Origin of the sequence: Mycobacterium sp. E1386 (assembly GCF_001672745.1) — a bacterium.
GTDB lineage: Bacteria > Actinomycetota > Actinomycetes > Mycobacteriales > Mycobacteriaceae > Mycobacterium.
The window spans coordinates 1-57,671 of the sequence record NZ_LZKH01000056.1; the positions used below are offsets into that span (position 1 = coordinate 1).

General features: G+C 67.0%; 51 protein-coding genes, 1 tRNA gene and 1 pseudogene (1 of these 53 running past the window's edge). 31 read left to right on the forward strand and 22 right to left on the reverse strand.

The window, feature by feature from the left end:
• The 5 genes from A5709_RS05405 to A5709_RS05425 all read right to left on the reverse strand — a co-directional run.
• A partial coding sequence (locus tag A5709_RS05405) for a sigma 54-interacting transcriptional regulator (RefSeq protein WP_231971987.1) occupies window positions 1-1,201 on the reverse strand: 1,201 nt, incomplete at its 3' end.
• 41 nt (window positions 1,202-1,242) lie between these two features.
• Window positions 1,243-2,826 carry a bifunctional phosphoribosylaminoimidazolecarboxamide formyltransferase/IMP cyclohydrolase gene (gene purH, locus A5709_RS05410; RefSeq protein ID WP_068118580.1) on the reverse strand — a complete coding sequence of 528 codons (1,584 nt, stop codon included), beginning with the start codon at window positions 2,824-2,826 and terminating at the stop codon, window positions 1,243-1,245.
• Window positions 2,823-3,470 carry a phosphoribosylglycinamide formyltransferase gene (gene purN / locus A5709_RS05415; protein WP_068008923.1) on the reverse strand — a complete coding sequence of 216 codons (648 nt, stop codon included), beginning with the start codon at window positions 3,468-3,470 and terminating at the stop codon, window positions 2,823-2,825. The genes purH and purN overlap by 4 nt, the downstream gene beginning before the upstream one ends.
• A 21-nt stretch (window positions 3,471-3,491) precedes the next feature.
• A complete protein-coding gene (locus tag A5709_RS05420) occupies window positions 3,492-4,865 on the reverse strand; it encodes a DUF6350 family protein (protein WP_068118582.1) in 1,374 nt (457 codons plus the stop codon).
• A 39-nt stretch (window positions 4,866-4,904) separates the two neighbouring features.
• Window positions 4,905-5,789: a DUF5336 domain-containing protein gene (locus A5709_RS05425; RefSeq protein ID WP_068118664.1), complete on the reverse strand. Its 885-nt coding sequence runs from the start codon at window positions 5,787-5,789 to the stop codon at window positions 4,905-4,907.
• A gap of 245 nt (window positions 5,790-6,034) precedes the next feature.
• Between A5709_RS05425 and A5709_RS05430 the strand changes: the two genes are divergently transcribed.
• A complete protein-coding gene (locus tag A5709_RS05430) occupies window positions 6,035-6,883 on the forward strand; it encodes an LLM class F420-dependent oxidoreductase (protein ID WP_067945429.1) in 849 nt (282 codons plus the stop codon).
• Between the two features lie 85 nt (window positions 6,884-6,968).
• On the opposite strand, the gene A5709_RS05435 is transcribed toward A5709_RS05430, so the two are convergent.
• From A5709_RS05435 to sucC, 3 genes are all read right to left on the reverse strand, one after another.
• Window positions 6,969-8,489 (reverse strand): acetyl-CoA acetyltransferase, encoded by a 1,521-nt coding sequence (locus tag A5709_RS05435; protein WP_068118585.1) that lies wholly within the window; start codon window positions 8,487-8,489, stop codon window positions 6,969-6,971.
• A gap of 73 nt (window positions 8,490-8,562) precedes the next feature.
• Entirely contained in the window at window positions 8,563-9,465 is a 903-nt protein-coding gene (gene sucD / locus A5709_RS05440) for a succinate--CoA ligase subunit alpha (RefSeq protein ID WP_067200182.1), read from the reverse strand.
• Window positions 9,466-9,477: 12 nt separating this feature from the next.
• A complete protein-coding gene (gene sucC / locus A5709_RS05445; protein ID WP_067945433.1) occupies window positions 9,478-10,641 on the reverse strand; it encodes an ADP-forming succinate--CoA ligase subunit beta in 1,164 nt (387 codons plus the stop codon).
• Window positions 10,642-10,964: 323 nt separating this feature from the next.
• Between sucC and A5709_RS05450 the strand changes: the two genes are divergently transcribed.
• Together A5709_RS05450 and A5709_RS05455 are read left to right on the forward strand one after the other, a co-directional pair.
• The gene (locus A5709_RS05450; protein WP_068118667.1) at window positions 10,965-12,011 is read left to right on the forward strand and encodes a M23 family metallopeptidase; all 1,047 of its coding nucleotides are present in this window, start codon (window positions 10,965-10,967) and stop codon (window positions 12,009-12,011) included.
• Between the two features lies 1 nt (window position 12,012).
• Window positions 12,013-12,579: a hypothetical protein gene (locus A5709_RS05455; RefSeq protein ID WP_067945435.1), complete on the forward strand. Its 567-nt coding sequence runs from the start codon at window positions 12,013-12,015 to the stop codon at window positions 12,577-12,579.
• Window positions 12,580-12,693: 114 nt separating this feature from the next.
• Here the strand turns inward: A5709_RS05455 and pcrA are convergent, their stop codons facing one another.
• Window positions 12,694-15,027: a DNA helicase PcrA gene (pcrA, locus tag A5709_RS05460; protein WP_068118591.1), complete on the reverse strand. Its 2,334-nt coding sequence runs from the start codon at window positions 15,025-15,027 to the stop codon at window positions 12,694-12,696.
• 557 nt (window positions 15,028-15,584) lie between these two features.
• Here pcrA and A5709_RS05465 point away from each other — a divergent pair.
• Together A5709_RS05465 and pgi are read left to right on the forward strand one after the other, a co-directional pair.
• Window positions 15,585-15,917, forward strand: coding sequence for a chorismate mutase (locus A5709_RS05465; protein ID WP_082953264.1), 333 nt, complete (start codon window positions 15,585-15,587; stop codon window positions 15,915-15,917).
• 146 nt (window positions 15,918-16,063) lie between these two features.
• Complete coding sequence (gene pgi, locus A5709_RS05470) at window positions 16,064-17,728, forward strand: glucose-6-phosphate isomerase (protein WP_068118593.1); 1,665 nt, start codon at window positions 16,064-16,066, stop codon at window positions 17,726-17,728.
• On the opposite strand, the gene A5709_RS05475 is transcribed toward pgi, so the two are convergent.
• Window positions 17,729-18,304 (reverse strand): TetR/AcrR family transcriptional regulator, encoded by a 576-nt coding sequence (locus A5709_RS05475; RefSeq protein WP_068118672.1) that lies wholly within the window; start codon window positions 18,302-18,304, stop codon window positions 17,729-17,731.
• Between the two features lie 93 nt (window positions 18,305-18,397).
• On the opposite strand from A5709_RS05475, the gene A5709_RS05480 reads away from it, so the two are divergent.
• The gene (locus A5709_RS05480; protein ID WP_068118597.1) at window positions 18,398-19,717 is read left to right on the forward strand and encodes an oxygenase MpaB family protein; all 1,320 of its coding nucleotides are present in this window, start codon (window positions 18,398-18,400) and stop codon (window positions 19,715-19,717) included.
• Window position 19,718: 1 nt separating this feature from the next.
• On the opposite strand, the gene A5709_RS05485 is transcribed toward A5709_RS05480, so the two are convergent.
• The 4 genes and pseudogenes from A5709_RS05485 to cobF all read right to left on the reverse strand — a co-directional run bounded on the left by A5709_RS05485 (window position 19,719) and on the right by cobF (window position 22,122).
• Entirely contained in the window at window positions 19,719-20,468 is a 750-nt protein-coding gene (locus A5709_RS05485; RefSeq protein WP_067945445.1) for an SDR family oxidoreductase, read from the reverse strand.
• 41 nt (window positions 20,469-20,509) lie between these two features.
• Entirely contained in the window at window positions 20,510-20,977 is a 468-nt protein-coding gene (locus A5709_RS28715) for a zinc finger domain-containing protein (protein ID WP_231986929.1), read from the reverse strand.
• 153 nt (window positions 20,978-21,130) lie between these two features.
• A pseudogene (locus A5709_RS28720) lies at window positions 21,131-21,373 on the reverse strand (DNA-formamidopyrimidine glycosylase family protein); the annotation flags it as partial.
• A gap of 5 nt (window positions 21,374-21,378) precedes the next feature.
• Window positions 21,379-22,122, reverse strand: coding sequence for a precorrin-6A synthase (deacetylating) (gene cobF, locus A5709_RS05495; RefSeq protein WP_067945450.1), 744 nt, complete (start codon window positions 22,120-22,122; stop codon window positions 21,379-21,381).
• 119 nt (window positions 22,123-22,241) lie between these two features.
• Here cobF and A5709_RS05500 point away from each other — a divergent pair, with 119 nt between their 5' ends.
• From A5709_RS05500 to A5709_RS05515, 4 genes are all read left to right on the forward strand, one after another.
• On the forward strand, window positions 22,242-23,150 hold the full coding sequence (locus A5709_RS05500) for a diiron oxygenase (protein WP_067945451.1): 909 nt from the start codon (window positions 22,242-22,244) through the stop codon (window positions 23,148-23,150).
• Between the two features lie 242 nt (window positions 23,151-23,392).
• On the forward strand, window positions 23,393-24,379 hold the full coding sequence (locus A5709_RS05505) for a DUF4873 domain-containing protein (RefSeq protein ID WP_231986930.1): 987 nt from the start codon (window positions 23,393-23,395) through the stop codon (window positions 24,377-24,379).
• A gap of 444 nt (window positions 24,380-24,823) precedes the next feature.
• On the forward strand, window positions 24,824-25,588 hold the full coding sequence (locus A5709_RS05510) for an STAS domain-containing protein (protein ID WP_068008958.1): 765 nt from the start codon (window positions 24,824-24,826) through the stop codon (window positions 25,586-25,588).
• 89 nt (window positions 25,589-25,677) lie between these two features.
• Window positions 25,678-26,544, forward strand: coding sequence for an LLM class flavin-dependent oxidoreductase (locus A5709_RS05515; protein ID WP_067945455.1), 867 nt, complete (start codon window positions 25,678-25,680; stop codon window positions 26,542-26,544).
• A gap of 7 nt (window positions 26,545-26,551) precedes the next feature.
• Here the strand turns inward: A5709_RS05515 and A5709_RS05520 are convergent, their stop codons facing one another.
• Entirely contained in the window at window positions 26,552-27,358 is an 807-nt protein-coding gene (locus A5709_RS05520; RefSeq protein WP_067945457.1) for an enoyl-CoA hydratase/isomerase family protein, read from the reverse strand.
• Window positions 27,359-27,432: 74 nt separating this feature from the next.
• On the opposite strand from A5709_RS05520, the gene A5709_RS05525 reads away from it, so the two are divergent.
• A complete protein-coding gene (locus A5709_RS05525) occupies window positions 27,433-28,350 on the forward strand; it encodes an SAM-dependent methyltransferase (RefSeq protein WP_068008961.1) in 918 nt (305 codons plus the stop codon).
• Here the strand turns inward: A5709_RS05525 and A5709_RS05530 are convergent.
• Both A5709_RS05530 and A5709_RS05535 read right to left on the reverse strand, forming a co-directional pair.
• A complete protein-coding gene (locus A5709_RS05530) occupies window positions 28,347-30,284 on the reverse strand; it encodes a fumarylacetoacetate hydrolase family protein (RefSeq protein ID WP_068008964.1) in 1,938 nt (645 codons plus the stop codon). The genes A5709_RS05525 and A5709_RS05530 overlap by 4 nt on opposite strands.
• Window positions 30,281-32,539, reverse strand: a complete 2,259-nt coding sequence (locus A5709_RS05535; RefSeq protein ID WP_231971988.1) for an ATP-dependent DNA ligase — start codon at window positions 32,537-32,539, stop codon at window positions 30,281-30,283. The genes A5709_RS05530 and A5709_RS05535 overlap by 4 nt, the downstream gene beginning before the upstream one ends.
• Window positions 32,540-32,675: 136 nt before the next feature.
• Here A5709_RS05535 and A5709_RS05540 point away from each other — a divergent pair, with 136 nt between their 5' ends.
• The 5 genes from A5709_RS05540 (at window position 32,676) to A5709_RS05560 (ending at window position 38,428) form a co-directional block, all read left to right on the forward strand.
• Window positions 32,676-34,184, forward strand: coding sequence for a mannitol dehydrogenase family protein (locus A5709_RS05540; protein ID WP_197520083.1), 1,509 nt, complete (start codon window positions 32,676-32,678; stop codon window positions 34,182-34,184).
• Window positions 34,181-35,038, forward strand: coding sequence for an HAD family phosphatase (locus A5709_RS05545; RefSeq protein ID WP_068118613.1), 858 nt, complete (start codon window positions 34,181-34,183; stop codon window positions 35,036-35,038). The genes A5709_RS05540 and A5709_RS05545 overlap by 4 nt, the downstream gene beginning before the upstream one ends.
• A 70-nt stretch (window positions 35,039-35,108) precedes the next feature.
• The gene (locus tag A5709_RS05550) at window positions 35,109-36,521 is read left to right on the forward strand and encodes a mannitol dehydrogenase family protein (protein WP_067945469.1); all 1,413 of its coding nucleotides are present in this window, start codon (window positions 35,109-35,111) and stop codon (window positions 36,519-36,521) included.
• On the forward strand, window positions 36,518-37,429 hold the full coding sequence (locus A5709_RS05555; protein WP_067945470.1) for a carbohydrate kinase: 912 nt from the start codon (window positions 36,518-36,520) through the stop codon (window positions 37,427-37,429). The genes A5709_RS05550 and A5709_RS05555 overlap by 4 nt, the downstream gene beginning before the upstream one ends.
• Before the next feature lie 90 nt (window positions 37,430-37,519).
• Window positions 37,520-38,428 carry a Ku protein gene (locus tag A5709_RS05560; protein WP_067945473.1) on the forward strand — a complete coding sequence of 303 codons (909 nt, stop codon included), beginning with the start codon at window positions 37,520-37,522 and terminating at the stop codon, window positions 38,426-38,428.
• A gap of 18 nt (window positions 38,429-38,446) precedes the next feature.
• On the opposite strand, the gene pstA is transcribed toward A5709_RS05560, so the two are convergent.
• The 4 genes from pstA to pstS (A5709_RS05580) all read right to left on the reverse strand — a co-directional run bounded on the left by pstA (window position 38,447) and on the right by pstS (A5709_RS05580) (window position 42,747).
• Window positions 38,447-39,349 (reverse strand): phosphate ABC transporter permease PstA, encoded by a 903-nt coding sequence (gene pstA, locus A5709_RS05565; protein WP_067945475.1) that lies wholly within the window; start codon window positions 39,347-39,349, stop codon window positions 38,447-38,449.
• Window positions 39,346-40,344: a phosphate ABC transporter permease subunit PstC gene (pstC, locus tag A5709_RS05570; protein WP_067945477.1), complete on the reverse strand. Its 999-nt coding sequence runs from the start codon at window positions 40,342-40,344 to the stop codon at window positions 39,346-39,348. The genes pstA and pstC overlap by 4 nt, the downstream gene beginning before the upstream one ends.
• A gap of 6 nt (window positions 40,345-40,350) precedes the next feature.
• Complete coding sequence (gene pstS, locus A5709_RS05575; RefSeq protein WP_067945479.1) at window positions 40,351-41,463, reverse strand: phosphate ABC transporter substrate-binding protein PstS; 1,113 nt, start codon at window positions 41,461-41,463, stop codon at window positions 40,351-40,353.
• Window positions 41,464-41,646: 183 nt separating this feature from the next.
• Window positions 41,647-42,747 carry a phosphate ABC transporter substrate-binding protein PstS gene (pstS, locus tag A5709_RS05580; protein WP_067945481.1) on the reverse strand — a complete coding sequence of 367 codons (1,101 nt, stop codon included), beginning with the start codon at window positions 42,745-42,747 and terminating at the stop codon, window positions 41,647-41,649.
• Between the two features lie 273 nt (window positions 42,748-43,020).
• Between pstS (A5709_RS05580) and A5709_RS05585 the strand changes: the two genes are divergently transcribed.
• The 6 genes from A5709_RS05585 (at window position 43,021) to A5709_RS05610 (ending at window position 49,685) form a co-directional block, all read left to right on the forward strand.
• A complete protein-coding gene (locus A5709_RS05585) occupies window positions 43,021-43,812 on the forward strand; it encodes an SDR family oxidoreductase (protein WP_067945483.1) in 792 nt (263 codons plus the stop codon).
• A 24-nt stretch (window positions 43,813-43,836) separates the two neighbouring features.
• Window positions 43,837-44,913, forward strand: a complete 1,077-nt coding sequence (locus A5709_RS05590) for a diacylglycerol kinase (RefSeq protein ID WP_067945485.1) — start codon at window positions 43,837-43,839, stop codon at window positions 44,911-44,913.
• 99 nt (window positions 44,914-45,012) lie between these two features.
• Window positions 45,013-46,269, forward strand: a complete 1,257-nt coding sequence (locus A5709_RS05595; RefSeq protein WP_369806088.1) for an Nramp family divalent metal transporter — start codon at window positions 45,013-45,015, stop codon at window positions 46,267-46,269.
• Window positions 46,270-47,325, forward strand: coding sequence for a poly-gamma-glutamate hydrolase family protein (locus tag A5709_RS05600; protein ID WP_068118615.1), 1,056 nt, complete (start codon window positions 46,270-46,272; stop codon window positions 47,323-47,325).
• 23 nt (window positions 47,326-47,348) lie between these two features.
• On the forward strand, window positions 47,349-48,173 hold the full coding sequence (locus A5709_RS05605; RefSeq protein WP_082973790.1) for an LLM class F420-dependent oxidoreductase: 825 nt from the start codon (window positions 47,349-47,351) through the stop codon (window positions 48,171-48,173).
• 114 nt (window positions 48,174-48,287) lie between these two features.
• The gene (locus A5709_RS05610) at window positions 48,288-49,685 is read left to right on the forward strand and encodes a phosphoribosyltransferase family protein (protein ID WP_082973791.1); all 1,398 of its coding nucleotides are present in this window, start codon (window positions 48,288-48,290) and stop codon (window positions 49,683-49,685) included.
• A 15-nt stretch (window positions 49,686-49,700) separates the two neighbouring features.
• On the opposite strand, the gene A5709_RS27900 is transcribed toward A5709_RS05610, so the two are convergent.
• Window positions 49,701-49,868 carry a hypothetical protein gene (locus A5709_RS27900; protein WP_156767974.1) on the reverse strand — a complete coding sequence of 56 codons (168 nt, stop codon included), beginning with the start codon at window positions 49,866-49,868 and terminating at the stop codon, window positions 49,701-49,703.
• Window positions 49,869-50,145: 277 nt separating this feature from the next.
• Between A5709_RS27900 and A5709_RS05615 the strand changes: the two genes are divergently transcribed.
• The 9 genes from A5709_RS05615 to A5709_RS05660 all read left to right on the forward strand — a co-directional run.
• A complete protein-coding gene (locus A5709_RS05615) occupies window positions 50,146-50,571 on the forward strand; it encodes a hypothetical protein (protein WP_156673178.1) in 426 nt (141 codons plus the stop codon).
• Window positions 50,572-50,645: 74 nt separating this feature from the next.
• The gene (locus tag A5709_RS05620; protein WP_156767975.1) at window positions 50,646-51,098 is read left to right on the forward strand and encodes a DUF5709 domain-containing protein; all 453 of its coding nucleotides are present in this window, start codon (window positions 50,646-50,648) and stop codon (window positions 51,096-51,098) included.
• A gap of 198 nt (window positions 51,099-51,296) precedes the next feature.
• Window positions 51,297-51,369: transfer RNA gene (locus tag A5709_RS05625), tRNA-Arg, on the forward strand.
• Window positions 51,370-51,862: 493 nt separating this feature from the next.
• Window positions 51,863-52,735: a hypothetical protein gene (locus tag A5709_RS05630; RefSeq protein WP_068118620.1), complete on the forward strand. Its 873-nt coding sequence runs from the start codon at window positions 51,863-51,865 to the stop codon at window positions 52,733-52,735.
• Window positions 52,736-52,986: 251 nt separating this feature from the next.
• Entirely contained in the window at window positions 52,987-55,032 is a 2,046-nt protein-coding gene (locus A5709_RS29150) for a serine/threonine-protein kinase (protein WP_082973794.1), read from the forward strand.
• 157 nt (window positions 55,033-55,189) lie between these two features.
• Window positions 55,190-55,483: a hypothetical protein gene (locus A5709_RS05645; RefSeq protein WP_068118627.1), complete on the forward strand. Its 294-nt coding sequence runs from the start codon at window positions 55,190-55,192 to the stop codon at window positions 55,481-55,483.
• The gene (locus A5709_RS05650; RefSeq protein WP_068118629.1) at window positions 55,484-56,545 is read left to right on the forward strand and encodes a hypothetical protein; all 1,062 of its coding nucleotides are present in this window, start codon (window positions 55,484-55,486) and stop codon (window positions 56,543-56,545) included.
• Between the two features lie 78 nt (window positions 56,546-56,623).
• On the forward strand, window positions 56,624-56,815 hold the full coding sequence (locus A5709_RS05655) for a hypothetical protein (protein WP_068118632.1): 192 nt from the start codon (window positions 56,624-56,626) through the stop codon (window positions 56,813-56,815).
• Between the two features lie 456 nt (window positions 56,816-57,271).
• Window positions 57,272-57,671 carry the 5' portion of a DUF2510 domain-containing protein gene (locus A5709_RS05660; protein WP_082973795.1) on the forward strand. The gene runs 122 nt beyond the window's last position, so 400 of the gene's 522 nt are visible here — the first part of the coding sequence; it begins with the start codon at window positions 57,272-57,274; the stop codon falls past the right edge of the window.

Below are 57,671 nucleotides of genomic sequence, written 5' to 3' on the forward strand. Positions count from 1 at the left end.
GCTCCGGGGTGTCGGCGCGGTTCGCGATCGCCGCGGCCGAAACCGTGGCGGCGGCCGCCCGGCACCGCGGCGCGGTGCTTGGCGAGACCGATCCGGTGGCCCGCGTGGTCGACCTCGGCACCGTGATCGACGTCCTGCGCGGCAAGCTGGAATTCGAGTCCGGTGAGGAAGGCCGCGAACAGGCCGTGCTCGAACACCTGCTGCGCCGCGCGACGGCCGACACCGCGCCGCGGTGCCGGGCGGCCGCCGCCACGGTTTCGGCCGCGGCGATCGCGAACCGCGCCGACACCCCGGAGCGTTGGTCGACGGAGTTGGACTCCCGCAGGTACCGGGCGAACCGGGCGATCACCTGCATCAGGTAGTCGGGCACCTGCGCGGACAGGTGCGCCTCCTGCACGATGACGCCAACCTCCGCCTCGAGCTCCAGCGGGTAGTGGGTGCGGATCTCCGCACCGAACCGGTCTTTGAGCGGGGTGATGATGCGGCCGCGGTTGGTGTAGTCCTCGGGGTTGGCGCTGGCGACCACCAACACGTCCAGCGGCAGGCGCAGCGTGTAGCCGCGGACCTGAATGTCGCGCTCCTCCATCACGTTGAGCATCGACACCTGGATGCGCTCGGCGAGGTCGGGAAGCTCGTTGACCGCGACGATCCCGCGGTGTGCGCGGGGGATCAGGCCGTAGGCAATGGTTTCCGGGTCCCCGAGGCTGCGACCCTCGGCAACCTTGATCGGGTCGATGTCGCCGACCAGGTCCGCGACGCTGGTGTCGGGCGTCGCCAGCTTCTCGGTGTAGCGCTCGCTGCGGTGCTTCCATTCGATCGGCAGGTCGTCGCCCAGAGTGGCGGCCTTGCGGATCGACTCCGGCGTGATCGGCGAGTAGGGATGCTCGCCCAGTTCCGCGCCGGCGATCACCGGCGTCCACTCGTCGAGCAGCCCGGTCAGCGCGCGCAGCAGCCGGGTCTTGCCCTGGCCACGTTCGCCGAGGAGCACGAAGTCATGCCCGGCGATGAGCGCCCGCTCCAGTTGGGGCAGGACGGTGTCCTCGAAACCCAGGATCCCCGGCCAGACAGCTTCACCTTCCGCGCCGTCGGCGAGCCGCGTCAGCAGGTTTTCCCGAATTTCCTGTTTGACTCCCCGTTCACGATGGCCGGCGGCACGCAGCTCGCCGACGGTGCGGGGCAGATTGCTGGGTGATGGCACCACTCCACGCTACGCGTTGCCCACCGGCCCCACGCGCTGAGCGTTCAGTGAGCGAAGTGGCGGGCCCCGGTGAGGTACAAGGTGACGCCGGCGCTGGCCGCCGCCGCGGTCACCTCGTCGTCACGCACCGACCCGCCCGGGTGCACGATCGCTTTCACCCCGGCGGCGGTCAGCGTCTCGAGTCCGTCGGGGAACGGAAAGAACGCGTCCGAGGCCGCGACCGCGCCGCGAACTCGATCGCCGCCTCGTTCGACGGCCAGCCGGGCGGCGTCCACCCGGTTCACCTGTCCCATCCCGACGCCGATGGTCGCGCCGCCGCCGGCGATCACGATGGCGTTCGACTTGACCGCCCGGCACGCCCGCCACGCGAAGACCAGATCGGTCAGCGTGGCGGGATCGGCCGGTGATCCCGTCGCCAGAGTCCAGTTCGCCGGGTTGTCACCGTGCGCGTCGAGCTCGTCACGTTGCTGCACCAGCAGCCCACCGCTGATCGGCCGCAGCTCGGTGCCGCCGGTCAGCGGCTCGGAGGCCACCAGCACCCGGATGTTCTTCTTGCGCGTCAAGGCTTCCAAAGCCTCCGGCGCGTAGGCCGGCGCGATGATGACCTCGGTGAAGATGGTGCTCACATACTCGGCCATCTCGACGCTGACTTCGGTGTTGGCCGCGATGACGCCGCCGAAGGCGCTCAGCGGATCGCATTCGTGGGCCTTGCGGTGCGCGTCGGCCACCGATTCCGACGAGATGGCGATCCCACAGGGGTTGGCGTGCTTGATGATTGCGACGCAGGTCTGTTCGTGGTCGAAGGCGGCCCGCCAGGCCGCGTCCGCGTCGGTGAAGTTGTTGTACGACATCTCTTTTCCGTGCAGCTGCTCGGCTTGCGCCAACCCCGGCCAGGCGGCGGGGTCGCTGTAGAGCGCCGCCTGCTGGTGCGGGTTCTCGCCATAACGCAGCATCGTCGAGCGGCTCCAGCTGCGCCCCAGCCACTTGGGGAACGCCGTCGGCGGGTGCTCGGGCGCCAACGTCGACTCCATCCAGCCCGCGACGGCGATGTCGTATTCGGCGGTGTGCTGAAACGCCAGCGCCGCCAGCTTTTTGCGCTCGGCGAGGGTAAAGCCGCCGTGCCGCACCGCGGCGAGTACGCCGTCATAGCCGCGCGGGTCGGTGATCACCGCCACGCTGGGATGGTTTTTCGCTGCCGCGCGGACCATCGACGGCCCGCCGATGTCGATCTGCTCGACGCATTCGTCGATGCTGGCGCCGGAGTCGACGGTCTCGCTGAACGGGTAGAGGTTGACGACGACGAGTTCGAAGGCGGCGACGCCGAGTTCCTCGAGCGCGGCGGCGTGCTCGGGTTTGCGGAGATCGGCCAGCAGGCCGGCATGCACCCGCGGATGCAACGTCTTGACCCGCCCGTCGAGCACCTCGGGAAAGCCGGTCAGCTCCTCCACCCGCGTGACCGGGATCCCTTTTTCGGCAATGGTCTTCGCCGTCGACCCGGTCGAGACGATCTCGACGCCCGCGTCGGCCAGCCCGCGGGCGAGTTCGACGAGCCCGGTCTTGTCGTAGACGCTGATCAACGCGCGCCGGATCGGCCTTTTCGCCGTCTCCGGCCATTCGTCGGTGGTCATCGCTTGGTCGCCTTTCGTCCGATCGTCGCTGTTCTTCCGACCAGGGTCAGGCCACCGGTCGCGATCTCGGCCACCACGTCCACCAGGAGCTTCCGTTCGGTGACCTTGATGCGTTCATGCAGGGACTCTTCGCTGTCGCCGTCGAGCACCGGCACGGATTGCTGCGCCAGGATCGGCCCGGTGTCCGTTCCGGCATCCACCAGGTGCACCGTACAACCTGTGACCTTGACGCCGTAGGCCAACGCGTCGGCCACGCCGTGCGCGCCCGGAAACGCCGGCAACAAAGCGGGGTGGGTATTGATGATCCGGCCGTAGAAGCGCGAGAGGAACTGGGGGCCAAGTATTTTCATGAAGCCCGCCGACACCACCAGATCGGGCGAGTGGGCGGCGGTGGCTTCGGTGACGGCCGCATCCCAGGCGGCGCGGTCGGGGTGATCGCCCAGCCGGGCGGTGAACGTCGGCAGCGATGCCCTCGCGGCGATCTCGGTGGCTAGACACTCGCGATCGGCACCGACCGCGACCACGCGGGCGGGGTAGTCGCCGACGGCGGCGTCGAGCAGCGAACTCAGCAGCGACCCGGTGCCCGATGCCAGTACCACCACTCGCGCCGGCGCACTTGGGGGCACATGGAGCGGTTCGGCCACAAGCAGAGAGCCTAGTGGGAGCTACTCGCCGGGCTCGCGGTCGGTCGCGGTCGGGTGCGCGTCGTCGGGGGGCGGGGTGGGGTCGTCGCCCACCGCCTCGGCGTCGTCGCCGACCAGCGCGTCGGGCGCGGCGAACTCGTCGGGATCGGCGGAATCCGGCGGCGGTTCGTCGTCCGCCTCGTCGAAGGCCCCGGCAAAGTCCGCCGGTTCTTCGGCCGCGGCGGGCGCGGGCTTGGGTCGCCGGGGCCGGGCCCGGACGCCGCCGCTCATCACCAGGGTGATTCCGCCGACGACCGAGAACCAGAAGAACACCCCGATGAGCAAGGCGCCCTGGTCGACGCCCACATCACCGAAGTTTCCCAGCCGGCCGCTGCCGCCGTATGCGAGCAGGGACATCGCCAACGCCCCCGCGACGGAGGCGACCAGAAGCTTGGCCGTCGCGGGAATCAGCGGGAGCGCACGGCGAGCGCACTGCTGCCCGACCGCCACCCCGGAGGACGCGCCGATGATGAGCAGGGCAACCCACACCGGGCCGAGCGGCGGGTGGGGGGCCGCGGCCAGGATCGGCAGGGCCGGAATGTCGCCGCCGAAGACGGTGAACGAACTGAACGTCGCGAAGCCGAGGTGGGCGCTGGACCCGACCGCCATCGCCGAGGTGCCGACGATGACGTTGGGCGCGTACAACATCGACAGCACCGTGAGGCTGAACTGCCCGAATATCGAATCGGTGATCCCGTAGAGGTCTTGCATCGTCGCCCAATGCACCACCAGCGACGCCGCCGTGACCAAGCCCGAAAGCCCGAGCAACGCCAGCACACCGGCCGACGCGGCGCGCAGGGCATCGGCCAGCCAAAACGGCAGCGACGACGCCGCCAACGCCCTTCGCCCCACCCGGGACCCCACACCGATCGCGGCGCCGACGGTGTGCACGACGAGGACGCTGGTGAACGCGCGCAGGGCGCTGGGCGTCTGCAGCTCCGTGATCACCGACGAGGCGTCGTGGATGACGGCCAGGGCGATCGCCGCGATCAGCAAGGGACCGCCCAGCGCCGACGCGACCACCCAGCGGACGACCAACCAGGAGGAATACGGAGAGGTCGCCCGCGCCGTGCTGCGCGCGGTCGCCCAGATCATGAGCAGCACCGGCAGCAGCGGCATCACGCCCAGTTCGCGGCCGCCGATCGAGATCGGCACCTGGTGCACGCCCAGCCACATGCTGGCGATCGCGCCCAGCGCGCCGGTCATGTCGCTGTTGGCGATCAACAACTGCAGCAGCGTGACCGCGGCGATGATGACCAAGGCCACCACCGCCGGGCCGAACGCGACGCGGACGAGGTCGCGCGCCTGGCGAGCGCCCGCTGGCCGGTTGCCCGCGCCTTCCGACACCCTTTTCACTCTTCGGCGTACGTCCCGACTAGGCGCGAGGGCGCACGGTTAGGAGGGTGCTGGACCAGACGGCGACGAGGGCGGCTGCTGCTCCTGGCCGTAGGGCGGCTGGCCCCCGCCCTGGTTGGAGTAGTTGGGCGCCGAGCCCTCGGAGCCCGAGCCGGCCGCGGGCGGCGGGCTGAAGCTGGGGAAACCGGTGGGCGGCGTGGACGGTCCTTGCTGCGCGGCCGCCTGGGGCCCGGATTGCGGCTGGGCACCGAAACCGCCGGTGGGAACCGCGCTTTGGGTCGGGGCCTGGCTGGCGGGGTAGCCGCCGTACTGCGACCCGTATCCGGGGTGCTGCGGCTGCTGCTGGCCGGGCTGGCCGTAGTAGGGCTGCTGGCCGTACTGCCCGTACTGGCCGTATTGGCCGTACTGGGCGTAGGGGTCGTACTTGGGCCGCGGCGCCGGCGCCTTGATGACGCCCGCCTCCAGCAGGACGACCACGACGGCGGCGATCGCCTGGAGCACGCTGCACGCGACCAGGGGCCACATCGCCCAGCCGATCGCGACGCCGGCCGGGAGGTTGATCGTCTCGGTGATGGCCAGCAGCGCACCGAGGACCGCGATGACCGCGACGACTCCGGTGTAGCTCTTGCCCTTGGGCAGCAGGCTCAGCCCCGCGAGCAGCGCGGCCAGCACCGCGACGATCACCGCCGTACCCGCGTCGCCGGCGCGTCCGCCGACGCCCGGGCCGAGGTCGGAGCCGATGGTGAACGTCGGCCCGAAGTTCAGCAGATACACCGCCAGGCCGAGCACGACCACCGCGATGTTCAGGTAGAGCGGGAGCTTGGTCGCGCCGTCGTCGTCCTTGGTGAACGACGGCGTGCCACCTGAGTAGGAGCCCCCGGGTGATGCGGGCTGATATCCGGGGCTACCGGGCGAGTAGGTCATGGCTCCTCCTGTTGCTTCCAGTGCCTTGAAGTGCCTCTGCGGGCGCCACAGTTGCGTCGCGACGCTGTGCTTGCGGGCGCGCCGTTCCATAAACGCCGTGCCCGGCGGTTGCGTTGCGACGCGATCGATCAACCACGCTAGCGCACTTCGGAACGCCGGTGCCGTGGCCACCGGCTTGGACGCCGATCCGTGCCGCCACGGCGGCGGCTTGCTCAGCGCAGGTAGAACACGTTCTAATTCTCTCCATGGATTACGGGCTTGTGCTTTTTACCAGCGACCGTGGCATCTCTCCGGCGTCGGCCGCGAAGCTTGCCGACGAACACGGCTTCACGACCTTCTACGTGCCAGAACACACTCACATCCCGATCAAGCGCGAGGCGGCGCACCCGACGACGGGCGACGCGTCGCTGCCCGACGACCGCTACATGCGGACGCTAGACCCATGGGTAAGCCTGGGCGCGGCGTGCGCCGTCACGTCACGGGTGCGGCTGTCCACCGCGGTGGCGCTGCCCGTCGAACACGACCCGATCACGCTGGCGAAAAGCATTGCCACCCTCGACCATTTGTCTGCCGGACGCGTCAGCCTCGGCGTCGGGTTCGGGTGGAACACCGACGAGCTCGCCGATCACGGCGTGCCGCCCGGGCGGCGCCGCACCATGCTGCGCGAATACATCGAAGCCATGCGGGAGCTGTGGACCAAGGAGGAAGCGGCCTACGACGGCGAGTTCGTCAAGTTCGGGCCCAGCTGGGCGTGGCCCAAGCCCGTGCAGCCGCACATTCCCGTGCTGGTCGGGGCGGCCGGTAACGAGAAGAACTTCAAGTGGATCGCCCGCAGCGCCGACGGCTGGATCACCACCCCGCGCGACTTCGACATCGACGAGCCGGTGAAGTTGCTGCAGGACACCTGGGCGGCTGCCGGCCGCGACGGCGCCCCGCAGATCGTCGCGCTGGACTTCAAGCCGATTCCCGAGAAGCTCGCCAAGTGGGCCGAACTCGGGGTGACCGAGGTGCTGTTCGGCCTCCCGGATCGATCCGAGGACGAGATCGCCGCCTACGTCGAGCGGCTGGCCGGCAAGCTGGCCGCCCTCGTCTAGCTTCTCGATCCGCGAGACATAAACCACGGCGGCCACCTGCGGCGTGTCGCGTGCGTGGTTTATGTGTCGCGGAAGAACCGGGCCGTCACGCCGGCGTGCAGCGGTTGCCGTAGTCGAAGGAGCCCACCCGCACCGAGTGCCCGAGCGGGTCGCCGTCGATGAGCAGCGCGACCAAGTCGTCGTCCTCGGTGGTGGACAGGAACCGGCTGCCGTCGTCGAGCCGGCCGACGATGATCCCGGTCGGGCGGCCGTCGTCGCGCCGCACCGTGTAGGTCTCGACGGTGCCGACGCCGTCGGCATGCTCGGTCACCGGCACGGTCGGCCAGCCGGCGACCTGCGCCTGCGCCTGGGCGCTGCGATCGGGCTTCCACTCCGCCGGAGCGGTGGAGTACACGCCGACCGAGTACTTGCTCAGGATGCCGCCGTTGGCGCCCACGAGACCGAATTCACCTGGTGTGCTTCGCATTTGCGCGACGGTCTCGGCGACGGCATGCATCGAGTAATTGTTGCCGGCGCCGCCGAAGAACGGCAGCCCGCCGGTTAGGGTCAGGCCGCGCGGATCGTCGGGCGCGACGCCCATGCCGTCGCAGATGTTGAACACCGGCACCGGAAAGCAGCTGTACAGATCGAAGGTGGCCACATCGTCGATGCCGATGCCGGCCATGGCCAGCGCCTCGCGCACGGCCAACACGTGCGACGGCGCATGCCCGAGATCGGGGCGCTCGAGCAGCGCCTGTTCCTCGAGATCGGCGTGGCCGTGCAGATAGACCCAGTTCTCCTCGGGCACTCCGAGGCGGCGCGCCGCCTCGACCGACATCAGTAGCGCGGCAGCGCCCTGGTTCACCTGGTCGCGGGCGACCATCAGCCGTGGGTAGGGCTCCGCGATCATCCGGTTGCGCTCGGTCACGGTGATCAGCTCATCGACCGTGCGCTCCACCGGTGCGGCGGCGAACGGATTGCTGGCCGCGATCTTCGTGAACGGCGCGAACAGCTCGCCCATCCGCCGCCGGTATTCGACCGGTCCGAGCCCCGTCCCGGCGCGCCGGGCGTTCTCCAGCAACGCGTACTGGATCGGCGCGCTGGTCAGCCCGTGGCTGACGGTGTAGCGCGAGACCAGCTTCTCGATGCCCTGCCCGCGGTCCTCCAGATCACCGTCGACCGTCTCGGTGAAGTCCGGCTTGGCTTCCGCTTTCGCGAAGTAGCGCAACGTCGAGGTGGCGTCCGACCCGAACACCATCGCGACCTGCGAGCGGCCCGCCGCGATCTCCCCCGCCAGCTCGCTGATCAGGTGCTGCGGCCCCTGTCCCCCAACGATTTCGAGGATCGCGCGGGCGGGCGAGGCACCGATGCGGTTGGTCACGGACCGGGGGTAGTTGTTCGACCGCCCGAGCGGGGCGTTGATAAAGCCCGAGATCTCGAACTGCCGGACGCCGGCCACGGTGTCGATGGCCGCGGCGACATCCTCGCCACCGCAGTCGTCGACGGCGGCCCGGGCCGCCGCGGCGGCCAGCTCGACCGGCGACATCGCGCGGTAGTTCGGGTCGTCGACGCGTTCGGCGGCCTGCCCCACACCGACGACGACGGGGGTGTTCGGGTCGAGATTCATAGACCAACTATCTACCGCAGGTCCGTCTCCCGACCTAATCGGGGGGCCTCGCAGCTTGCGCCGCGCTCGCGGACTACAGGCTCTGCAGGATCTCCCTGGCCAGCGCCGCGGTCTCCGACGGCGTCTTGCCCACCTTGACGCCGGCCGCCTCCAAGGCCTCCTTCTTGGCGGCCGCGGTGCCCGACGAGCCGGACACGATGGCGCCCGCGTGGCCCATCGTCTTGCCTTCGGGCGCAGTGAACCCCGCGACGTAGCCGACGACCGGCTTCGAGACGTTGGCCTTGATGTAGTCGGCCGCGCGCTCCTCCGCGTCGCCACCGATCTCACCGATCATCACGATGACCTTGGTGTCAGGGTCCTTCTCGAAGGCCTCGATGGCGTCGATGTGGGTGGTGCCGATGACCGGGTCCCCGCCGATGCCGATCGAGGTGGAGAACCCGAAATCGCGGAGCTCGTACATCATTTGGTAGGTCAGCGTGCCGGACTTGGACACCAGCCCGACGGGCCCGGGGCCGCTGATGTTCGCGGGGGTGATGCCGGCCAGCGCCTCGCCCGGGGTGATGATCCCGGGACAGTTCGGCCCGATGATGCGCGTCTTGTGACCCTTGTCCAGGTTGTAGGCCCACGCGTATGCGGTGTCCTGCACCGGAATTCCCTCGGTGATGACGACCAGCAGCGGGATCTCGGCGTCGATGGCCTCGATGATCGCGTCCTTGGCGAATTTCGGCGGCACGAAGACGACGGACACGTTGGCGCCGGTCTCCTTGATCGCTTCCGCGACCGTGCCGAACACCGGGAGTTCGACGTCCTTGCCGACGGGGTCGACGTGCGAGACGGTGGTGCCCGCCTTGCGGGCGTTCACCCCGCCCACCACCTGGGTGCCGGCCTTGAGCATGAGTGCGGTGTGCTTGGTGCCCTCGCCGCCGGTGATGCCCTGGACGATGACTTTGGAGTCCTTATTCAGGAAGATCGACATTGCTTGGCTCCCTTACTTGTTCGCCAGCTCGGCGGCTTTGTCGGCGCCGGCGTCCATGGTCTCGGCCTGGATCACCAGCGGGTGGTTGGCTTGGGCCAAGATGCGGCGGCCCTCGTCGACGTTGTTGCCGTCGAGCCGCACGACGAGCGGCTTGTTCGCCTCGTCACCGAGCATGTTCAGGGCCGTCACGATTCCGTTGGCGACGGCGTCGCACGAGGTGATGCCCCCGAACACGTTCACGAAGACGCTCTTGACCTGCTTGTCGTTCAGGATGACGTCCAGCCCCGCGGCCATCACCTCGGCCGAAGCGCCACCGCCGATGTCCAGGAAGTTGGCCGGCTTGACGCCGTTGTGCTTCTCGCCCGCGTACGCGACGACGTCGAGCGTGGACATCACCAGCCCGGCGCCGTTACCGATGATGCCGACCTCGCCGTCCAGCTTCACGTAGTTGAGGTCGTGCTCCTTGGCCTTCAGCTCCAGCGGGTCGGTGGAGGCGCGGTCTTCGAATTCCGCGTGCTCGGGGTGGCGGAAGTCGGCATTCGCGTCGAGCGTGATCTTGCCGTCCAGCGCCAGAATTTGGTCTTTCGGGTCGCGCACCAGCGGGTTGACCTCGACCAGCGTGGCGTCCTCGGCGACGAAGAGCTCCCACAGCTTGTTGATGGTCACCGCGGCCGCGTCGAGCACCTCGGCCGGCAAGTGGCCCTGCTCGGCGATGGAACGCGCGGTCTCCAGGTCGACCCCGTCGACGGCGTCCACCGGAACCTTGGCCAGCCGCTCGGGCTTGGTGGCGGCGACCTCCTCGATTTCCATGCCGCCCTCGACCGAGCACATGGCCAGGTAGGTCCGGTTGGCCCGATCCAGCAGGAAGGAGATGTAGTACTCCTCGGCGATGTCGCTGGCCTCGGCGACCAGCAGCTTCTTGACGACGTGACCCTTGATGTCGAGGCCGAGGATGTTCTTGGCGTGCTCGTAGGCGTCCTCGGGCGTCGCCGCGTATTTGACGCCACCGGCCTTGCCGCGGCCACCGACCTTCACCTGCGCCTTGACCATCACCGGGCGGCCGATTTCGGTGGCGATCTCCCGAGCGCCCTCGGCGGTGTCGGTCACCCGCCCCGGCGTAGTCGGTACGTTGTGCTTGGCGAACAATTCTTTTGCTTGATACTCGAAAAGGTCCATGGACTCTCTGTCTTCGCTCGACTCAACTACTAGGCCTCTTGATGGGCGGTGCCGCGTTCGGCAACTCGCACGGACGAACTGTATCGACCCTCCTACCGGCCTTAACCGGCGCGTCCGGCGATGTGGCACAGCTCACGGGATCCCGGCGTACCCGGTTCGTGACCCAAATCACAATTTCACTTGGATTGCGCGACGAGGTTGCCAGCTCCGCACGTCAGCGGATACCGTCCTAGGGTCCAGATAACGGTATGGTCACGATACGAGGACATTTCAGCTTGCCCCAGCATCGTTTGGCTCCTTCTACTGCTGAAACAGCAGGTGTGGTGCGGGTTGGTCGCGCGGCCGGCGGCCGAGGGATTGAGCCCCATCGCAACGAAGTCACCGAGATCCTCCCGCTCGACGGCTTCGACTTCGACGATCTGGATTGGCGCGACGACGCCAAAGACCTCGGCGAACTTGACTACAGCAACGACTCGACATTCGACAACGAAGCCCAGGTCTTGCTGGCCCCCGAACTCGACGACCTGAACGACGCCGACGACCCGGCCCCGCTGTGGCTGGACGCCCCGGTCACCGAGGTGCTACCGCGGGTGGTCGTCAGGTCCGCGGCCGAGCTCCGCGTCGGTCGCGCGCACGACGTCGTCGGTGTCGCACGACGCGGCGGGCAGCATCGCAAGGAACCGACCAGCGCCGCCCGGGGCCGCCTGCTGATCTCGGCGATGGCAGCCGGCGCGGCCGCCGCGGCGGCCCACACCGCCACCAGCCATGCCGACACCCCCAAGACCGAGGCCGTGCTGACCGCGAACGCGTCGGCGCTCACCGGCGGATCGGGTGGCGCCAACACCGTTCGCGGCCCCCAGGTGGTCGCGCTCGAGCCGGCGGCGACCGCGGCCCTGCACAACCAGGAGTTCGCCAAGGGCGTCGCCTACGCCAACGATCGCGCCCAGCGCGAGGCGCGACTGCAGCAGCCGCTCTACGTGATGCCGACGAAGGGCATCTTCACCTCGAACTTCGGTTACCGCTGGGGGGTGCTGCATGCCGGCATCGACCTGGCCAACTCGATCGGCACACCGATCTACGCGGTGTCCGACGGTGTCGTCATCGACTCCGGGCCGGCCGCCGGCTATGGGGCGTTGGTCAAGCTCCGCCACGCCGACGGCACGGTCACGCTCTACGGCCACGTCAACACGACGCTGGTCAGCGTCGGCCAGCGCGTGATGGCCGGCGACCAGATCGCCACCATGGGCAACCGCGGTAATTCCACCGGCCCGCACCTGCATTTCGAGGTGCTCCAGGGCGGCACCGAACGGATCGACCCCGTTCCGTGGCTGGCTAAGCGGGGTCTTATGGTCGGTAACTACGCTGGTTGAGGTGACCGCGCCGAATCAACCATCTCCCGGTCCGCAGCCGCACGAGTCCACGTCGCCGTCGGACTCCAAGACGCGGATCATCCGCCGCGCACCCACTGGACCGGTCCCCATCGCACCGGAATCCCCGACCAGCCTCATCGCTCCGCAGCCACCGCCCTACCCGGGCGCCGCTCGCGCGGGACGCCCGGCCACGTTGGGTGAGTCGAGCGGCCGGACGGCCGTCGCGGCCTGCGCTGTCAGCATCATCAGTGGGTGGGCCACGTCGGTGGTGGCGACCGACCTGATCGCAGGCTGGTGGCGGACCGACCGCTTGTTTTGCATCGCCGTCGCGTTTCTGACCCTGGTGTTCGCCATAACCACCGTGTCCGGCGTGGTCATGTTGCTGCAGCGCCGGCCTTTTGGGCGCTACCTCATCGTGGTCGGGGCCGTGGTCGCGGTGCTGACCTACCTTGGTGTGTTCATCGCCGGTGCGCGCGTCGCGTGGATAGTGCACCTGCTGCCGCTGCTGCCGATCGCCAGTGTGGTGCTGGCGATGCACCCGCGGACCAAACGCTGGCTGGACGCCTGACCCGCGCCGAAGCGGGCGCCGACCCGGCGGCCAATTAGTAGGCGGCTTTCACATCCGATATCACCAGCGATATCAAAATCCCGAGTCGCCTAATGGTCCGCAGCCGCCACGCGGTCAGAGCTTGCTGATCGGGGCGTGGTTGTGCATCAGCTTCACCCGTCCGGCGCTGCCGAAGTCGATGAGAGACATGGCCGACTCGCCGACGCCGGAGACCTCTTCGACGCGGCCGAGCCCGTACTTGTCGTGAGTCACCCGGTCGCCGGGCTCGAGCACCAGCAACGGGCGCTTTCCCGCGCCCGAGCGGGTCGGGGCCGCGCGCGGCGCACCGAACCGGCCGGCGCCGCTCACCGGCGCGCTGAACGACGGGGTCGGCGCGGTGCGCCGCCACTCGATGAGTTCCTGCGGAACCTCCCGCAGGAAGCGCGATTCCGGGTTGAGCATCGGCTGCCCCCAGGAGGACCTCACGATGGCCCTGCTGAGATACAGCCGCTGCCGGGCGCGGGTGATGCCGACGTAGGCCAGGCGCCGCTCTTCGGACAGTTCCATCGGGTCGTCCAGCGCCCGCATGTGCGGGAACATGCCGTCCTCCCAACCGGTGACGAACACCACCGGGAACTCCAGCCCCTTCGCGGTGTGCAGCGTCATCAAAGTGACCATGCCGGCGTCGTTCTCGGGGATCTCGTCGCTGTCGGAAACCAGCGAGACGCGCTCCAGGAATTCCGCGAGCACGCCGGTGTCCGGCACGTCTTCGTCCTCCGGGGCCTGCAGCGACTCGCCCAGCGCGGCGGCGTTTGCCCGGTCGGTGCTGAATTCGTGTGCCACACTGACGAGTTCGTTGAGGTTGTCCAAACGGGCCAGATCCTGCGGATCGGTGGAGGATTCCAGCTCACGCCGGTATCCGGTACGTTCGAGCACCGACTCGACCAGGTCGCCGAGATCCTCGTCGAGCCGGCCCCTGAGCTCGTCGAGCAGCTCGACGAAACCGGCGATCGCCTTCTCCGCGCGCGAATTGAGCATCGGCACTTTGCCTTCGGCCGCGGCCACCAGCGCGTCGGTGAAACTCGCGCCGGTGTTCTCCGCGTACACCGCCACGCACGCCTCGGCCCGGTCCCCGATGCCCCGGCGCGGGGTGTTGAGGATGCGCCGCATGCTGACCGCGTCGCCGGGGTTGTCCAGCACCCGCAGATACGCGACGATGTCACGAATCTCTTTGCGCTCGTAAAACCGCACTCCCCCAACGACTTTGTAGGGGATGCCCGCGCGGATGAACACCTCTTCGAACGACCGAGACGAGTTGTTGGTGCGATAGAACACGGCCACGTCGTTATAGGTGATCTCACCACGGTCGGCGAGCGCATCGATCTCCTCGGCCACAAACCGGGCCTCGTCATGCTCGTTGTCGGCGACGTAGCCGACGATCAATTCGCCGGCGCCGGCGTCGGTCCACAGCCGTTTGTCCCTGCGCCCGGAGTTGCGCGCGATCACCGAGTTGGCCGCCGACAAGATGTTCTGCGTGGAGCGGTAATTCTGTTCCAGCAGAATGGTTATCGCGTCCGGGTAGTCACGCTCGAAGTCCTCGATGTTGCGGATGGTGGCGCCGCGGAACGCATAGATCGACTGATCGGCGTCACCCACCACGCACAATTCGGCCGGCGGCACATCGTCGGGCGACCCCGTGGCGTCATGACCGACCAATTCCCGCACCAGCACGTATTGCGCATGGTTGGTGTCCTGATACTCGTCGACCAGGACATGCCGGAACCGCCTCCGGTAGTGCTGGGCGATCTGCGGGAAGGCCCGCAGCACCGCGACGGTCTCGCCGATCAGGTCGTCGAAGTCCAGGGCGTTGGCCGCGCGCAGCCGCCGCTGGTATTCGCCGTACACGGACGCCACGGTGCGCGTCAGATCGTCGGAGTCGTCCGTCAGTTTCGCCACCGCCTCCGCGGGGTCGATCAGCTCGTTCTTCAGGTTGGAGATGGCGTTGGCCAGCAGCCGCGGCGAGTAGCGCTTGATGTCGAGCCCCATGTCGCGCCCGATCATCTGCAGCAGGCGGCGGGAATCGTCGGCGTCGTAGATCGAGAAGTTGGAATTGAGGCCTTCGATCAGCGACGCCTGGTTGCGCAGGATCCGCACACACGTCGAGTGGAAGGTGGACACCCACATGGCGCGGGCCCGGTTGCCGACCAGCCGCACCACCCGTTCGCGCATCTCGGCCGCGGCCTTGTTGGTGAAGGTGATCGCCAGGATCTGGCCGACGCCCACGCCGCGCGCCGCGATCAGATAGGCGATGCGGCGCGTCAACACCGCGGTCTTGCCGGAGCCGGCCCCCGCCACGATCAGCAGCGGCGAGCCCTCGTGCACCACCGCCTGGCGCTGTTGCGGGTTGAGGCCTTCGAGCAACTGATCTGCTTCGGAGGCCAGGTTGGCATCGGTTGCGTACACACTCATGTTGGTCCAAACTTACCGCCGCCCACCGACGCAACGCGCCAAGGCGTGACACCAGGCTAGTGCCCCGGCCGTCCTCCGCCGGGTAAAAACGGGGCGGCGAAACGCGTGTTTCGCAAACAAAACGCGCCCCGATTTCAAATGGGGACTAATTAGACTCGAGTATAAAAGTCACGCATAATCAGCGCCCGAGTTTCCGTCCCCGTCAATCTCGCACAATCTTCCATAACACCCAATTTCACGCCGTGTTAATGGATTCCGTACCGGTACGCAAACCCGGCCCGAACGTCGCCGCCACCGAACACCGGGCAGTCCCCCATGCGGACGTCGACTGACTAATAGCCAGCTCACGAACGCCTTTTTGCGCGAGAGCCGATTTTAGTGGCACACTCGTTTGGTGCTCAACGCGCAGTGCCGTCGGCGGCCTCGCACCCCCAACTGCCGCCGATTTTTCTACGGGTACCGGTTAGCGGTCCCCGTGGTCTAGCTGCTTTCGTCAGAGCCCCGTGGTCCGCTTCCTCAAGACCGGGGCTCGTCTCTTTTGTGAGGCCCGAAACCGGATGAGACCACAACCCCCCCATCCCGAGAATGCGGAGTCAGCAGAGATGAAGGTTGAGACGGTGGAAACCCCACAGACGGCCGCCGCCGAAGAGTTGAGTATCGACGATTTGCGCCGTGAGATCGACCGGCTGGACGCCGAGATCCTGGCCGCGGTGAAGCGGCGCACCGAGGTGTCTCAGGCGATCGGCAAGGTCCGGATGGCATCCGGCGGCACGCGCCTCGTGCACAGCCGCGAGATGAAGGTGATCGAGCGCTACAGCGAGCTCGGTCCCGACGGCAAGGACCTGGCGATCCTGTTGCTGAGGTTGGGCAGGGGCCGGCTCGGTCACTGAGGACGCCAGTAACGGCCCGCAGCGCCCGGCTGCGCCGCGCTTGCGACCGTCAGGGCCCGATGGTGACGGCCCGCAGCGCCCGGCTGCGCCGCGCTTGCGACCGTCACGCCTGGCTGGGTCGCTGCGCGTCCGATTAGGGTCGAAGTATGACCTCCGTGCAAAGCCTCCCCGACATCACCGCCACCCCAGCGTGGGACGCCCTGCGCAGGCATCACGACCAAATCGGCGCGACCCATCTGCGCCAGTTCTTCGACGAGGATCCCGACCGCGGCCGCGAGCTCACCGTCTCGGTCGGCGACCTCTACATCGACTACAGCAAACACCGCATCACCCGAGAGACGCTGCGGCTGCTGGTCGATCTGGCCCGGACGGCTAACCTCGAGGAGCGCCGCGACCAGATGTTCGCCGGCGCGCACATCAACGTCTCCGAGGACCGGGCCGTATTGCACACCGCGTTGCGACTGCCCCGGGACGCCGAACTGATCGTCGACGGCCACAACGTCGTCGAGGATGTGCACGCCGTGCTGGACCGGATGGGCGACTTCACCGACCGGTTACGCAGCGGTGAATGGACCGGGGCGACCGGGCAAAGAATCAGCACGGTGGTCAACATCGGCATCGGCGGATCGGATCTTGGCCCGGTGATGGTCTATCAGGCGCTGCGCCACTACGCCGACGCCGGGATCTCGGCCCGGTTCGTCTCCAACGTCGACCCGGCCGACCTCATCGCCACGCTGGCCGACTTGGACCCCGCCACAACGCTTTTCATCGTCGCTTCCAAAACGTTCTCCACGCTGGAAACCCTGACCAACGCGACCGCCGCCCGCCGTTGGCTGACCGACGCGCTCGGCGACGCCGCGGTGTCCAAGCATTTCGTGGCGGTCTCGACCAACAAGCGCCTGGTCGACGACTTCGGCATCAACACCGACAACATGTTCGGCTTCTGGGACTGGGTCGGGGGACGCTACTCCGTCGATTCCGCGATCGGCCTCTCGGTGATGGCCGCGATCGGCAAGGAGGCCTTCGCCGATTTCCTGTCCGGATTCCACATCGTGGACCGGCATTTCAAGACCGCCCCGCTGGAGTCCAACGCGCCGGCGCTGCTCGGGCTGATCGGGCTGTGGTACTCCAACTTCATGGGCGCCCAGTCGCGCGCGGTGCTGCCGTACTCCAACGACTTGGCGCGCTTCGCGGCCTACCTGCAGCAGCTGACGATGGAATCGAACGGCAAGTCGACGCGCGCCGACGGCACCCCGGTCACCACCGACACCGGCGAAATCTTCTGGGGCGAGCCGGGAACCAACGGCCAGCATGCCTTCTACCAATTGCTGCATCAGGGCACCCGGCTGGTACCGGCCGACTTCATCGGCTTCAGCCAGCCTCTGGACGACCTGCCCACCGTCGAGGGCACCGGCAGCATGCACGACTTGCTGATGAGCAACTTCTTCGCCCAGACCCAAGTGCTGGCGTTCGGTAAGACCGCCGAGGAGATCGCCGCCGAAGGCACGCCGGCCGACATCGTGCCGCACAAGGTGATGCCTGGCAACCGCCCGTCGACCTCGATCCTGGCCGACCGGCTCACGCCGTCGGTGCTGGGCCAGTTGATCGCGCTCTACGAGCATCAGGTCTTCACGGAGGGCGTCATCTGGGGCATCGACTCGTTCGACCAGTGGGGCGTGGAGCTGGGCAAGACGCAGGCGAAGGCGCTGCTCCCGGTGATCACGTCCGACGGCTCGCCGGCGCCGCAGTCCGACAGCTCGACCGACGCGCTGGTGCGCCGCTACCGGACAGAACGCGGGCGCACCAGCTGATCACCCCGTGCGGCTCATGACGTCCGAGCCGAGCCGGCGCACGAAGGTGCGCAAGCGTTCCACGGTCGCGGTCTGTGGCTCACTGAGGTGCAGCTGCAGCAGTTCGCGTCCGGCGGCGTGCAGGATCCGCGCGGTGTATTCGGGATCGTGCACGTCCGGGTTGATGCGCAGCAGCTCGGTGACGAAGAACTCCAGCACGACGGCCTGCGATTGAGCCAGCCGCGCATACAACTCCGGTGGCGCGCCCTGCGGCGGGAACAGGAACAGCCGCCACGTCGCCGGGTGCGCGTCGACCGCGGCCAGCACTCCGTCGAACGCAACCACCAGCGACTGGTCGTCGGCGACGGCATCCAACCCGGAGACCGCCTCGGCGAACTGGGCGCCGGCCCGGGCCGCCTCACGGTCGATCAGCGCGACGAACAGTCCCGCCGGGTCGCCGAACAGCTGATAGATCAACGACCGATTGATGCCGGCCGCATCGGCGATGCGGTTGGGTGTGGCCGCGTGGAACCCCTCGGCGTCGACGATCGAGTGCGTGACGTCGAGAATCTGCTCGCGCCGACCTTCGGCGGTCATGCGCCGCTTCGGGCTGCCCGCGCTCATGCTTGACAGCATAACTAACAACTTGTGAGTATTAACTCACGAATTGTTAGTTAATGGGAGGCAGCGATGGTCACGTACTACCCCGAACTCGCCGAGCGAGTCCGCAGCCAGCGCGAATTGCAGCCCGCCTTGTATGGAGACTTCGACTTCGACCGGCGGCCGGATCGTCTGGCCACGGAGCCCGACGTCGACTCGGCCCTGCCCGCCTGGATCGCCGATCGCGGCCCGATCCTGGAAGACGACCGCGTGGTCGAGTTGATGAGCACGGCGACCCTGCTCGGCGACGTCGTCGCCGATCCCTATGCGGCACTGATGGCTTCGCACAGCGTCGTTCAGCTGATCGACATGCTCAAGACGGCCTGCCGAGAGGGAATCGAGGCGATGCCCGACGCGCCCCCCGAGCTGGTTTCGTTCATCGCCGCCATGGAGGCCACCCCGGAGTGGATCGACTTCGATCTGGTCCGCGAGGGCGCCCGCCAAGAGCGGATCCCCGCAGCGCTGCTGGCCCCCTTCATCACCCGGGGGGCCTTCATCGCGACCTTCACCAACACCTACGCCGCGCTGCCGATGGCGCTGACCGGCGCACTCTCGGGCAAGCGGGCCGCCCGGCGGGTAAATGAGACCGCCAGTTTCTTCGCGGTCACCACTCTGCCCGGTGCGCTGGACCGTTTCGGCCCCGGTTTCGCGGCGGCCGCCATGGTCCGGCTGATGCATTCGATGGTCCGATACAACGCCCTCAAGAAATCCGACAAGTGGGACGCCGCCGTGTACGGCATGCCCGTGCCACAGGTCGACCAGATGCCGGCCGGCATGATCGGCCAGTACCTGCTGGCCCGCAAGGCGCGTCAACAGGGCCGGACGGAGTTCACCGCCGAAGAGCGCGCCGTCGTCGAATTCGCCAGGTACCGCTGCTTTTTGCTCGGGCTGCCGGAAGAACTGCTGCCTTCGAAACCGGGCGACATCATCCACGTCATGCACGCGCGCTCGGCACTGCTGCGCGATGGATTCGACAGCATCTGCCAAGACCTCGTCCGCGGCACGATGGCGGCCTACTTGCGCCCCGACACCACGCTGTTCGACCGTTGCGCCGAAGCGGTCGAAAAGAGTTTCAGCAAGCTCACTTTCGTTCGCACCTTCTGCAATGGAAACCGTGAGATCGCCGAGGCCATGGGCGTCTCAATGGGGCCGACGGACCTCGTGCGCGTCGCCCTCACCGCACCCTTCATCATCGGGCGGTTCACCGCCGTGAGCCACGCTAGCCGCATACCCGTGCTTCGGGACATCACCGACGCCTACGTGATCGGGCTCCTCAAGCTACGGCTGGCGACCTACGGCAAGCCCGAATTCACCAGCGACGCGGCGCATTACACGCCGGTGCCGCATTGAATCAGGCGAACCACTTGGTGAGCGGGGGCGGCAGCACCCGCATCACCTGCACCAGCGGCGCCCACGGCCACCAGGGCACGGCCGCCCGGCCTGGCTCACGCTCCATGGCGGCGACGAGCGCGTTGACGCCAGTCTCGTTGTCCACCATCAACATTGTGCTGTTCGACTTGGCCGTCATCTCCGACTCGATGTAGCCGGGCTCGATCACGGAAACCTTGATGGGCCCCTTGGCGTATTCGGCGCGCAGCGATTCGCCCAGCGAACTCAGCCCGGCCTTGCTCGCGGCGTACGCGGCCTTGACGCCCGGCACTCCCTTGTTGCCGAGGACGGACGAGATGAGCACGAGGTGGCCCGAACCGGCGTTGTTGAACATCTCCAGCGCGGTCTCGATCTGCACCAGCGCGGACACCAGGTTGGTCTCGAGGGTCGCCTTGTTGGCCCACAGCTTGCCCGAGCCCAGCTTCGCGCCCTTGCCGATCCCGGCGTTGACGATGACGCGGTCGATACCGCCGAGTTCGTCGCTGAGTTCGCCGAACACCTTCGGCACCTGCTCGTGGTCGTTGACATCCAGCGCCGCCACAGCGATCTTGATGTCCGGATACTGTTGCGACAGTTCGGCTTTCAGCTCGTCCAGCCGGTCGGTGCGCCGGGCGCACAACGCCAGGTCGCGGCCCTTGGCGGCGAACGCTCGCGCCATGCCCGCGCCCAAGCCGGAACTGGCACCCGTGATGAGGATCTTCTGACGAGTCATCCGGGCAGCATATCGACAGGTGTCAAGTCGCGAGCCGTCGCCTACTTGAGCAGCCGTGACATCCGCCGGTCGGCCAGCACCTTGCCGCCGGTCTGGCATGTCGGACAGTATTGAAAAGACTTGTCCGCGAAGGAAACTTCACGCACGGTGTCCCCACACACCGGGCAGGGCAGGCCGGTGCGGGCATGCACCCGCAGTCCGGAGCGCTTCTCGCCTTTGAGCGTGGCCGCCCCCTGGCCCACGGACCGGCTCACCGCATCGCGCAGGACGGACACCATCGCGTCGTGCAGCGTGGCGAGCTGCTCATCGGTCAGCTTGCCCGCGGTCGCAAACGGGGAGATCTTCGCGACGTGCAGGATTTCGTCGCTGTACGCGTTGCCGATGCCCGCGATCACCTTCTGATCGGTGATGACCGTCTTGATCCGACCCGTATTGCCGGCCAACAGGCCGGCGAGGTCGTCGACGCTGAGCTCCAGCGCGTCGGGGCCGAGCGCGGCAATGCCGGGCACCGCCTGCGGATCGTCGACGAGCCACACGGCCAGCCGCTTCTGGGTGCCGGCCTCGGTCAGGTCAAAGCCCGGCGCCTCGCCGGGCGTACCCAGGTGCACGCGCAGCGCGATCGGACCCTTGCCGGGCCGGAGCGGCGCCGCGGCCAGCTTGTCCGACCACCGCAACCACCCCGCGCGCGACAGGTGGGTGATCAAGTACAGCTCCCCCGCCTGCAACCCGAGGTACTTGCCCCACCGGTGAGCCTCCGTCACGGGTTGTCCGTGCAGCGCGCTGAGCGGCGGGTCGAAGGTCTTGAGGACGGAGAGCGCGCCGACGTCGACGCGGCCGATCGTCAAGCCGACGGCGTGGCGGCGCAGATGGTCGGCCAGGGCTTCCACCTCGGGCAGTTCGGGCACGCCCTTCAGTCTGCCGGTCTGAGTAAATAGGTGTCCATGATCCAGCCGTGCCGCGCCCGGGCCTCGGCCCGCAGTTCCGCGACGTGGCTGGCGACCTCGCCGACGGTGCCCGCCACCAACAGCTCGTCGACGGTGCCCAGGTAGGCGCCCCACCAGATGTGGGTGTCGGGCGGGCACGTCCGAAAGGAGCACTCGGCGTCGAGCATCACGACCGCCGATCCGTGCAGGCCGTGCGCGCGCAACTTCCTGCCGGTGGTGATCAGGACCGGCTCCCCGACCTCGTTGAGCGGTATGCGGTGCCGGGCGGTCAGGGCCTGGACCGCGGTGATGCCCGGGATGACGTCGAAGGTGAACTCGAGCTCGTCCTTGATGGCTTCCAGGATGCGCAGCGTGCTGTCGTACAGCGACGGGTCGCCCCAGGCCAGGAAGGCGCCGACGCCGTCGCGGCCCAACTCGGCGGCGATGGCGCCCGCCCAGACCCGCGCCCGCGCCGCGTGCCAGTCCGAGACGGCCTCGCGGTAGTCGGCGTCGGCCGACCGTTTGGGGTCGGGCAGCTCGACGAAGCGGTAGCCGGGCTCGCGGATGAACCGGGCGCAGATCTCGCGCCGCAGCGCCACCAGGTCGCTTTTCGCCTCGCCTTTGTCCATCGCGAAGAACACCTGGGTGTCGTTGAGCGCCTCGATCGCCTGAACGGTCACGTAGGCGGGGTCGCCGGCGCCGACGCCGATGACGTGGATGTGCGGGCCCAAGAAACCCTCCTCGTTGCTTGCATCAGATTGCCGAATCGAAACCTTCAGGGCCTAGTCGGGACCAAAAGTACCCAGTACCATGGGTACCGTCTGAAGCACCCAATGAAGGGACGCCAGCGATGACCACCACTGCGGTCAAGTCGAGCGGGCCGAGTCGTGAGGAGTTCTCCGACCGCCTGCTCAGGGGCTCGGTCAGGAAGTCCTACGAACCGATCGTCGACATCGACTGGGACGCCCCGCTGGATCCGGACAAGTTCTACCTGCCGCCGCGGCTGGTGTCGCTTTACGGCACCCCGATGTGGGACGAGATGACCCGCGAGCAACAGATCGAGCTGTCGCGCCAAGAGCTGGTCAACACGCTGTCGGCCGGGATCTGGTTCGAGAACATGCTCAATCAAGCGTTGCTGCGCACGATCCTGCACGAGGACCCCACGAGCCGGTCGACCCATTACAAGCTGACCGAGCTGGGCGACGAGACCCGTCACATGGTCATGTTCGGCAAGGCCATCGAGCGCATCGGCGCAAAGCCGGTGCGGCCGCGGCTGTTTCATCGGATGATCATCAACGCGCTTCCGCTGGCTTTTCAGCGCGGCTCGATGCTCTGGGTGGCCGCGCTGATCGGCGAGGAGATCTTCGACTCGTTGCAGCGCCAGATGATGGACGACCCGGAGCTGCAGCCAATCATCCAGCGCCTCATGCGGATTCACGTCACCGAGGAAGCGCGCCACATCCAGTTCGCCCGCGACGGCGCCCGCAAACGCGTGGCCGAAATGCCCCGGATGAACCGCTGGTTCATGGCCAACATCAACGGGCTGGGCGGCTACTTCTTCAACTACCTGTTCAGCAACCCGGTCCCCTATGCGCGCACGGGCCTAGACCCGAAGCGGGCGCGACGAGTCGCCCGGACCAGCCCGCATCGGCGTGAGATGCAGGTGGCCGGTTTCGCCCCGCTGGCGGCGTTCCTGTCCGAGGTGGGTCTGCTGGGTCCCATCGCCCGCCGCGGCTGGAAGCGCAGCAGGTTTCTGTGACGCGGCCGCGCGGCCCGGGTGAGCCCCGCCGTCCCGTGGCCATCTTGGGTGCGCACGCCGGCGCGAGCGCGGCATTGCCGGCGGCCGGCGTCACCGACTGCGTGGTTCTGGATGGGCCGGCGTCGGCGGTTCAGGCAAGGTTCGACGACGTCACGGATAGCTGGCTGCTGACGACGGCCGCGGGCGAGGATGTGCGGGCGCGTGCCGTCATCGCCGCCGACGGGGCACCCTTCGCTCCCTGGTTGCCGGACATCGCGGGCCGCGATCAGTTTCTGGGCGTGTCGTTTCACGCGGCCGCCTGGGACCCCGACTTCGATCCGTCCGGCAAGCGCATCGCGGTGGTCGGCACCGACACCGCCGCCGGTCACCACCTCCGCCGGCTGGTCGAGGCGGCGGCGTCGGTCACCGTCTTCGCCCACTCGCCCCGCCGCGTGGTCACCGAGCTCCCGTCGTGGCCGACGCGGGCCACACGCTGGCTGCGTCACCGCATCCGGCCAACCGACGCGCGTCTTCGGGTCACGCTGGCCGGGTCGGCGATCGAGGCGGTGACCGCTTATGGCATCCGCACCGGGGATGGCATCGAGCACCGCGTCGATGCCATCGTCTACGGCACCGGCTTCTCGGTCCGCGAGGAGCCGGCCGATCGCACGCTGATCGGTGCCGGCGGGCTGACCATCCGGCAGGCCTGGCGCGACGGCATGGAGCCCTTCTACGGCGTGGCGGTTCGCGGCTTCCCCAACTACTTCTTCATCACCGGGCCCGACGTGGAAGCGCAGGGCCGGTACGTCGCCGACTGCCTGCGGATGATGGAGCGCACGGGCAGCACCCGCATCGAGGTGCGCGCCAGCAGCCTGGGGGTGTTCAATGAGCGAGCCCAGCTCACACCCGACCAGCCTCCTCCGGTGGCGTCCGCCTTCGACCTTTCGGCCAGCGCGCCCGATCGCGGCGACACCTATGACGGCGCGGCGACGCTGGAAATCGGCGGCACCAGCCATCCGGTGCGGGTCCGGCTCACCGGCCACCTCGACCCGATCGACGGCCGCTACCACTGGCAGGGAACGCTGTTCGGTTCGCCGTCGCGGCCGCTGCCCGAGCAGGCGCTCAGGCAAGCGCGGACCGCGACGTTGACCGTGGGCGCGCGCAGCGCCGCCGCGCGGATCGTCGAACAAACGCCGTGGGGGACGCACTCGGTCGCCGGGGTGGGCGCCCCGCCGTACGTGCCAACCTGACCCGCGGCTTTCCCCTGCTCATCGCCTGATTTCGGGTCGATTTTCGCGTTTGGGCTCCGCCGGAAGGTGGTAATCCGTCGGGATGCGCGTGCTGCGCAGCGAATTCGAACATCGTGTTCGGCGCGGTAGAGACGGGGGCCTCGAGCGGGTGGGGACTAGCACGCGCCTCACCCATACCGGGCCGCCCGTGGCGTGCGCCCGGGCCGCCGACCCAGCGGACCGCGCTTTCTGGCGGCGTCCGCGCCGGTCAACCCGAATTAGACTTTTGCCGCTGAGGGCGGATACTCAAGCAGTTGGCCCGGCCGCAATTCGAGGAGCAGCGATGGAACCGGACGACAGGACCCAGCTGAACAGCCGGACTGCGACGTCGCCTGCGTTCCGGATCCCGCCGGTAGCCCGTGCGCCCCGCCACCCTCGGCCGGCGAACGCGAAGGGTTTCCGGTGGTGAGCTCGGTAGCCGAGTCCTCCAGCTCGCTGGCCGTCGCGACGCGCACGGATGAATCGGTGGCGATTTTGACCGTCGACGGTGTGCTCGACACGACCAACTCCTCGGCGTTGCGCGACCACATCCTGCAGGCCACGCTGGCCGAGCCCGCGGCCGTCATCGTCAACATCTCCGCGCTCAAGGTGCTCGCCGAATTGGCGTGGTCGACCTTCATCGGCGCGCACTGGCAGGTTCGCGGCAACCCCAACGTGCCGATCGTGCTGGTATGCGCGCACCGCGGGACACGCGAGGCGATCACCCGCAGCGGCGTCGCCTACTTCATGCCGGTCTACTCGACCGAGAAGGCGGCGATGAAGGCGCTCGGTCAGCAGAGCCGGCGTGCCGTGCGCCGCGCCGACGCCCAGCTGCCCGCCGACCTGACCAGCCTGCGCGAATCGCGTCGCCTGGTCCGCGAATGGCTCACCGCCTGGTCGCAGTCCACACTCATCCCGGTCGCGTTGGTGGTGGTCAACGTGTTCGTCGAGAACGTGCTAGAACACACCGCGAGCTTCCCCGTGATGCGCATCGAGAGCCATGGCGCGACGGCCACCATCGCGGTGTCCGACAGCAGCCACGCGCCGGCCGTGCGGCTGCCGTCGCCGGCGAACGGCATTGACGTGTCCGGCTTGGCGATCGTCGACGCGTTGTCCCGCACATGGGGCAGCACGCCCACCGCGGCCGGCAAGACGGTGTGGGCGGTCATCGGGCCAGAGAACCAGCTCTGACGCCTTATTGTGCTGGGAACCCGGGCACGGGTAGAACTAGAACACGTTCTAATCTCGTGTGACGACCCGTTTCCAGGAAGGCAGATGACGTGCGGTTCACCTACGCGGAGGCGATGACCGACTACAGGTATTACATCCCGCTGGCCCAGGCGGCCGAGGCGGCCGGGTACCACGCCATGACCATCGCCGACAGCATCGCCTATCCCTTCGAGTCGGACTCGAAGTACCCGTACACGCCCGACGGCGATCGCGAGTTCCTGGATGGCAAGGAGTTCATCGAAACCTTCGTCCTGACAGCGGCATTGGGGGCGGTGACGACGAAGCTGCACTTCAACTTCTTCGTCCTCAAGCTGCCCATCCGGCCGCCGGCGCTGGTGGCCAAGCAGATCGGTTCGCTGGCCGCACTGACCAACAACCGGGTGGGCTTCGGTGTCGGCACGAGCCCGTGGCCGGAGGACTACGAACTGCTGGGCGTCCCGTTCGCCAGGCGCGGCAAGCGCATGGACGAATGCATCGAAATCATCCAGGGGCTTACCAGCGGTGACTACTTCGAATTCCACGGCGAGTTCTACGACATCCCGAAGACCAAGATGACACCCGCCCCCACCCAGCCGATCCCGGTGCTGATCGGCGGGCATGCCGACGCCGCGCTGCGCCGCGCGGCCCGGCTGGACGGCTGGATGCACGGCGGCGGTGACCCCGAAGAACTCGACGCGCTCATCGCCAAGCTCAAGCGGTATCGCGAAGAAGCCGGCAAGACCGGGCCGTTCCAGATCCACGTCATCTCGGCCGACGCGTACACCGTCGACGGGATCAAACGGCTCGAAGACAAGGGCGTCACCGACGCCATCGTCGGGTTCCGCATCCCCTACATCAAGGGAAAGGACACCGAGCCGCTGGAGAACAAGATCCGCAACCTCGAGATGTTCGCCGAGAACGTCATCGCGAAGGTCTAGCCAGCGGTCACAGCGGATCCCACTTCGGAGCCCGCTTCTCCCGGTGCGCCTTGGCCGCCTCGGACGGGTTGTTGGTGAAACCGGTCAGGATCTGGGTGCGGTTCTCGATCTCGATGGCATGCCGCAGGCTTGGCGCGTCCAGTGCCGCGTTGAGCCCGATCTTGGTCTGCCATACGCCGTAGGCGTTGTTCTCGGCGATCGACCGGGCGACCTTCAGCGCGGCCGCCATCAGCTCGTCGGGGGCCACGACCTCGTGTACCAGCCTGATGCGGTAGGCCTCGGCCGCGTCGATGATGCGGCCGGTCAGCATGAGTTCGCGCGCCACTCCCGCGCCGACGATCTTCGGCAGCAGATAACTGGTGCCCATATCCATCGACGAGAAGCCCGCCTTGATGAACGCCGAGGAGAACCTGGCCGCATCGGAAGCAACACGGATGTCGGACACCAGCGTGAACGCCAGCCCTCCCCCGACGGCCACGCCGTTGACGGCGGCGATCACCGGGATGGGCAGCTCATAGATACGGATGAACAGCTCGGCCAAGCGGACCTGGGAGTCGTAGTTGACCTTGAACGGCGGGGTCGACGGCCTGGGCTTGGTCCACGGCTCTCCGGTGCCGCTCAGGTCGGCCCCGGCGCAGAATCCGCGTCCGGCGCCGGTCAGGATCGCGGCCCGGAAGTCGCCGCCGCCGAGGACGTCCAAGGCTCGGTCCACGCCGTCGATCAGGGATCCGTCGATGGCGTTGAGGCGCTCGGGCCGGTTCAGGGTGATGCGGGCGATGCCGCCTTCGAGGGTTTCCAATTCCACTGCGGGCATACGGGAACCGTAAGCGACGCGATATTCACCGACGGGGCATACCGTAGTTTGGCCGCCACATCGAAGGAGAAACCATGGCACGAACCGAAGGTGACAGCTGGGACCTCGCCAACAGCGTGGGAGCGACGGCCACCATGGTCGCCGCCGCCAGGGCCGCCGCGAGCAAGCGTCCGCAGCCGGTCGTCACCGATGACTTCGCCGAGCCGCTGGTGCGTGCCGTCGGATTGGATGTGTTCACCAAGCTGGCCAGCGGAGAACTGGATTCCGGGGAGCTCGAGCAGAGCGTCGGGTTTCCTCGGATGGTCGACACGTTCGCCGCCCGCGCCCGATACTTCGATGACTATTTCGCGGCGGCCGGCCAAGCAGGGCTGCTGCAGGTGGTGATCGTGGCTTCGGGACTGGATTCCCGCGCCTACCGGCTGCGCTGGCCGATCGGGACGACGGTGTACGAGATCGATCAGCCCGAGGTGATCGCGTTCAAGGCGGCGACGATGTCCGAGATCGGGGCGGCGCCCACCGTCAAGCTTCGCGAGGTGGGGATCGATCTGCGCGACGACTGGCCGGCGGCGCTACAGGAGGCGGGTTTCGATCCGGCCCATCCGACGGCCTGGCTCGCCGAGGGCGTGCTCATCGGATGGCTCCCGCCCGAGGCCGAGGTCCGGCTGCTGGACTCCATCATCCCGCTGTCCGCCGAGGGCAGCAGGTTCGCCGCCGACTACGGAACGGTGACCGGGACGTCGCCTGAGGCCCAGCAACAAGCCCGGCACATGAACGAAGGCTGGCGACGGTGGGGGCTCGACATGGACCTGGGCAAGTTGGCGTACCCGGGCGAGCACACCGACGTCGCCGCCCATCTGCATGAGAACGGTTGGGACACCACCGAATCCCGGCTCACCGACCTGTTCTCCGCTGCCGGGCTGCCGGAGTTGGGCCAGGCTGAAGAGCAGGTACCGGCCACCACGATCAAATTCGTCCGGGCCGTGCGGCTTTAGCCCCGCTTGGCCAGCCACTCGGCCTGCATCACCAGCAGGGCCATGACCTCCAGCTGCGGGGTGTCGGGGTCGAGTTCGCGGTACCGCTGGTAGACGTTGACGACCACGCGCTCCGCATCCAGCCAAGTCGCATACTCACCGAGGTCGATGGTGTCCGCCGCGTCGGACCACGACAGCCCCCGGCGGTAGGCGGCCTCAGCTTGTTCGGAAACGTGCGCGAGATACCCACGGACTGCGCGGATTCCGTCCGGGTCGCTGACGGGGCCATGGCCGGGTACCACTGTCGGCGCGTCGAGCGCGATCATCGCGTCGCACGCGGCGATCCAGTTGGCGATCGGGCCGGCCCACACGATCGGGGTGCAGCCGATGAACAGCAGGTCGCCACCGAAGAGGACCCCCGCGTCGGGCACGTGAACCACCGAATCCGCGGCGGTATGCGCGGGCCCCAGGTTCAGCAGGTCGATGCGCCGCCCGCCCACCTCGATGGTCAGCTCCCGGTCGAACGTTTGATCCGCGTTGCGCACCGTGATGCCGCTGAAGTCGAAGTGCCCGAAGCGGTCTCGCGTGTAGGGGGTGGCGACCGGGCCGAGGTTCGCGGTCTGCGCCATCGCCAGCATCTCGGGCGCCATCCCGTGCGCGATCTCGTCGGCGGTGCCCCGCGCGGCGATGATCCGCACCGAGGCGTCGAGCAGTTGATTGCCGTGGGTGTGGTCACCGTTCGAGTGGGTGATCAGCGCGTCGGTGATGGGTGCCGACGAGGTGATATCCCGCATCGCGGTGAGCATTTCGCGGGTCAGCGCCAGGTCGAACAGGGTGTCGACGAGCAGGGACGCCCCATCGCCGGCCACCAGTCCGGCGTTGCTCCACCCGTAGCCGCCGTCGGGCAGCGTCCACGCCCACACCCGGTCGGCGACCTCGTGCAGGCCACGGGTGTAGGGCACCTTCGCGGGCGCCCGGTTCACCCGCCGCGGGGCTGGCGCCGCGTCCGGATTGGGCCGGGCCGCCAGGGGATGCGGCGCGCCGCTGGCGCGCACGGTTTGCCGGGTCTCGCCGAGCCCCTGGACCTGAAGCGTGACGACGTCGCCGTCGTGCAGCCAGCCGGGGAACGACTCCAGCGCTGTCGGGTTCAGGTGCTCGACCAGCGTGCAGGTCGGCACCGTGCCGGAGCCGATGACGTCACCGGGGACGAGCGTCACGCCGCGCGAGGCGTAGGAGATGACTTCGCCGAAGGTCCAATCCATTTGGGCGGTCGACCCCGACCCGATCACGGCACCGTTGACCAGGGCGGTCGCCCTCAGGTCGAGCCTGCCGTCCCGGCGATACGGCTCGAGCTCGTCGGGCGTCACCAGGTACGGGCCCAGCGTGACGCCGCTGTCTTTGCCCTTGCCCTGCCCGATCCCGAGTTGGCTTTCCATTTGCTGCAGGTCACGCGCCGACCAGTCGTTGAAGATGGTGTAACCGATGATGGCGCGTTCGGCTTCCTCGACCGAGAGATCCCGTCCACCGGTCCCGATGACCGCGGCGATCTCCAATTCGAAGTCCTGCCAAGCACTTCCGGGCGCGGTGGGGGCGTCGTCGTAGGGTCCCAAAACCGTTGCCGGGCAGGCGAAGTAGAAAGCCGGTATGCGGTACCAGGTGTCGGCGAGCGTTCGCCCGGCGCCCAGCGCGGCCTGGCAGTTGCGCATGTGGTCCAGAAAGCACAGCGAGTCACGGATGGACGGCGGCCGTGGGATCGGGGCCAAGAGCCGCGCCGCGCCCAGGGGCACGGTGGCCGCCGGCGCGCGCAGCGCCTCCTCGCCGGCGGCGCGCAACCCTTCGGCGCCACGGCCGATCAGACCGAGCAGCGTCACGCCGGCGGGCATCGCGTGGATGGCGTCACCGGACAGCACCCCGGTGCGTTCGCCGTCGGCGTCAAGGTAGGTCACCCATTTCATTCGCGCACCACCTCACTCGGTTCCTTGTCCGGACGCAGTCCGCGCCAGCTCGATTGACGCAACCGGTCGTCGGGGGTCCACTCGCTGTAGCGCACCTCGCCCACCAGCACCGGCTCGACGTAGGTCACGCCCCTGGCCTCGCTGCGGGGAAGCGGTGGGGTGAAGGGGGATTGGTCGGTGTGCAGCGGCGCCAGGGTCTTCTTCAAGTTCGCCAGGTCACGTTCGGTGAACCCGGTGCCGACCCGCCCGGCGAAGTGCAGGCCACCGTCGGTGGGAATGCCCATCAGCAGTGAGCCGATGCCGCTGCTGCGGCCACCCTCCCCGGCCTTCCAGCCGCCGATCACGACTTCCTGAGTGTTCCAGTGCTTGTCCTTGATCCAGGATGCCGAGCGTCGGCCCGGCTGATAGGTGGAGTCGCGCTTCTTGGCGACCACACCCTCCCAGCCGTGCTTGCCCGAGTGCTCCAGCGCCTGTTTCCCATCGCCCGGCAACAACTCGGGCACGATGAGGTCACTGCCACTCGCGAGTGTTTCCAACAACTTTCGGCGGTCCTGGTAGCGAGCCCTCAGCAGCGAACGGCCATCGAGATACAGCACATCGAACGCCCAGAATTCCACTCGGCTCCCGCGGCCGCGGTTCTGCATCGCGTGAAAGCTCGGCACCCCGGCGGCGTCCAAGACGACGGCCTCGCCGTCCAGCACCACGTGATGATCGGCGAGATCTGCCGCGAGCGAACGTAATTGCGGATATTCGTTGGTGACCTCGCGACCGCGCCGGGACCGCACCCGCAGGACACCGTGGTCGATTTCGACCAGCAGCCGGTAGCCGTCCCATTTACCTTCGAACGCCCACTGACTCGCCTTGCACGAATTCACCGAGCCGTGGGTGGCGAGCATGGGTGCGATCCCGTCGAAGTCGAAGACCTTCTGGTCTTTCATCCGGTGCGCCAGCCACTGGTCGCCCCTGGTTTGGATCAGCGCGTAGCGGCCGGAAACCTTGCTACCGCGCAGATTGACGATGACCTCGTTCTCGAGGAACTTCTCCGCCTCGTAGGTCCCGGAGTCCCAGATGATCACCTTTCCCGCCCCGTATTCCCCTTTGGGGATGTTGCCCTCGAAGGTCGCGTACTCCAGCGGATGATCCTCGGTGTGCACCGCCAGGTGGTTCACCGATGTGGTTTCGGGCAGGTTCTTCGGCACCGCCCACGACACCAGCACGCCGTCGCGCTCCAGCCGGAAGTCGTAGTGCAGCCGGCGGGCATGGTGCTCCTGGATGACGAAGGAATTGCCTTGGCCCGTGGCCGGTTTCGTCCGGGGGACGGGTTCCGGCGTTTTCGACGCGTCGCGCATGCTGCGGTACTTGGTCAGCCGATCCGCGACGGCAACGTCGTTGTCCAGTGTCGCCAGCAGATCCCCGTCGCGCGCCACCCGGTCCAGCACCTCGTCGTAGCGCAATTGACGCAGCGACGCCGGGGTGGCGAGCTCTTCCCACGTGCGCGGCGCCGCGACCGTGGGATGTTCGCGCCCGCGCAACGAATACGGCGCGATGGTCGTCTTCGCCCCGTTGTTCTGGCTCCAGTCCAGGAACACCTTTCCCGCCCGCAGGCTCCGGGTCATGGTCGACGTGACCAGCTTGGGCATCGACTTTTCCAGTTGCTGGGCAACCCGTTTCGCCAGCACCGTCGCCCCCTTGCTGCTCACCGGCTCCGCCAGCTGTGCGTAGAGGTGCAGGCCTTTGCTGCCGCTGGTGAGCGGAAACAGGGTCAACCCGATTCCGCCGATGAGATCGCGCACGGCATGGGCCACCTCGGCGAGCTGAGCCATGGTCACGCCCTCACCGGGGTCGAGGTCGAACACCAATCGGGTGGCCGGACCGGGCTTCAGCTCTTCGGCTTTGCTTCGGGTCCACTCCGCGACGAACCGCCACTGCGGCACGTGCACTTCCAGCGCGGCCTGTTGCGCGATCCAGGCCAGCCCTTCGGGGCTGTCGATGATCGGATACGTCGTGGTTCCGGACCGGTGCGTGACGCTCGCGCGCGGCAGCCAGTCCGGCGCCGACGAGGCCAGTTGCTTCTCGAAGAACGAATCCTGTTCGACGCCATTGGGCCAGCGCTTGCGGGTGGCCGGGCGCCCCGCGATGTGCGGGATCATCACCTCGGCGATCCGGGTGTAGTAGTCGAAGACGTCCCGCTTGGTGGTGCCGGTGGCGGGGTAGAGCACCTTGTCGGCGTTGGTGAGCTTCACCCGCGGTGCCATGAGAGTCAACTTACGCGCCTGAGCAGCGATCATGGCTTCCCACCACGGATTATGTCTCAAACGTAAATTTCTGTGACATCGATTACGAAGGCGTTAGACCCGCGGGCACGTCGGGCACGGGATACCGATGCGCATAATGTCCCGGCGTCCAGAAGGCGGCGTCCCCCTCAGCAATGCCACCCTGCAACTGCACTCCCAGCGAATCGCGATACCCACCTACGAAAGGTCGGCACTGCAACGCGGTGTCGTTCACATCGGCGCGGGCAATTTCCACCGCGCACATCAGGCCGTTTACTTCGACGACCTTGCCCGCTCAGGCATTTCGCATCGGTGGGGCGTTACCGGCGTCAGCCTGCACTCCCCCGGCGCCAAAGACTTGCTGTCGGCGCAGGACGGCCTCTACACCGTCGTGCAACGCGGCCATGACGGCCAGACCGCCCGCGTGGTCGGATCGATCGGCTCCGTCCACTACGCACCGAATGACGGCGCGGCGGTCCGCGCCGCTCTGGCCGACCCCCAAACCCGAATCGTCAGCCTGACCATCACCGACAACGGCTACTTCCTGGACCCGGTCACCGACGAGTTCGACGCGAACCACCCTGACGTGCGCGCCGACCTGGTCGCGTCCGACGGCTACGCCACCGCGTGGGGATATCTCGCCGAAGCTCTCGATCGGCGCCGCCGCGCGGGCTTGGCGCCGTTCACCGTGCTCTGCTGCGACAACATTCCCGGCGACACCCGGCCGGCGAGAACCGCGCTGGTGTCGTTCGCCGCGTGCAAGGATCCGGGGCTTGCCCGCTGGATCGAAAGGCATGTCGCGTTCCCGTCGACCATGGTCGATCGCATCACCCCGCAAACCTCGACGTCCGAGCGCGAATTCGTCGAGCAGACGTTCGGCGTGGCCGACAGGTGTCCGGTGGTGACCGAGCCGTATCGCCAATGGGTGATCGAGGATTCGTTCAGCAACGGGCGGCCGCCGCTCGAGGAGGTCGGTGCCGAATTCGTTGCCGATGTCAGCGACCACAAGCTGATCAAGACGCGCCTGCTCAACGGAACCCATATCGCGCTCGCGTGCCTGGCCACGCTGGCCGGTTACCAGCGCACCGACGAAGCGATGCGCGACCGCGTCATCTTCGATTACGTCGAGAGGCTGCTGCGCGACGAAATTCAGCCGCTGCTGCCCGCAGTCCCCGGGATGAACACCCCGGAATACCGCGCCACCCTGCTCGATCGCCTCGGCAACCCCCGCATGAGCGACCAATTGTCGCGGCTGGCCCGGCGGGGAACCAGCAAAATCACCTCGTTCGTGCTGCCCTCCCTGCAGGAGGCGATCGCGCAAGGTAGACCCCACACGCTGCTGATGTTGGCCGTTGCGGGATGGGCCCGGTATATGCGCGGCCACGACCTCATGGGCCGCAAGCTGCGCCTCGAAGACTCGCAGGCGATACCGGTGGCTAAGTTGGCCAACATGGCAGGCAACAACCCCGATCCGCTGCTGCGGCATGCGATGTTCGCCGAGCTGCGAGCGGTTCCCGGCTTTGCGGACCGCCTCGGCGAGATGATTGCGCAGATCGACACGCGCGGCGTGGTGCCCACGCTGCGCGACGCGATGCGCAACGACGCGCGAGAGCTGGTGGCACGATGACCGACGGGCTGACCTTCGTGCGCACCTTCGACCCGGCACCGATCACGACTTTGCTGTGCGATGCCGATGACAACCTGTTCGCTTCTGAGCGGCCGGCGTTCGAGGCGTCGACCGAGGTGATGAATCGTTTCCTGGCCAGGTTCGGGGTGACGGCTCCGCTCGACTCCGAGGAGTTGCGTAAGCGGGCCGTAGGGAAGAACTTTCGCGCCATGGCGCTGGGCCTGGCGGTCGAGTGCCAACTACCGCTCGACCCGGCGTTGGCCGACGGCCTCCCCGCGGCGGTGGTCGCCTCAGCCGGTGAGATGGCGAGCGGCAACGCGTTGTCCGCCGACGAACTCGAGCAGTGGGTGCGCGAAGAGCGCGAACGGGTCACCGCTCATCTGGCGGTCACCCTGACCCCCGACCCGCATGTGCTGCAACCGCTGCGAGACCTCGCACCGCACTACGCGCTGGCGGCCGTCAGCTCCAGCGCCACCAAGCGTCTGCGCGCCTGCTTCGCGGCCACCGGCATCGACTCGCTGATACCGGAGGCCGTGACTTTCAGCGCGGAGGATTCACTTCCGGTGCCGACAAGCAAACCCGACCCCGCGGTGTACCTACATTCCGGCGAGGTATTGGGCGTCGCAGTGGAGCAAGGGTTGGCGATCGAAGATTCCGTGGCCGGGGTGAGCTCCGCGGTCGCAGCCGGCTTCGCCACCGTAGGCAACCTGATGTTCGTGTTGCCTGACGAACGGGATTGCCGCCGAAAGGAATTGATTGATGCCGGCGCAGTCGCGATCACCGATTCGTGGCGTGCGCTTGCCGATGTCCTGCTGTTGTCGGCCGTGCCGGCCGGGGGTTCCCACCTCGCGTAGGACATCTACCGTCGAGAGGCGCCACGAGCCCGGTGACAGTCCGGGCCGTGGCCCGGTGAGGAGTTGGCCAATGGTGGCTAGCGCGATCAACCTGAACAATGCGTCGCTTCCAGAACTGCCGATCGAGGCGCCGAACTATGACCGCGGCAGCGTGACCGTCGGCATCGCGCACATCGGCGCCGGTCATTTCCACCGGGCGCATCAGGCTGCGTACCTCAACCTGCTGATGCAGCAGGGCCTGGCGCACGACTGGGGCATCTGCGGCGTAGGGGTGATGCCCGCCGACTGGACCATGCGCGACGTTCTCAACGGCCAGGACGGGCTGTACACGTTGATCTTGGAGAATCCCAACGGGAGTCGGGATGCCCAAGTCATCGGGTCGATCGTTGACTACCGCTACGCTCCGGACGATCCGGAATCAGCGTTAGAGGTGCTCGCCGCGGCGTCGACCCGGATCATCTCGCTGACCATCACCGAAGGTGGGTACCGCGACCCCGATGGGCCTGCGTTCGCGCTGATCACCGAGGCGCTCGCCCGGCGGCGCGATCGGGGAGTCCCCGCGCCGACGGTGGTCTCCTGCGACAACATCGAGAGCAACGGCGAAGTCGCCAGGCGCACCGTGCTCGCCAGTGCCGAACGCCGAGATCCCGCGTTGGCCGAGTGGGTGGCCGAACACGCCCGGTTCCCTAGTTCGATGGTTGACCGCATTACTCCGGCAACGACTTTGGAGATGGCCGCGGAGGTGCGGCGTGACTTCGGCGTCGATGACCGGTGGCCGGTGGTTGCCGAACCCTTCACCGCCTGGGTGATCGAGGACGACTTCGCCGATGGCCGCCCGCCGCTGGAGCAAGCGGGGGTGCTGATGGTCGACGACGTGCGCCCGTACGAGCTGATGAAGCTGCGGCTGCTCAACGCGGGGCATCAGTGCTTGGCCTACTTCGCTCATCTGTGCGGCTTCCAGTTCGTCCACGAGGCGGCGCGCGATCCCCTGTTCGCCGAATTCCTGCTCTCGTACTTCGACACCGAGGCCATCCCCACCCTGCCCCCGGTGCCGGGAATCGACCTGCACGAATTCGGCCGCACGCTGGTCGAACGGTTCGCCAACCCGGCCGTGCGCGACACCGTCGCGCGCATCTGCGCCTACTCGTCGGACCGGATCCCGAAATGGCTGTTTCCCGTCATCTGCGACAACCTGGCCACCGGCGGGCCGGTTCAACTGGCCGCCGCGGCGGCGGCCAGCTGGGCGCGCTACGCCGAGGGCACCGACGAATGGGGTAAGCCTTACGAGGTGGTGGACCAGCTCGCGGATTCGCTCATCCCGATCGCCCGGTCGCAACACCAGAATCCCACCGCGTTCGTCGAGGTGACCGCCGTGTTCTGCGATCTGGCCCACCAACCGAGGTTTGTCGAGGCGTATTGCTGGGCGCTGGATTCGTTGCACGCCAAGGGAGCTCGGGCGACTCTGGAGGCCCTGGTGCGATGACGCGCGGGCTGGTGATCGGCGAGTCGCTGATCGACATCGTCGACGGCCACGAGCACGTCGGCGGCAGTCCGCTCAACGTCGCCGTCGGACTCGCCCGGCTGGGCCGCGAGGTCGACTTCCTGACCCACATCGCCGACGACCCATATGGCCGGCGCATCGTCGACTACGTGAAAACTGCTGGCGCACAGCTAGTCCCGGGCAGCATTGCGGCTACCCGGACACCGACTGCGGTCGCGACTCTCGCCCAGGACGGTTCGGCAGACTACGTGTTCGATCTGGACTGGCGGCTCTCCGGCACACCGGAAGTTCCGCCACCGCTGTTCGTCCATACCGGGTCCATCGCCGCCGTGCGGGAGCCGGGCTGCCTGGCCGTTGCGGCGTTGATCGAGACCTACCGCCTCTCGGCTACGGTCACCTTCGACCCCAACGTGCGGCCGTCGCTGATCGACGACCCGGCCTCGGCGCGTGCCCGCATCGCACGCCTGGTGGAGCTCAGCGACGTCGTCAAGGTCAGCGACGAGGACCTGCGCTGGATCGACCCCGATCACGAACCGGAGCAGACCGCCCGAAGCTGGCTGGCGTCGGGGCCGGCGATCGTCGTGGTGACGATGGGCGCCCGCGGCTCGCTGGCCGTGTGCTCCGCCGGCGAGGCACGCGCGGCCGCCAGGCCGGTCCGGGTGGTGGACACCGTCGGCGCCGGTGACGCCTTCGCGGTGGGCCTGCTCGATGCGCTCTGGGGCATGAACTTATTGGGCGCCGACCGCCGGGCCGCCCTGCGCAACATCCCGATCAACGTCCTCGCGGAAGCGCTCGAGGCGGCCGGCCTTTCGTCCGCCGTGACCGTGGGCCGCGCTGGGGCAGACCTCCCCTCTCGCGCCGACCTGCGGGCCAAGGCAAACGGGCCGTAGCTTCTCGGCAGGCCTCGATGCGGTCACGAGCTGCGGCGCAACGGCCCCGCGTCCTGTTAGCCGGCGAACAGTATGGGCATACTGACTTACATGCGCTCCATCTGGAAGGGCTCGATCGCGTTCGGGCTGGTCAACGTCCCGGTCAAGGTGTACAGCGCCACCCAGGACCACGACATCAAGTTCCATCAGGTGCACGCCAAGGACAACGGCCGCATCCGATACCAACGCGTTTGCGAGGTGGACGGCGAGGTCGTCGAATACCGCGACATCGCCCGGGCGTTCGAATCCGACGATGGGCAGATGGTCATCATCACCGACGACGACATCTCCACCCTGCCCGAAGAACGCAGCCGCGAGATCGAGGTATTGGAGTTCGTTCCCGCCGAAGAGGTCGACCCCATGTTGTTCGACCGTAGCTACTTCCTGGAGCCGGATTCCAAGTCGTCGAAATCCTATGTGTTGCTGGCAAAGACGCTCGCCGAGACCGATCGGATGGCGATCGTGCACTTTACGCTGCGCAATAAGACGCGGCTGGCGGCGTTGCGGGTCAAGGACTTCGGCAAGCGCGACGTGATGATGGTGCACACCCTGCTGTGGCCCGACGAAATCCGCGACCCCGACTTCCCGGTGCTGGACAAGGAAGTCGAAATCAAGCCGGCGGAGCTCAAGATGGCCGGTCAGGTGGTGGAGTCGATGGCCGAAGACTTCAATCCGGACCGCTACCACGACACCTACCAGGAGCAGCTCCAGGAGCTCATCGACGCGAAACTCGAAGGCGGCGAAGCCTTTACCACCGAGGAGCAACCCAAGGAACTCGACGAGACCGAGGACGTCTCCGACCTGCTGGCCAAGCTGGAAGCTAGCGTGAAGGCGCGCTCCGGAAACGGTAAGGCTCCCGCGAAGAAGGCACCCGCCAAAAAGACCGCCGCCAAAAAGACGGCCGCGAAGAAGGCACCGGCGAAGAAGGCTCCCGCCAAGAAGGCCGCGTCGAAATCCTGACGCGCAGCCGCCGCGTGGTCAGCGCCGGCGGGTCGCCAGGAACCGGGTCGCCGCCGCGATCAGGTTGATCACCGCGACGATGATGATCAGGCTGAGCGCCGCGCCCCAGATGCGCAGGAAACCGGCCCGCTCGGGATTGGTGAGTTCGGTGTAGATCAGCAGCGGGAGCGAGGCCATGTTGCCGTGGAAGATGTCGACGTTGATCGACCGGCTGTAGCCGACGAGCACCAGCACCGGGGCGGTTTCGCCGACGACCCGCGCGACGGACAGCAAGACACCGGACACGATGCCGGGCATCGCGATCGGGAACACGATCCGCATGATGGTCTTCCACTTGGGAACCCCGAGCGCGTAGCTGGCTTCGCGCAGATCGTCGGGCACCAACCTCAGCATTTCCTCGGCGGACCGCACCACCACCGGCAGCATCAACAAGACCAGCGCCAGCGACACGGCGAACGAGCTCTGCTGGAATCCCAGGGTGGCGATCCAGAGGCTGAAGATGAACAAGGCCGCAACGATAGAGGGCACCCCGGCGAGCACGTCGACCATGAACGTCGTCAGCCGCACCAGCCGGCCGGAGCCGTATTCCACCAGGAAGACGGCTGTCATGAGGCCCAGCGGCACGGACAGCAGGGCGGCGACGCCGGCCTGTACGACGGTTCCGTACAGCGCGTGATAGATGCCGCCGGCGAACTGCTCCGGCAGGATGCCGTGCAGCGAGTGGGTCCACCAACCCGTTCGGGTGACCGCGTACCAACCCCGGGCCACCACCACCGACAGCACCCAGACAAGCGGCACCAGCGCGATGAGGAACGAGGCGACGAAGAAAATGGTCGCGGCGCTGTTCGTGAGCCGGCGCCGCACGCTGACGGGCCGGAACGCCTGGGTTTTGACCGGCCGGTCGAACACGCTGGCCGTCATCCGTTGACCTTCCCGCCGGCGATGGCGCGCGCGAGCGCGTTGACAACGAACGTCAAGACGAACAACGCGAATCCCGCGGCGATGTAGGCCCCGGTAGGCAACGGTTCGCTGAATTCTGCTGCCGCGGAGGCGATCTTCGAGGCAAACGTGTAGCCGCCGTCGAACAGCGACCAATTTCCCGGGCGTGCGGCGGAGCGCAAAATGATCAGGACCGCCACCGTCTCGCCGAGCGCCCGGCCCAGCCCCAACATGGACGCCGCGATGACGCCGCTGCGGCCGAACGGCAGCACGGTCATCCGCACCACCTCCCACTTGGTGGCCCCCAGCGCTTGCGCGGCTTCCATCTGGATGTGCGGAGTCTGCCGGAACACTTCCCGGGAGACCGACGTGATGATCGGCAGGATCATCGCCGAGAGCACGATGCCCGCGGTGAAGATGGTGCCGCCGCCGGCCAGCGAGACGTTGCCCTGCTTGAACAGGAAGAACCAGCCCAGGTGGCGATTGAGGAACGCCGCGACCGGCTCGATCCTGGGCGCCAGCACGAAGATGCCCCACAACCCGAAGATGATCGAGGGCACCGCGGCCAGCAGGTCGACGATCGCCCCGAACGGGCGGGCCAGCCGCTTGGGCGCGTATTGGGTGAGGAATACCGCGATCCCGACCGCGACCGGCACCGCCACCACCAGCGCGGTGACCGAACTGAGCACCGTGACCATCAAGAGGTCACGGATGCCGAACGCCAGCTTCCCCGGGTCGGTGGTGCTGAACTGGGCGCTGGTGAAGAAGTTCGCGTGGTTGACGCGCAACGACGGAACCGCACGTATCAGCAGGAACACCGCGATCAGCAGGATCGCGACCACGATCGTCGACCCGGCAGCGGCAGCCGTCAGCTTGAACAGCCGGTCGCCCCGCCGACCTGATGGCGCGCCCAGCGCCTTGAGCTCAGGCTTTTTCGGAGTCGACGGGCTGGCTACCGCTCCTCGGGTCACGACCACCTCAAATCACGTGATGGCGTTGATCGAAGCCGACAGTCTGGACTTGAACGAATCCGGAATGGGGATGTACCCATTGTCGGCCAGGCCACTCTGCCCCGCACCGATCGTACTTTGCAGGAACGCCTTCACCGCTGTGCCGACCTGCGAATCGGGATACTTCGAGCAAACGATCTCATACGTCGCCAGCACGATCGGGTACGACCCGGGTTGGGTCGGCTTGTAGAAGGAGAGCGTGTCGAGCACCAGGTCGTTGCCCTGCCCGCTGATCTTGGCGCCGGAAATCGTCTTGCCGACCGAATCGGAGCTGATCGCGACCGCGTCGGGACCGGCAGAGGTGACGACCTTGGCCATGTCCAGCTTCTGCGCCTGAGCGAACGACCACTCGTTGTAGGTGATGGATCCCTCGGTGGCCTTGATCGCCGCCGACGTGCCGTCGTTGCCCTTGGCCCCCTCACCGACCCCGCCCTTGAACGTCTTTCCGGCGCCCTTGCCCCACGCGCCGTTGGAGGCGGCGTCGAGGTACTTCTGGAAGTTGTCCGTGGTGCCGGATTCGTCGTTGCGGAACACCACGTGAATCGGCTCGGCGGGCAAAGTGACACCGGAGTTGAGCGCCGCGATGGCCGGGTCGTTCCACGTCGTGATGGCGCCGTTGAAGATCTTCGCCGCCGTCGGGCCGTCGAGGCTCAGCGAACTCAGGCCCTTGACGTTGTAGGTGATGGCGATGGGGCCGAACACCACCGGCAGATTCCATGCCGGTGAGCCGCAACGCTGCTGCGCCGCCGCGTACTCCTTGGCAGCAAGTGGCGAGTCCGATCCGCCGAAATCGGTTTGGTTGCCGTTGAATTCACTGATTCCCGCGCCGGAGCCATTGGCCGTGTAGTTCAGCGTCTGACCCGGGCAGGCCTGCTCGAAGGCGTTGACGAAGCGCGTCATCGCGTTGGCCTGGGCGGTCGACCCGCTGGCCTTCAAGGTCTTCTTTCCGCCGCAGGCGACCTTGCCCGACGACGAACCGCTCGTGGCGCTTCCGCCACCGGCGTTGTTATCGCTTCCGCAGCCCGACAACGCCAGCGCACCAGCGGTCACGACGCTCATCGCGACACCGAATCGGTTGAGTTTCAAGTCACTTCCTAACGGTAGGGATGAAACATGATTGCCGACGTTCTTCTAGCCGCTGTCCGGCGACCAGCGTCTCGCGCAGCAACGAAGCTAACAGCAAGAAGGTTAACGTTGGGCAAATTGCTGTCGGCCGATTGTCGCTGGCTAGGACGGCTTGCGGGCGGCCGCGCACAAATGCGGGAAGGCTCACGAAATGGCGTCGATCGCCGCCGACAACCGCGACTTGAAGGACTCCGGAACGGGAATGTAGCCGTTGTCGGCTAAGCCGTTCTGTCCCGCACCGACGGTGCTCTGCAGGAAAGCCTTCACAGCAGCGGCGACCTGGGGATCCGGATACTTCGAGCAGACGATCTCATATGTGGCGAGCACGATCGGATACGAGCCGGGCTGGGTCGGCTTGTAGAAGGAGAAGGTGTCGACGACCAAGTCGTTGCCCTCCTCGACGAAGTCGGCACCGGCGATCGTCTTGCCGACCGAGGCGGCGCTGATCGCCACGGCATCCGGGCCGGCCGATGTGACGATCTTGGCCATGTTGAGTTTTTGCGCCTGGGCGAACGACCACTCGTTGTAAGCGATGGACCCCTCGGTGGCCCTGACCGCCGCCGACGTGCCGTCGTTGCCCCTGGCCCCCTCACCGACGCCGCCGTTGAACGTCTTTCCGATGCCCTTGTCCCAGGCGCCGTTGGCTGCCGAGTCCAGGTACTTCTGGAAATTGTCTGTCGTGCCGGACTGGTCGTTGCGGAAGATCACCCGAATCGGCTCGGCGGGGAACGCGACGCCGGGGTTCAACGCCTGAATCGCCGGATCGTTCCAGGACGTGATGGCGCCCTTGAACACTTTCGCGGCCGTAGGGCCGTCCAGATTCAGCGAAGTCACACCCGTGACGTTGTAGGTGACCGCGATCGGCCCGAACACCACAGGCAAATTCCACGCCGGTGAACCGCAGCGCTGCCGCGCCGCGAAGTATTCGATGGGGGCCAACGCCGAGTCCGACCCGGCGAAATCCGTTTGATTTCCTGTGAATTCGCCGATCCCCGCTCCGGAGCCGTTGGGCGTGTAGTTCAGCGTCTGGCCGGGGCAGGCCTGCTCGAATGCCTTGATGAAGCGGGTCATCGCGTTGGCCTGGGCGGTCGACCCGCTGGCCTTCAGCGTCTTCTTCCCGCCGCAGCTCACCTTGCCGGGCGGCGTGCCCGGCCCCGCGCCGTTGTCATTGCTTCCGCAGCCCGACAACGCCAGGGCGACGGCTGTCATGGCACTTAGCGCGGCGCCAAATCGATTCAGCCCCAATACGATCCTCGTCGGAAAAGGTCAAACATGATCGCCACCATTCAATAGCCACGCCGACCAAACGGTCAGCACTAAGGCTAGCGCCGGCCGTACGTTCTCGCAGTGGACGCGAGACGCGGCGAGGCCCACCCGTTGCGACGGCCCGGAAGCGAGCGCGGGGCGTTACATCGTCCCGTGGATATGCAAAAGTAGAACCTGTTCCAGAAATGCCGCATCCGAGACGGCGAGGCTTGCTACCGTTTCGGCTGACAACTTGGGCGAAGAGAGGCCGCAATGATCCTTGACAGATTTCGTCTCGACGACAAAGTCGCCGTCATCACCGGTGCCGGTCGCGGCCTCGGGGCGGCTATCGCGCTGGCTTTCGCCGAGGCCGGCGCGGACGTCCTGATCGCCTCGCGAACGGAATCGCAACTAGAAGGCGTCGCCGAACAGGTCCGCGCGGCCGGCCGTCGGGCGCACATCGTCGCCGCCGACCTGGCCCACCCCGAGGTGACCGCGCAGCTGGCGGGCCAGGCAGTCGAGGCCTTCGGGAAACTAGACATCGTCGTCAACAACGTCGGCGGCACCATGCCCAATACGCTGCTGACCACCTCGACGAAGGACCTCAAGGACGCGTTCACCTTCAACGTCGCCACCGCCCACGCGCTGACCGTCGCGGCGGTACCCCTTATGCTCGAGCACTCCGGGGGCGGGAGCGTTATCAACATCACCTCCACCATGGGCAGGCTGGCCGGACGCGGCTTCGCCGCCTACGGCACCGCCAAGGCCGCACTGTCCCACTACACCCGGCTGACCGCCCTGGACCTGTGCCCACGCATCCGGGTCAATGCGATCGCACCGGGATCGATCCTCACCTCCGCGCTGGACGTCGTCGCGTCCAACGACGAGTTGCGCGCGCCGATGGAGAAGGCCACGCCCATGCGCCGACTCGGTGATCCCGTCGACATCGCCGCTGCCGCAGTCTATTTGGCGTCTGACGCGGGTAGCTTCCTGACCGGCAAGACGCTGGAGGTCGATGGCGGCCTCACCTACCCCAACCTCGACATCCCCGTCCCGGATCTGTGACCCCCGACCGCTAAGGAGCCCGCCATGGGAATCCCCGTCGTTCAACTGGGCACCGGCAATGTCGGCGTCCACGCGCTGCGAGCGCTCATCACCAATCCCGAGTTCGAGCTCAGGGGCGTCTGGGTGTCCTCGGACGCCAAGGCCGGCAAGGACGCGGCGGAGCTTGCCGGGCTTCCCGATTCGACCGGCGTGCTGGCCAGCACCGACCTGGACGCAGTGCTCGCCACCGGACCGCAGTGCGCCGTCTACAACGCGCTCGCAGACAACCGGTTGCCCGAGGCGCTGGAGGACTATCGGCGCGTCCTGGCCGCCGGCATCAACATCGTCGGCAGTGGCCCGGTCTTCTTACAGTATCCGTGGCAGGTGATTCCCGAGGAGCTGATCAAGCCCATCGAAGACGCTGCGCGCGAAGGGAATTCGAGCGTGTACGTCAACGGGATCGATCCCGGCTTCGCCAACGACCTGCTGCCGCTGGCGCTGGCCGGCACCTGTCAGAACATCCAGCAGATTCGCTGCATGGAGATCGTCGACTACGCCACCTATGACAGCGCCGCGGTCATGTTCGACGTGATGGGCTTCGGGAAGCCGCTGGACGACATCCCCATGCTGCTGCAGCCCGGCGTGCTCAGCCTCGCCTGGGGATCGGTGGTTCGCCAGCTGGCGGCCGGCCTGGGGATTTCGCTCGACTCGGTCGCGCAGGAGTACGTGCGCGTGCCAGCGCCGGAGGACTTCGACATCGCGTCCGGGCACATCCCCAAAGGCAGCGCCGCGGCGCTGCGGTTCGAGGTGTTCGGCCTGGTCAACGGCGACCCCGTCGTCGTCCTCGAACACGTCACCCGGCTGCGCGAGGATCTGTGCCCGGACTGGCCGCAGCCCGCCCAGCACGGCGGGTCCTACCGCATCGAGATCACCGGCGAACCCTCCTACGCGATGGATGTCTGCCTGAGCAGCCGCAAGGGTGACCACAACCACGCCGGGCTGGTGGCCACCGCGATGCGGGTGGTCAACGCGATCCCCGCGGTGGTGGCCGCCCCGCCGGGGATCGTGACGACGCTGGACCTGCCCCTGATCACCGGCAAGGGCCTTTACCTGCCGGGCTGATCGGGCGGCGCGGCATGAAGCGCGCCTTCGAACCGCTCCTGCCCGAATGGTGGGTGGCCTCCGGGTCCGCCCGGAGTCTTCGGCTAACCTCACTTTCTTATTCGGACGTGTGAATCGAGGGGCCGACACTTGACGCGGAGCAGCCAGGACTCGCTGAAAAGCAGTTGGTATCTGCTCGGCCCTGCCTTCGTCGCCGCGATCGCCTATGTCGATCCGGGAAACGTCGCGGCCAACGTCAGCTCCGGCGCGAAGTTCGGTTACCTGCTGCTGTGGGTCATCGTGGTGGCCAATGCGCTGGCCGGGCTGGTGCAGTACCTGTCCGCCAAGCTCGGCCTGGTCACCGGCCGGTCGTTACCCGCGGCCATCGGCAAGCGAATGAGTCGTCCGGTCCGGCTGGTCTACTGGGTCCAGGCCGAGCTGGTGGCGATCGCTACCGATATGGCCGAAATCGTCGGCGGGGCAATCGCTTTGCGGATCCTGTTCGATTTGCCGCTGCTGGCCGGCGGCGTCATCACCGGGGTGGTCTCCCTGCTGTTGCTGGCGATCCAGGACCGGCGCGGGCAGATCATCTTCGAGCGCGTCATCACCGGACTGCTGCTCGTCATCGCCATCGGCTTCGCGGCCAGCTTCTTCGTGAAGACGCCTCCGCCGGACGCCGTGCTGGGCGGGCTGTTGCCGAGATTCCAGGGCACCGAAAGCGTGCTGCTGGCAGCCGCCATCCTGGGCGCCACCGTGATGCCGCACGCCGTGTACATGCATTCCGGGCTGGTCCTCGATCGACACGGGCATCCCGCTGAGGGCGCCGAGCGACGCCTGCTGCTGCGGGTCACCCGGCTGGATGTCGTCCTGGCGATGGCCGTCGCGGGAACGGTGAACGCGGCGATGCTGCTGGTCGCCGCGATCAACCTGCAGCACCGCGACATCAACGCGTCCATCGAGGGCGCCTACTCCGCGATTCACCACACCCTCGGCGCGGCCATCGCGGTGCTGTTCGCGATCGGGTTGCTGGCGTCCGGGCTGGCGTCGTCGTCGGTGGGCGCCTACGCCGGCGCCATGATCATGCAGGGGCTGCTGCACCGCAGGATCCCGATGCTGGTGCGCCGGGTGGTGACCATATGTCCGGCGCTGGTGATCCTCGCGGTCGGGTTCGACCCCACCCGGGCGCTGGTGCTGTCCCAGGTGGTGCTGTCGTTCGGGATACCGTTTGCGGTTCTTCCGCTGGTGAAGCTGACCAGCGACCGCGATCTGATGGGCAGCGACACCAATCATCCCGTCACGACGGTTGTTGGCTGGGCGGTCGGCGTAATGATTAGTCTGCTTAACGTGATGCTCATCTGGCTGACGGTGACCGGCTAAATGCCGGCCCGCCGGCACGCCTACTTCGCATACGGGTCGAACCTGTGCGTCAGGCAGATGGCGCTGCGGTGTCCGGACGCCGCCGATCCGCGGCCGGCGGTGCTGTCCGATCACGACTGGCTGATCAACCAGCGCGGCGTGGCCACGGTCGAACCGTGCGCCGGCACTCAGGTACATGGCGTGGTCTGGCAGATCTCCGATGGCGACCTCGCCACGCTGGACAGCGCCGAGGGTGTGCCGGTGCGCTACCGGCGAGACCGGCTGACCGTGCACACCGACGTCGGGCCGTCGCCGGCCTGGGTGTACATCGACCCTCGCGTGACACCGGGCCCGCCCCGACCGGGCTACCTGCCCAAGATCATCGACGGCGCCGTGCAGCACGGGTTGCCGCAGCGCTGGATCGACTTCTTGCGGCGCTGGGACCCCTCGCACTGGCCTCGCCGGATGCCGGCGTCGGGCGCTGCGCCGCAATCGCTTTCAGCGCTGCTGAGCGAGCCCGGCGTCAGCGAGGACAGCCAATTACGTTCGCGTTTCGGCTTTCTGGCCATCCACGGCGGCGGGCTGGAAGAAATGACCGACGTGATCGCCGAACGTGCCGCCGACGCCGCACACGCCTCGGTGTACGTGCTGCGTCATCCCGACCGCTACCCGCACCACCTGCCCTCGGCCCTGTTCGACCCGGCCGAGTCGCCCCGACTCGCGGAATTCCTCGACCACGTCGACGTTGCGGTGTCGCTGCACGGCTACGGCCGCATCGGGCGCAGCACACAATTGCTGGCCGGCGGCCGCAACCGCGCGCTGGCCGCACACCTGGCCCGGCACATTCAGTTGACCGGCTACCGGGTGATCACCGACCTCGAGGACATCCCGCCGGAGTTGCGCGGTCTGCATCCGGGCAACCCGGTCAACCGGGTGCGCGACGGCGGGACGCAGCTGGAACTGTCTCCCCGCGTGCGCGGTCTGAGCCCGCGCAGCCCGCTGCCCGGCGACGACGGCCTGTCGCCGGTGACGACGGCGCTGATCGAAGCATTGGCGGAAGCGGCACGTTGTTGGTAATTGTCCTCATCTGTTGAACGGAGTTGTTGGTGGCCAAGGAATTTCGCTTCGGAATGAGCATGCGATTCATCAAGTCGCGCGCAGCTTTCGTCGACAAGGTTAAGCAGGCAGAAGACATCGGATTCGATGTGCTTTGCGTGCCAGACCATCTCGGCGCGGTTGCCCCGATTCCGGCACTGACCGCGGCCGCCATGGTCACCGACAAACTCAAGCTGAGCATGTATGTGCTCAACGCCGCCTTCTACAAGCCCGCCCTGCTCAGCCGGGACCTGGGCGACCTGGACAAGCTCAGTAACGGCCGCCTCGAAATCGGGCTCGGCACCGGGTATGTCAAGGAGGAGTTCGACGCCGCAGAGCTCCCCTACCCCAGTGCCGGCGCCCGGGTGGACTACCTCGACCACATGACCAAGTATCTGAAGGAGCATCACCCGACGACACCGATCCTCATCGCCGGCAACGGCGACCGGGTGCTGACCATCGCCGCCCAGCACGCCGACATCATCGGGCTGACCGGTTCGAGGGTGAAAGAGGCCGACGACCCGCTGACCGAACGCGTCGAGTTCGTCCGCAACGCCGCCGGCGACCGATTCGACGCGCTCGAATTGAACCTCGCAGTCACGGCGGTCCCGGCCGAGGGCGAGAGCCTGCCCGACCTGACGATGACCCGTCGCTACGCGGCCGGGTTGTCCGACGAGGAGATCCTGGCCATGCACTCCGTGCTGACGGGCTCACCCCGCGAGATGGCCGACACGCTGCTGGAGTACCGGGAGAAGTACGGAGTCACGTTCATCACCGTCCAGGACAACCACGTCGACAACTTTGCAAAGGTCATCGCGGAACTGCGCTGACTGGTCGGCTGCGGCCGCCGCGCGGTGACCCGGAGCAGTCAGGAGGCGTTGGTCCCCCCGTAAGTGGCCTTAGGGCCCTTCGGCGCGCCCGCAGACGGCGACCACACTCGGGAGATGACTCAAAGCGATTGGGGGCGGCCGCTGGGGCAACGGCTGGCTTCGCTGCGCGGCGATTCGAGACTGTTCGACGATCGTGTTGACGCCGGACGAGAGCTGGGCAGAAGCCTGGAATCGTTGCGCGGTCACGGTGTTGTGGTGCTGGGCCTCCCACGCGGCGGTGTGCCGGTGGCCTTCGAGGTCGCCAAGGCCCTCCATGCCCCGCTCGATGTTTTGGTGGTGCGCAAGCTCGGGGTCCCGTTCCAGCCCGAGTTGGCCTTCGGGGCGATCGGCGAGGGCGGGGTGCGGGTGATCAACGACGCCGTGGTGCGGGAGGCCCGGTTGTCCGCGGACGAGATTGCCGCCGTCGAGGCGAAGCAGCGGGCCGAGTTGGCTCGTCGCTCGGAACGGTTCCGCAGCGGGCATGACCGGATCCCGTTGGCGGGACGCACCGCGGTGATCGTCGATGACGGCGTCGCGACCGGCGCGACGGCCAGAGCCGCCTGCGAGGTGGCCCGCGCCCAGGGGGCAAGCAGGGTTGTGCTGGCCGTTCCGATCGGCGGACGCGATGTCTTCGAACGATTCGCCGGGTACGCCGACGACGTGGTTTGTTTGCATACGCCCGAGTTCTTCTTCGCCGTTGGGCAGGGCTACCGCAACTTCACCCAGACGTCCGACGACGAGGTGGTCGCGCTCCTCGGTCGCGCCCGCGACGGTTCTCGCGGGCCGGTCGGCGACGCCGCCGCGGCCGACCCGCCCCTACGCGACGAGGAAGTGAGGGTGAGCGCCGGTTCGGCGTCGGTGGCCGGACATCTGACGATTCCCGAACATCCGGTCGGCGTGGTGCTGTTCGCGCACGGCAGTGGAAGCAGCCGGCACAGCCCCCGCAATCGCTACGTGGCCGACGTGTTGAACGACGCGAGCCTGGCGACGCTGCTGTTCGACCTGCTCACCCCGGAAGAGGAACGAAATCGCGCCAATGTGTTCGACATTGAGCTGTTGGCGCGCCGACTGGTCGATGTCACCGGCTGGCTGAGCCGCCAGGAAGACACCGCCGCGTTGCCGGTCGGCTACTTCGGCGCCAGCACCGGCGCGGGCGCTGCCCTGGTCGCCGCCACCGACCCGCGCGTGAACGTCGCGGCGGTGGTGTCCCGGGGCGGGCGGCCCGATCTCGCGGGTCCGTTCCTGGCCAGGGTGCACGCGCCGACGCTGCTGATCGTGGGCGGCAACGACGAAATGGTGCTGGAGCTGAATCGGCAAGCGCGAGCCGCGATCCCCGGCACGTGCGAACTCGCCGTCGTGCCGGGCGCCACCCACCTCTTCGAAGAACCTGGGACGCTCGAGCGAGCCGCGATGCTGGCCCGCGATTGGTTCATCGACCACCTGAGCCCGGCAGCTCTCACCGCGAATCCGTAGCAACGGCTTTGATGTCTAGCTAGGCGGCACGTGCTCCCCGGCCCGCGGGCACTCGTCGGGTAGGTGGATCAGTACCGCGTCGTCATCGGTCGGCGCGGCCTGGCCGCGGCGATTCGCGGTCAGGTAGAGCCAACCCGGTCCGATGGTTTGTTTGCAGCGGGCGCATTGTGGGTCTGCGGCCATTGCATGCTCCCTTCCGGAGTCACGATCCCGGTCGTCATTCTCCGCGCCTTCGGCAGTCCTGGGCTGATGTTTGACGAAATCGGTTGCCGCGTAGTGTTATTCCGGACATTGCCGGCGCCCGCGCCGACCAGAGGGCCTCGCGAGTTGGGTAAAGCCATGGAATCGCAATCTGACACAGGGCGGCCCATTGCCAGGCCGAACCCACCCGACAAAAGTGAACTCAAGACATGACTTTCGACTCTCGCCGGCAATGGGTCAGCCGCGCAGACTGCAGAGCATGACCACATCTGACGACACCGCCCAAACCTGGCGCGACGTGGCCGACCAGCTCACCGCTGCGCAGATCGCTCAGCTCGAACGCCTCGAACGCGACGAACCGCAGACGCTGCTGGACATGGCGCGGCAATGGGCCGCCAAGAACGTGTCCGCGGGGATGCCATTCGACACCATCGCGCCCCCCGACGGTGCGGTTCGCACCTTCGACTGGCAGCTCGACAGGAACTGGTTTCGCGACTTTGAGGGGACCACACGGCGAGGCGGGCGGGCGCGCGTTCAGATCTATGGGCGACAGCAGGTCGACGGCTCGACGCGCCGGTGGATCGCCGTGCATGCCCGCCACCTGGACGCGCTGGACGGGATAGCCGCGCGCGAACTCGCCGCGGCGTTGACCGACGCGGCCGACGAGATCGAGCGGCTCGGCTGAGCAGCCTTGAGCGATCCAAATATGGTGCAACACAATAGGTATCAATCGGACAGACGACACACGGTAGGCGAATCGTGACTTTTCACTTCGAGACCGGCCCCGCTGCCGGCGAATACAGCGTCGACGACGACAACCAGCTTCAGCCAGAGGACACCCTGATAGATCGCGGTGTGGACGACATCCTCGACGAGGGGTATTCACCACCCGAGCGGCCTTACGGGCGAGGCGCATTCGGCCCGGGCGAGACGATGGATCAACTGCTCGCGGAGGAAGAGCCGGATCCGGCAGCGCGCATCAACGTCCCGCTCGACGACGCCGAGCAACAACGCTCTGATGCATCCGAGCGCGAGTGCGAATTCCCTGAGCGGCGCGAGGTGGGCCGCGCCCGAGCCGGCCGCCTGGTAGCGCCGGACGAGGGATTCGGCGGGGACTACGAGGATGAACTGCTCGCCTCAGACGTCGGGCTCGACGGGGGCGCGGCGTCCGCCGAGGAAGCCGCGATGCACGTCATCGAGGACGAGGACTGACCGAACCGGGACCCTCGGCGACGACATTGCCGGCTGGAACCCAACCGCGTTGAGCAACCGCTACCGTGGGCGAAGGCATGGAAGGGCAATTGTCGCCATGAGTGGACCGGCTACACTCACGGCGCAGGACGCTCGATGCACCTTCTGAACGCCTTCATGGACGCGACCCGGGTGCGGTCAGGTGTCCGCAGACGGCCCGCCCTCGTAGCTCAGGGGATAGAGCACGGCTCTCCTAAAGCCGGTGTCGCAGGTTCGAATCCTGCCGGGGGCACTCGCAGTTTTCGCAGCTAGATGGCTGTTTTACGTCACCTACTTCGATGTCGAATGCCCCCGGCGTGCCCCTCAGAAGCCGCAGGCCTGGTGTCAGCAAACAAGGCGTGGGAAATCTGACCGCCGGCGACACCAACCAAGAGGGACTAGGTGACAACCCACCCACCGACCGATCGCGACGCTCGACGCTGTTTTCGGCGACATCTGCGAGCACGCCGAGGCGCGTCATCGTTTTGGCGTTAGTTCATTCCCCGGGTGACCAGCTGCCTGGGCAAGTACTAGATGGAAGTGCGGGACGCCAGCATGCGATGCTCGGCTAGATTTGCTAATGCGCCACCTATAGTGAATTTATAGCGATCTATAGTCATCTGAACTGCTGCGATGCTTGGCAGTAGGCTAAAGCAACCGTTTGCCACGGCGCTCGACGCGGCGTACTGTCGTGGCGTGAATTGCGATACTGACGGCGTCCGCGACGCGATGCTGGCGGTCGGGTGATGAGCGTGGCCAAAAAGGCCGGTCAAGCCACCCCGTCGAAGTACCAACCGCGGGCCACCACGCCAGACGAGTTGATCGCCGGAGCCGCCCAGCTGCGCGCGAGGCTCACCCGTCACCTCGATGCACTCGAAAGGCGCGACCCGGGCGCTGTACAAGACGTTGCTGCCGTTCTGCGGACGGCGCTGGCGCACGGAAAAGGGGATGATGTCGTCCGGCGACTGTGCCGAGCAGCGCGGGTGCCCCTGCCCCAAGTCCGCGTGTCACAGCCGGCGAACCAATCACCCCACGTCCTTCTCGCGGCGGGCGCGATGCCCGTATTGGTGGATGACGACGCGGACCAGGTCCACCCTCAACTCGTGGACATCGATCGGTGGACGCGGATGCCCGCGCTTGTGGTAGCGGGCGGACTTCCTCACCGTGTCACCGACTGGAACGAGCTCATCGGTCTCTATGCCAACACCTACGGCTCCCACCTGAGTGGGACCATCCCTGAAGTGCTGTCAAATGCCTCCCGCGTCCGCAGCGATGGTCTGGATCTTGGGGAGTACCTCGTTCACTGTGCCGGCATCATCGGCGAGGATGCACTTGACCAAGCGTTGGATGCCACTGCTGGCCACACCTTGGTCGTGCCAGGGAAGCGGCACCGAATCCTCAATCCGCTTTGTCAATTGACACTGGGTGAGGATAGCGACGGGCCGTACTTCTCACAGGCGGTAAACGGGAAGTACTTGCCGGTGGGTAAGCCAACCGACGTACTGAAGTTGCGGTTCGCTAACTACTACGTCAAAGTCACGCTGACGCTAGGGAATGACGGGAAGGTCCGTGGCGGCGCCCTCTTCTCGGAAAACGAACCCGACTGGTGGAACGCGTGACGCCAACCCATTCTAGTGAAGTCAACGGCAGCGTTGCGGTTGCATGGAATCGGCGGGTGCGGCCTTACCGCTGCACGACCGCCTCGCGGTCACGCACCATGCCGCGCATGGTTACCCGAGTTATGGAACAACCCGCTACGGCAATTCTCACAAATCTCCGTGTGGGAATGTACGCAGGCGCCTAGGCTGTCCCCCGACGTATTGGGCCACGTCACCGAAAAGGAACATCACAAACCGGAGGCTTGAAAAGGTTGCCGTTACTGAGCGGCGCGACCTTCGCTGGCTACACCATCCTGCGGCTGCTGGGTTCCGGCGGGATGGGCGAGGTCTACTTGGCCCAGCATCCCCGGTTGCCGCGCCGCGACGCGTTGAAGATCCTGCTGGCCGAAGTGTCCGCCGACCATGAGTTCCGGGAACGCTTCAACCGCGAAGCCGAGCTTGCTGCCACGCTTTGGCACCCGCATATCGTCGGGGTGCATGATCGTGGCGAATTCGATGGCCAACTGTGGATCTCGATGGACTACGTCGAAGGCACAGACGCCGCACAGCTCATGCGAGACCGGTATCCCGTCGGTATGCCGGCCGATGAGGTGCTCACCATTGTCACCGCTGTCGCTGAAGCACTTGATTACGCGCACCAGCGCGGTTTATTGCACCGCGACGTCAAACCGGCCAACATCTTGCTCACCAATCCTGACGACGGCGAGCGGCGGGTGTATTTGAGCGACTTTGGAATCGCGCGCCAGTTAGGGGAGATAAGCGGATTGACCGCGACGAATCTCACCGTCGCGACGCTTCCCTACGCGGCGCCGGAACAGTTGAGGAGCTCCGAAATAGATGGCCGTGCTGACCAGTACGCGTTGGCAGCCACAGCATTTCAACTCTTCAGTGGGGCGCCTCCATATCAGGATTCCAACCCCGTCGCGGTTATAAGCCAGCATCTGAGCGGGGTTCCGCCGAAACTCAGCGACCGCCGACCAGAACTGGCGCGCCTCGATCACGTGTTGTCAAAGTCGTTGGCCAAAGATCCTGCCGACCGATTCAGCCGGTGCCGCGACTTCGCCGCGGCACTGCGCGAGCAGGTGGGGGAAGACTCGCTAGGCGATCGGAGAACGGAGTCCCGCTTTCGGCTCCCTGATCCGCCTGGGACAAACCCTAGGACGCGCCGGCCCTCGATGCCCCGGATGCTCGTCGGGGCGGCCCTAGCCGTGGCTGTCCTGGCCGCTGCCAGCGTCGTCGGCTACTTAGTACACCGAGAGAACCACATGACCTCGACACCGGCTGGCGCAGCAGCTCCCCAGCCTGTTCTCAATGGCACCTACCGGGCGGTCTTCGACTATACAAAGATGACGTCCAACGGGGCGCCAATTGCGCCGCCGCCCAACCTCGACCCTGTTAACTGGTGGGCTTTTCGTTCGCTCTGCGCATCCAGTGGATGCGTCGCCAACGTCGCCGGACTGAATAAGAGCAACCCGCAAGTTCTTGGCGCTAAAGAGGATGTCCACTCGTATCGCTTCGCCGATGGCAGCTGGCATGAGACACCTTTTCGCCACCAAGTGAACTTTGACAGGTGCATGGGAGAGAACGGGACGATCGTTCCAGGCTCACGAACCCAGTTGGATGCGAAATCATTGCAGCCACAGAGTGACGGCACTTTGCACGGCTTCGCCACCACGACGGTTCTGACGAACGAGTGCGGCGAGCAGGGGCAGGTAATAGGGGTTCCATTTGTGGCCACCCGCACGGGCGATGTGCCTCCGGGAGTCACAGTGCCGGCACCGGATCCGGCAGGAGTGACCGCCGAACCGACGACGCGCACACCTTCCACCTCGGGTCCCGTACTCGCCGGCGCTTATCGCATCGACTACGACTTCCCAAATCAGACAGTCAACGGACAGCCAGCAACCGGCGTCACGGGCGTGGTACCTCACTGGTGGGCGTTTCGTTCATCGTGCGCTTCCACGCGATGCGTCGCCACGGGCGCAGGTCTCGCCGATAACAATCAGCAGGCGCCCGCGGGCAGCTCAGATGTCGTGCAATTCACGGATGGAAGCTGGCAGGACACGCCGTATCTTCAGGACCCCGCTCCTTGTCCCAACGGAAAAGGCAGCGAGACCGACACGATTAGCTGGTCATTGCAACCGCAGCCGGATGGCACGCTGCACGGCACTCAGACGGACACCGTTGTCACAAACGAGTGCGGACTTCAACGCTACGTGTACAAAACGCCACTTGTTGCGACGCGGATCGGCGACGTGCCGCCAGCCGTTATCCTGGCCGATCCAAACCTGTTCTAGGCCCAGCAGGCCACCGGGAGCGCGAAGCAGCTTGCCCGATCCGCGGCCGCTGAGCTTCCGATGGCGCGCCCCGCCGCTCATCGAAGCCCTGCTACTCGACGCCGGAGGGGGCAGGTGAATAGCGGTCCGCGAGTGACCTGCATACACTCCTGCGGCTATGGGGCAAGATGCATTGCAGGTCATCCCCGCCGAGCTTGAGGCTACGGCTGGCCAGTGGGAGGGGCTTACCTCTCAACTCGCGGGGGCGCCGCCGTCTCCGGGGCAACCATTCCAGGCCACCACGGCGGCCGTGAACGCCGTCAACGCGGCGATTGGCGTCACCGCAGCGGCCTTCACTGCGCGGACGCAGGAAACGGTCGGCGGGGTGACCACGGCCGCCGGCGGATACATCACGCAAGAGGCCACATCGGCGGTCGCAATGTCCGACGTGACAAAGGTGACGGTGGTGTAGATGCCCGCGACCCTCTCGCAGATCGAAGCTTGGAGCACCGAGCACCTCATTGACGCGGCCGCCTACTGGACCCAAACCGCTGACCGCTGGGAAGACGCATTCCTGACGATGCGCAACCAGGCGCAATCCATCACCTGGCACGGCGCCGGCGGCGACGCGCTGCGGCAACGCACCGCAGCCGACGTATCAGTCGTCAGCGGAAAGGCTGACCAGCTCCGTCAGGCCGCCGGGATAGCCCGCAACGGTGCCAGCGACATCAGCGCGGCCCAGCGGCGAGTCCTCTACGGCGTAGCAGATGCGCAGAATGCGGGATTCACTGTCGGGGAAGACTTATCGGTCATCGACACCCGCAGCACTTCCCCGCCTGAGCGTGCTACGCGCCAAGCTCAGGCGGAAGCGTTCGCCGCTGACATCCGGTTGCGCGCCGAACAACTCGACGAGGCAGACGCCAAGGTCTCCGGTCAACTCACCGCCGCTACTGCTGGCCTCACCGGCGGCGGCTTCGCGCAGAACTCGAATTCTGACCATGGCTCGCAAGGGTCAACCGCCAGCAGTAACGGTGGGCAGTCGCAACCCAACCACAACGGGGGCCAGCCACAACCGCCAACCACCAACCGCGGCGGCGTCCGGTTGGTCGACTTCACCCAAGACAACGGATCTGGACCGAACCCTCCGTCAATCGCACCGTGGGATACCCCTGACGGGGCACCGCCGCCCCCACCCCAACCTGGAGTCATTCCGCAGTTAGAGCAGACCATCGCGGCGCCCCCGGCGCCTAAGCCCGGCCCACCCGCATTGCCATTGCCGAGCCCCTCGACGACCCCACTGCCGAACCCGGCGGCCGCTGGCCCGGCCGCCGCGGCGGCCGCCAAACCCGGCTGCAGCCTTTACGACGGGACCAAAGCCCTCCTAGAGCCCGTGGGCGGCACGGTTGCGATCTTGACCGCAGTCCCTGAGAGTCTGACCCTCGCGGGGATTCCCGCCGCGCTCGCTCAAGTCGCTCTCGGTACCGCGGCGGTCGCTGACGGCATGGACGCCGCCGGCAAATGCCTTGGGGATTGACGCCTGGGTCAACACCACGCACAGGACAATGCGTGCCATGCTGAATCCCGGACACGCCAACAACAGAAGGGCGCGCGCGTGAAGAGGAACCCCCGGTACGGCCTCGCGTTCTACACGGTGATGGCAGTGCTATTCCTGGCCCTCTTCGTGCTGAACGTCTGCACTCACGGCACGACGCTGGGCCTGATCAGCACCGGAGGCCTCGCCGTGCTGATGGGCTACCTCGCCTACCGAGCCTGGTTCGGCAAGCGCCGTACGAACCAGCAATAGACTCCAAGGCAACGCATCTACCGATCGCGGCGCTCATCGCGGCCTGCCGTTCGGACAACTCCGGATGGGGCGCTTTTCTATGAACTTCACAAGAGCGCGAATTGTTCACAGGTCGCGATGGTCAGGCAGCGCTAGCGTTACGCCGCCACCAAAGCCGACCAACAGGAGGCGGATGAAGGCGATCAGAACCGTGCTAGTTGGCATAACCGGCGTTGCATGCGGGTGGACGATCGCAGCGGCCCCAGCCGCCCGCGCAGACGACGCAAGCTATTTGGCGTCACTGCACGGTAATTCAGCGGTCGCGGGGTTCAGCGACTTCGCCCTACTAATCGGTGGACACAAAGCCTGCGCCTTGCCGCCCGACCAGATAGCTGCTGTTGCGCCGGGTATGCCAGCCGTCAGTTCCGCTGTTTACGACGCGGCGCACCGCGAGCTGTGTCCCTAATGAACTCGCCCATGCCGCTGCCTGCCGCCGGCTGGTACCCGGACCCTGCCGGCGGCCCCAGCCTGCGCTACTGGGACGGGCGAGCATGGACCTCCGATTACGCGCCGATGCCGCAGCCGGCTCCCGTCGTCGAGGCGCGCATGCTCTACGAACCGCAACAGGCGAGCGCGTTCGATCAGGAGCTGGTGGCGGTTGTGGCGCGCGGAGGCCGCGTGGAAGCACGCACGCCGACATCGGCGGTCGTGGTCACGGGCAGGCCGGTCAACCACGTTCTGCACCTGCTGGTCACCGTCCTATTGTGCGGTCTATGGCTGCCGGTGTGGATCATTCTGGCGATCGCTGGCGGGGAGAAACGCACCATGGTCAGCGTCGACGGGCGCGGCCATGTGCAACGCACAAACCGGATGCCAG

Coding starts and splice junctions, on each gene's coding strand:
- A5709_RS05425 (WP_068118664.1), bottom strand. CDS start 5,789: ATGACCTACTCGCCCGGTAGCCCCGGATATCAGCCCGCATCACCCGGG.
- A5709_RS05615 (WP_156673178.1), top strand. CDS start 50,146: ATGACCACATCTGACGACACCGCCCAAACCTGGCGCGACGTGGCCGAC.
- A5709_RS05485 (WP_067945445.1), bottom strand. CDS start 20,468: ATGACTCGTCAGAAGATCCTCATCACGGGTGCCAGTTCCGGCTTGGGC.
- A5709_RS05600 (WP_068118615.1), top strand. CDS start 46,270: ATGCCGGCCCGCCGGCACGCCTACTTCGCATACGGGTCGAACCTGTGC.
- A5709_RS05465 (WP_082953264.1), top strand. CDS start 15,585: ATGAGACCACAACCCCCCCATCCCGAGAATGCGGAGTCAGCAGAGATG.
- A5709_RS05650 (WP_068118629.1), top strand. CDS start 55,484: ATGCCCGCGACCCTCTCGCAGATCGAAGCTTGGAGCACCGAGCACCTC.
- A5709_RS05520 (WP_067945457.1), bottom strand. CDS start 27,358: ATGCCCGCAGTGGAATTGGAAACCCTCGAAGGCGGCATCGCCCGCATC.
- A5709_RS05545 (WP_068118613.1), top strand. CDS start 34,181: ATGACCGACGGGCTGACCTTCGTGCGCACCTTCGACCCGGCACCGATC.
- A5709_RS05555 (WP_067945470.1), top strand. CDS start 36,518: ATGACGCGCGGGCTGGTGATCGGCGAGTCGCTGATCGACATCGTCGAC.
- A5709_RS05500 (WP_067945451.1), top strand. CDS start 22,242: ATGACCACCACTGCGGTCAAGTCGAGCGGGCCGAGTCGTGAGGAGTTC.
- A5709_RS27900 (WP_156767974.1), bottom strand. CDS start 49,868: ATGGCCGCAGACCCACAATGCGCCCGCTGCAAACAAACCATCGGACCG.
- pgi (WP_068118593.1), top strand. CDS start 16,064: ATGACCTCCGTGCAAAGCCTCCCCGACATCACCGCCACCCCAGCGTGG.
- A5709_RS05430 (WP_067945429.1), top strand. CDS start 6,035: ATGGATTACGGGCTTGTGCTTTTTACCAGCGACCGTGGCATCTCTCCG.
- A5709_RS05590 (WP_067945485.1), top strand. CDS start 43,837: ATGGGAATCCCCGTCGTTCAACTGGGCACCGGCAATGTCGGCGTCCAC.
- A5709_RS05540 (WP_197520083.1), top strand. CDS start 32,676: ATGTCCCGGCGTCCAGAAGGCGGCGTCCCCCTCAGCAATGCCACCCTG.
- sucD (WP_067200182.1), bottom strand. CDS start 9,465: ATGTCGATCTTCCTGAATAAGGACTCCAAAGTCATCGTCCAGGGCATC.
- A5709_RS05480 (WP_068118597.1), top strand. CDS start 18,398: ATGGTCACGTACTACCCCGAACTCGCCGAGCGAGTCCGCAGCCAGCGC.
- pstA (WP_067945475.1), bottom strand. CDS start 39,349: ATGACGGCCAGCGTGTTCGACCGGCCGGTCAAAACCCAGGCGTTCCGG.
- A5709_RS05550 (WP_067945469.1), top strand. CDS start 35,109: ATGGTGGCTAGCGCGATCAACCTGAACAATGCGTCGCTTCCAGAACTG.
- A5709_RS05645 (WP_068118627.1), top strand. CDS start 55,190: ATGGGGCAAGATGCATTGCAGGTCATCCCCGCCGAGCTTGAGGCTACG.
- A5709_RS05475 (WP_068118672.1), bottom strand. CDS start 18,304: ATGACCGCCGAAGGTCGGCGCGAGCAGATTCTCGACGTCACGCACTCG.
- A5709_RS05560 (WP_067945473.1), top strand. CDS start 37,520: ATGCGCTCCATCTGGAAGGGCTCGATCGCGTTCGGGCTGGTCAACGTC.
- A5709_RS05435 (WP_068118585.1), bottom strand. CDS start 8,489: ATGAATCTCGACCCGAACACCCCCGTCGTCGTCGGTGTGGGGCAGGCC.
- A5709_RS05610 (WP_082973791.1), top strand. CDS start 48,288: ATGACTCAAAGCGATTGGGGGCGGCCGCTGGGGCAACGGCTGGCTTCG.
- purH (WP_068118580.1), bottom strand. CDS start 2,826: ATGACCACCGACGAATGGCCGGAGACGGCGAAAAGGCCGATCCGGCGC.
- sucC (WP_067945433.1), bottom strand. CDS start 10,641: ATGGACCTTTTCGAGTATCAAGCAAAAGAATTGTTCGCCAAGCACAAC.
- A5709_RS05585 (WP_067945483.1), top strand. CDS start 43,021: ATGATCCTTGACAGATTTCGTCTCGACGACAAAGTCGCCGTCATCACC.
- A5709_RS05535 (WP_231971988.1), bottom strand. CDS start 32,539: ATGGCACCGCGGGTGAAGCTCACCAACGCCGACAAGGTGCTCTACCCC.
- A5709_RS05530 (WP_068008964.1), bottom strand. CDS start 30,284: ATGAAATGGGTGACCTACCTTGACGCCGACGGCGAACGCACCGGGGTG.
- A5709_RS05525 (WP_068008961.1), top strand. CDS start 27,433: ATGGCACGAACCGAAGGTGACAGCTGGGACCTCGCCAACAGCGTGGGA.
- pcrA (WP_068118591.1), bottom strand. CDS start 15,027: ATGAGTGTGTACGCAACCGATGCCAACCTGGCCTCCGAAGCAGATCAG.
- A5709_RS05630 (WP_068118620.1), top strand. CDS start 51,863: ATGAGCGTGGCCAAAAAGGCCGGTCAAGCCACCCCGTCGAAGTACCAA.